This is a genomic window from Vibrio sp. R10-SG3-ISO10 (assembly GCF_059834185.1).
In genome coordinates, this window is sequence record NZ_JCBDHG010000023.1 from 57,672 (window position 1) to 115,342 (window position 57,671).

Annotated in this window: 50 protein-coding genes and 2 riboswitches (2 of these 52 cut by a window edge); of the genes, 13 read left to right on the forward strand and 37 right to left on the reverse strand. The window is 45.4% G+C overall.

The genetic code is table 11. From position 1 onward, the window contains the following. Positions 1-205, forward strand: the 3' portion of a protein-coding gene (locus tag AC6R16_RS18560; RefSeq protein ID WP_004747250.1) for a RidA family protein. The gene continues 185 nt to the left of window position 1, outside the view; only the last 205 of its 390 coding nucleotides appear in the window; its start codon lies off the left edge, out of view; the stop codon is at positions 203-205. A 62-nt stretch (positions 206-267) separates the two neighbouring features. On the opposite strand, the gene AC6R16_RS18565 is transcribed toward AC6R16_RS18560, so the two are convergent. Together AC6R16_RS18565 and mdh are read right to left on the reverse strand one after the other, a co-directional pair. Then, positions 268-459 (reverse strand): hypothetical protein, encoded by a 192-nt coding sequence (locus AC6R16_RS18565; protein ID WP_004747248.1) that lies wholly within the window; start codon positions 457-459, stop codon positions 268-270. 115 nt (positions 460-574) lie between these two features. Next, positions 575-1,507, reverse strand: a complete 933-nt coding sequence (gene mdh, locus AC6R16_RS18570; RefSeq protein WP_004747247.1) for a malate dehydrogenase — start codon at positions 1,505-1,507, stop codon at positions 575-577. A gap of 333 nt (positions 1,508-1,840) precedes the next feature. Here mdh and argR point away from each other — a divergent pair, with 333 nt between their 5' ends. The 5 genes from argR (at position 1,841) to AC6R16_RS18595 (ending at position 7,492) form a co-directional block, all read left to right on the forward strand. After that, positions 1,841-2,311, forward strand: a complete 471-nt coding sequence (argR, locus tag AC6R16_RS18575) for a transcriptional regulator ArgR (protein ID WP_004747246.1) — start codon at positions 1,841-1,843, stop codon at positions 2,309-2,311. A 331-nt stretch (positions 2,312-2,642) separates the two neighbouring features. Further along, a complete protein-coding gene (locus AC6R16_RS18580) occupies positions 2,643-3,611 on the forward strand; it encodes a TAXI family TRAP transporter solute-binding subunit (protein ID WP_171324963.1) in 969 nt (322 codons plus the stop codon). 224 nt (positions 3,612-3,835) lie between these two features. Next, positions 3,836-6,415: a TRAP transporter permease gene (locus AC6R16_RS18585; RefSeq protein ID WP_239853042.1), complete on the forward strand. Its 2,580-nt coding sequence runs from the start codon at positions 3,836-3,838 to the stop codon at positions 6,413-6,415. Between the two features lie 101 nt (positions 6,416-6,516). Further along, the gene (locus AC6R16_RS18590) at positions 6,517-6,957 is read left to right on the forward strand and encodes a universal stress protein (protein ID WP_004747240.1); all 441 of its coding nucleotides are present in this window, start codon (positions 6,517-6,519) and stop codon (positions 6,955-6,957) included. Positions 6,958-7,099: 142 nt separating this feature from the next. Then, positions 7,100-7,492, forward strand: a complete 393-nt coding sequence (locus AC6R16_RS18595) for a DUF2061 domain-containing protein (RefSeq protein ID WP_500675393.1) — start codon at positions 7,100-7,102, stop codon at positions 7,490-7,492. Here the strand turns inward: AC6R16_RS18595 and AC6R16_RS18600 are convergent. Then, the gene (locus tag AC6R16_RS18600; protein WP_500675394.1) at positions 7,489-8,292 is read right to left on the reverse strand and encodes a glycosyl hydrolase 2 galactose-binding domain-containing protein; all 804 of its coding nucleotides are present in this window, start codon (positions 8,290-8,292) and stop codon (positions 7,489-7,491) included. The genes AC6R16_RS18595 and AC6R16_RS18600 overlap by 4 nt on opposite strands. 139 nt (positions 8,293-8,431) lie before the next feature. Further along, entirely contained in the window at positions 8,432-8,842 is a 411-nt protein-coding gene (gene rraB / locus AC6R16_RS18605) for a ribonuclease E inhibitor RraB (RefSeq protein ID WP_500675395.1), read from the reverse strand. A 567-nt stretch (positions 8,843-9,409) separates the two neighbouring features. Here rraB and arcA point away from each other — a divergent pair. Continuing rightward, on the forward strand, positions 9,410-10,630 hold the full coding sequence (gene arcA, locus AC6R16_RS18610; protein WP_171324952.1) for an arginine deiminase: 1,221 nt from the start codon (positions 9,410-9,412) through the stop codon (positions 10,628-10,630). A gap of 216 nt (positions 10,631-10,846) precedes the next feature. Here the strand turns inward: arcA and tldD are convergent, their stop codons facing one another. The 26 genes from tldD to AC6R16_RS18740 form a co-directional block, all read right to left on the reverse strand. Then, complete coding sequence (gene tldD / locus AC6R16_RS18615; protein WP_500675396.1) at positions 10,847-12,292, reverse strand: metalloprotease TldD; 1,446 nt, start codon at positions 12,290-12,292, stop codon at positions 10,847-10,849. A 9-nt stretch (positions 12,293-12,301) separates the two neighbouring features. Then, entirely contained in the window at positions 12,302-13,120 is an 819-nt protein-coding gene (locus tag AC6R16_RS18620; protein WP_500675397.1) for a carbon-nitrogen hydrolase family protein, read from the reverse strand. Between the two features lie 12 nt (positions 13,121-13,132). Next, positions 13,133-17,008 (reverse strand): YhdP family protein, encoded by a 3,876-nt coding sequence (locus tag AC6R16_RS18625; RefSeq protein WP_500675398.1) that lies wholly within the window; start codon positions 17,006-17,008, stop codon positions 13,133-13,135. Positions 17,009-17,017: 9 nt separating this feature from the next. Continuing rightward, on the reverse strand, positions 17,018-18,487 hold the full coding sequence (rng, locus tag AC6R16_RS18630) for a ribonuclease G (protein WP_500675399.1): 1,470 nt from the start codon (positions 18,485-18,487) through the stop codon (positions 17,018-17,020). 20 nt (positions 18,488-18,507) lie between these two features. Continuing rightward, the gene (locus tag AC6R16_RS18635) at positions 18,508-19,068 is read right to left on the reverse strand and encodes a Maf family protein (protein WP_500675400.1); all 561 of its coding nucleotides are present in this window, start codon (positions 19,066-19,068) and stop codon (positions 18,508-18,510) included. A 1-nt stretch (position 19,069) separates the two neighbouring features. Continuing rightward, the gene (gene mreD / locus AC6R16_RS18640; protein WP_486787251.1) at positions 19,070-19,558 is read right to left on the reverse strand and encodes a rod shape-determining protein MreD; all 489 of its coding nucleotides are present in this window, start codon (positions 19,556-19,558) and stop codon (positions 19,070-19,072) included. Between the two features lie 2 nt (positions 19,559-19,560). Then, the gene (gene mreC / locus AC6R16_RS18645) at positions 19,561-20,433 is read right to left on the reverse strand and encodes a rod shape-determining protein MreC (protein ID WP_500640510.1); all 873 of its coding nucleotides are present in this window, start codon (positions 20,431-20,433) and stop codon (positions 19,561-19,563) included. Positions 20,434-20,487: 54 nt separating this feature from the next. Beyond that, positions 20,488-21,531: a rod shape-determining protein gene (locus tag AC6R16_RS18650; RefSeq protein WP_004747218.1), complete on the reverse strand. Its 1,044-nt coding sequence runs from the start codon at positions 21,529-21,531 to the stop codon at positions 20,488-20,490. Positions 21,532-21,683: 152 nt separating this feature from the next. Continuing rightward, positions 21,684-24,584 (reverse strand): hypothetical protein, encoded by a 2,901-nt coding sequence (locus AC6R16_RS18655; protein WP_500675401.1) that lies wholly within the window; start codon positions 24,582-24,584, stop codon positions 21,684-21,686. 2 nt (positions 24,585-24,586) lie between these two features. Beyond that, the gene (locus AC6R16_RS18660) at positions 24,587-25,006 is read right to left on the reverse strand and encodes an MSHA biogenesis protein MshP (RefSeq protein WP_500675402.1); all 420 of its coding nucleotides are present in this window, start codon (positions 25,004-25,006) and stop codon (positions 24,587-24,589) included. Beyond that, complete coding sequence (locus tag AC6R16_RS18665; RefSeq protein ID WP_500675403.1) at positions 24,996-25,721, reverse strand: PulJ/GspJ family protein; 726 nt, start codon at positions 25,719-25,721, stop codon at positions 24,996-24,998. Before AC6R16_RS18665 ends, AC6R16_RS18660 begins: the two co-directional genes overlap by 11 nt. After that, positions 25,721-26,251 (reverse strand): type IV pilus modification PilV family protein, encoded by a 531-nt coding sequence (locus AC6R16_RS18670; RefSeq protein WP_500675404.1) that lies wholly within the window; start codon positions 26,249-26,251, stop codon positions 25,721-25,723. The genes AC6R16_RS18665 and AC6R16_RS18670 overlap by 1 nt, the downstream gene beginning before the upstream one ends. Then, on the reverse strand, positions 26,251-26,724 hold the full coding sequence (locus AC6R16_RS18675) for a type II secretion system protein (RefSeq protein WP_500675405.1): 474 nt from the start codon (positions 26,722-26,724) through the stop codon (positions 26,251-26,253). The genes AC6R16_RS18670 and AC6R16_RS18675 overlap by 1 nt, the downstream gene beginning before the upstream one ends. 143 nt (positions 26,725-26,867) lie before the next feature. Then, positions 26,868-27,323: a prepilin-type N-terminal cleavage/methylation domain-containing protein gene (locus tag AC6R16_RS18680; protein ID WP_500675406.1), complete on the reverse strand. Its 456-nt coding sequence runs from the start codon at positions 27,321-27,323 to the stop codon at positions 26,868-26,870. A 33-nt stretch (positions 27,324-27,356) separates the two neighbouring features. Further along, the gene (locus AC6R16_RS18685; protein WP_500675407.1) at positions 27,357-27,923 is read right to left on the reverse strand and encodes a prepilin-type N-terminal cleavage/methylation domain-containing protein; all 567 of its coding nucleotides are present in this window, start codon (positions 27,921-27,923) and stop codon (positions 27,357-27,359) included. 78 nt (positions 27,924-28,001) lie between these two features. Next, complete coding sequence (locus AC6R16_RS18690; RefSeq protein WP_500675408.1) at positions 28,002-28,481, reverse strand: MSHA biogenesis protein MshF; 480 nt, start codon at positions 28,479-28,481, stop codon at positions 28,002-28,004. Beyond that, positions 28,465-29,685, reverse strand: a complete 1,221-nt coding sequence (locus AC6R16_RS18695; protein WP_500675409.1) for a type II secretion system F family protein — start codon at positions 29,683-29,685, stop codon at positions 28,465-28,467. Before AC6R16_RS18695 ends, AC6R16_RS18690 begins: the two co-directional genes overlap by 17 nt. 8 nt (positions 29,686-29,693) lie before the next feature. Continuing rightward, positions 29,694-31,418, reverse strand: coding sequence for an MSHA fimbrial ATPase MshE (gene mshE / locus AC6R16_RS18700; protein ID WP_500675410.1), 1,725 nt, complete (start codon positions 31,416-31,418; stop codon positions 29,694-29,696). Next, positions 31,408-32,454 carry a tetratricopeptide repeat protein gene (locus AC6R16_RS18705; RefSeq protein ID WP_500675411.1) on the reverse strand — a complete coding sequence of 349 codons (1,047 nt, stop codon included), beginning with the start codon at positions 32,452-32,454 and terminating at the stop codon, positions 31,408-31,410. Before AC6R16_RS18705 ends, mshE begins: the two co-directional genes overlap by 11 nt. 3 nt (positions 32,455-32,457) lie before the next feature. After that, the gene (locus tag AC6R16_RS18710) at positions 32,458-33,297 is read right to left on the reverse strand and encodes an ExeA family protein (RefSeq protein WP_500675412.1); all 840 of its coding nucleotides are present in this window, start codon (positions 33,295-33,297) and stop codon (positions 32,458-32,460) included. A 5-nt stretch (positions 33,298-33,302) separates the two neighbouring features. After that, the gene (mshL, locus tag AC6R16_RS18715; RefSeq protein ID WP_500675413.1) at positions 33,303-34,970 is read right to left on the reverse strand and encodes a pilus (MSHA type) biogenesis protein MshL; all 1,668 of its coding nucleotides are present in this window, start codon (positions 34,968-34,970) and stop codon (positions 33,303-33,305) included. 15 nt (positions 34,971-34,985) lie between these two features. Continuing rightward, positions 34,986-35,309, reverse strand: coding sequence for an MSHA biogenesis protein MshK (locus AC6R16_RS18720; RefSeq protein ID WP_500675414.1), 324 nt, complete (start codon positions 35,307-35,309; stop codon positions 34,986-34,988). Next, positions 35,302-35,952, reverse strand: a complete 651-nt coding sequence (locus AC6R16_RS18725) for an MSHA biogenesis protein MshJ (protein WP_500675415.1) — start codon at positions 35,950-35,952, stop codon at positions 35,302-35,304. Before AC6R16_RS18725 ends, AC6R16_RS18720 begins: the two co-directional genes overlap by 8 nt. Further along, positions 35,952-37,391 carry an MSHA biogenesis protein MshI gene (locus AC6R16_RS18730; protein ID WP_500675416.1) on the reverse strand — a complete coding sequence of 480 codons (1,440 nt, stop codon included), beginning with the start codon at positions 37,389-37,391 and terminating at the stop codon, positions 35,952-35,954. The genes AC6R16_RS18725 and AC6R16_RS18730 overlap by 1 nt, the downstream gene beginning before the upstream one ends. 8 nt (positions 37,392-37,399) lie before the next feature. Continuing rightward, positions 37,400-39,418, reverse strand: coding sequence for an RNase E specificity factor CsrD (gene csrD, locus AC6R16_RS18735; RefSeq protein WP_500675417.1), 2,019 nt, complete (start codon positions 39,416-39,418; stop codon positions 37,400-37,402). Between the two features lie 164 nt (positions 39,419-39,582). Further along, positions 39,583-40,119: a single-stranded DNA-binding protein gene (locus AC6R16_RS18740; protein ID WP_069667424.1), complete on the reverse strand. Its 537-nt coding sequence runs from the start codon at positions 40,117-40,119 to the stop codon at positions 39,583-39,585. A 283-nt stretch (positions 40,120-40,402) separates the two neighbouring features. Between AC6R16_RS18740 and AC6R16_RS18745 the strand changes: the two genes are divergently transcribed. The 4 genes from AC6R16_RS18745 to AC6R16_RS18760 all read left to right on the forward strand — a co-directional run bounded on the left by AC6R16_RS18745 (position 40,403) and on the right by AC6R16_RS18760 (position 46,898). Next, a complete protein-coding gene (locus tag AC6R16_RS18745) occupies positions 40,403-41,053 on the forward strand; it encodes a LuxR C-terminal-related transcriptional regulator (RefSeq protein ID WP_500675418.1) in 651 nt (216 codons plus the stop codon). 117 nt (positions 41,054-41,170) lie between these two features. Further along, positions 41,171-42,046, forward strand: coding sequence for a UTP--glucose-1-phosphate uridylyltransferase GalU (gene galU / locus AC6R16_RS18750; protein ID WP_500675419.1), 876 nt, complete (start codon positions 41,171-41,173; stop codon positions 42,044-42,046). Positions 42,047-42,183: 137 nt separating this feature from the next. Beyond that, positions 42,184-45,006 carry an excinuclease ABC subunit UvrA gene (gene uvrA, locus AC6R16_RS18755; protein ID WP_500675420.1) on the forward strand — a complete coding sequence of 941 codons (2,823 nt, stop codon included), beginning with the start codon at positions 42,184-42,186 and terminating at the stop codon, positions 45,004-45,006. Positions 45,007-45,122: 116 nt separating this feature from the next. Beyond that, entirely contained in the window at positions 45,123-46,898 is a 1,776-nt protein-coding gene (locus tag AC6R16_RS18760; protein ID WP_500675421.1) for a PglL family O-oligosaccharyltransferase, read from the forward strand. Between the two features lie 65 nt (positions 46,899-46,963). Here AC6R16_RS18760 and AC6R16_RS18765 read toward each other — a convergent pair whose 3' ends face one another. After that, positions 46,964-48,085: a pyridoxal-phosphate-dependent aminotransferase family protein gene (locus tag AC6R16_RS18765; RefSeq protein ID WP_500675422.1), complete on the reverse strand. Its 1,122-nt coding sequence runs from the start codon at positions 48,083-48,085 to the stop codon at positions 46,964-46,966. Positions 48,086-48,316: 231 nt separating this feature from the next. Further along, positions 48,317-48,494: riboswitch (Lysine riboswitch) on the forward strand. 117 nt (positions 48,495-48,611) lie between these two features. On the opposite strand from AC6R16_RS18765, the gene lysC reads away from it, so the two are divergent. Beyond that, positions 48,612-49,964 (forward strand): lysine-sensitive aspartokinase 3, encoded by a 1,353-nt coding sequence (gene lysC, locus AC6R16_RS18770; protein ID WP_500675423.1) that lies wholly within the window; start codon positions 48,612-48,614, stop codon positions 49,962-49,964. 188 nt (positions 49,965-50,152) lie between these two features. On the opposite strand, the gene pmbA is transcribed toward lysC, so the two are convergent. Then, on the reverse strand, positions 50,153-51,496 hold the full coding sequence (gene pmbA / locus AC6R16_RS18775) for a metalloprotease PmbA (RefSeq protein ID WP_500675424.1): 1,344 nt from the start codon (positions 51,494-51,496) through the stop codon (positions 50,153-50,155). Positions 51,497-51,605: 109 nt separating this feature from the next. On the opposite strand from pmbA, the gene yjgA reads away from it, so the two are divergent. Continuing rightward, entirely contained in the window at positions 51,606-52,133 is a 528-nt protein-coding gene (gene yjgA / locus AC6R16_RS18780; RefSeq protein WP_486787228.1) for a ribosome biogenesis factor YjgA, read from the forward strand. A gap of 250 nt (positions 52,134-52,383) precedes the next feature. Here yjgA and thiQ read toward each other — a convergent pair whose 3' ends face one another. The 5 genes from thiQ to mpl form a co-directional block, all read right to left on the reverse strand. Further along, the gene (gene thiQ, locus AC6R16_RS18785) at positions 52,384-53,088 is read right to left on the reverse strand and encodes a thiamine ABC transporter ATP-binding protein (protein WP_500675425.1); all 705 of its coding nucleotides are present in this window, start codon (positions 53,086-53,088) and stop codon (positions 52,384-52,386) included. Next, the gene (gene thiP / locus AC6R16_RS18790; protein ID WP_500675426.1) at positions 53,072-54,676 is read right to left on the reverse strand and encodes a thiamine/thiamine pyrophosphate ABC transporter permease ThiP; all 1,605 of its coding nucleotides are present in this window, start codon (positions 54,674-54,676) and stop codon (positions 53,072-53,074) included. The genes thiQ and thiP overlap by 17 nt, the downstream gene beginning before the upstream one ends. A gap of 9 nt (positions 54,677-54,685) precedes the next feature. Further along, positions 54,686-55,672, reverse strand: a complete 987-nt coding sequence (thiB, locus tag AC6R16_RS18795) for a thiamine ABC transporter substrate binding subunit (RefSeq protein WP_500675486.1) — start codon at positions 55,670-55,672, stop codon at positions 54,686-54,688. A gap of 67 nt (positions 55,673-55,739) precedes the next feature. Beyond that, positions 55,740-55,861, reverse strand: a riboswitch (TPP riboswitch). A 48-nt stretch (positions 55,862-55,909) separates the two neighbouring features. Beyond that, positions 55,910-56,536 carry a flavin prenyltransferase UbiX gene (locus AC6R16_RS18800; protein ID WP_500675427.1) on the reverse strand — a complete coding sequence of 209 codons (627 nt, stop codon included), beginning with the start codon at positions 56,534-56,536 and terminating at the stop codon, positions 55,910-55,912. A gap of 14 nt (positions 56,537-56,550) precedes the next feature. After that, positions 56,551-57,671 carry the 3' portion of a UDP-N-acetylmuramate:L-alanyl-gamma-D-glutamyl-meso-diaminopimelate ligase gene (mpl, locus tag AC6R16_RS18805; protein ID WP_500675428.1) on the reverse strand. The gene runs 232 nt beyond the window's last position, so only the last 1,121 of its 1,353 coding nucleotides appear in the window; its start codon lies off the right edge, out of view; its stop codon occupies positions 56,551-56,553.

Here is a 57,671-nt window from a genome sequence, read left to right on the forward strand (position 1 = left end):
AGCGTCTGGCCTGTCTGTTACAGATATCGTAAAAATGACGGTTTTCGTTAAAGACCTAAACGACTTCGGTACCGTAAACGAAGTTTACGGCAAGTTCTTTGATGAGCACAATGTAGCAAACTACCCAGCACGTTCATGTGTTGAAGTCGCTCGTCTACCTAAAGATGTGGGTATCGAAATCGAAGCGATTGCAGTACGCAAATAATCTTTCGCTAAAGATTGAAAAAGCGAGCTGATTAGCTCGCTTTTTTGTTGGTGCTTTCGGCACTAGTAGTACTTGTCGCACCCTTGATGAAGTTGAGGGTCTTCCATCAAATCCTTGATATCTACCTCGAATTTTTGGTGAGAATTACGCTCTTCAATCACCACGGCTCCATGTTCCTGATCGACTTCAAGAACAGTTCCAATCCCTTGCTGACACTCAACCAGCATACCTTTCTCGATTTGACTTATCTCCATTGCGCACTCCTTGGCTAGAATCTATTGCCTCTCATTAAGTGTACATCTCGATGGGCAAAAAGGATCAAAAAAGCCGACTTAGAAAAGTCGGCTCTCAAATTAAGCTTAGGTTTGATTACTTAACGAAATCAACACCTGTTTGGATATCACCATTCAGTGTTTCTAGCATGCCATCTAGTGCAGACTTTTCAAAGTCACTTAGCTCACCGTAGCTTAGTACTTCTTCAACACCTTCTTTACCTAGCTTCACTGGCTGAGCGAAGAATGGTGCGTGCTCACCGTCGCCTTCAACGTAAGCGTACTCAATCACGTCTTCACCTTGAAGTGCTTTAACAAGAGCAAGACCGAAACGACAAGCTGCTTGGCCCATAGATAGTGTTGCACTACCACCGCCAGCTTTCGCTTCAACAACTTCAGTGCCCGCGTTTTGAATACGCTTAGTCAGTGCTGCAACTTCTTCATCAGTGAACTCAACACCTTCAACTTGAGAAAGTAGAGGTAGGATAGTTACGCCCGAGTGGCCACCGATAACAGGAACGCGAACGTCACCTGGATCTTTGTCTTTTAGGTCTGCAACGAAAGTTTCAGAACGGATAACGTCTAGAGTGGTTACACCGAATAGACGACGCTTATCATAAACACCCGCTTGCTTAAGAACTTCAGCAGCAATTGGCACAGTCGTGTTTACAGGGTTAGTGATGATTCCTACTAGCGCTTTAGGACATACATCGGCAATTCTTTGCGCAAGAGATTTAACGATACCCGCATTCACATTGAACAGATCAGCACGATCCATACCTGGCTTACGAGCAACACCCGCAGAGATAAGCACAACGTCAGCACCTTCTAGTGCCGGTGTTGGATCCTCACCTGCGTAACCTTTGATTGATACTGGCGTTGGGATATGGCTTAGATCAGCAGCGACACCTGGAGTAACAGGTGCGATGTCATACAGTGCTAGATCTGAACCAGCTGGAAGACGGTTTTTTAGTAAAAGGGCTAGGGCTTGACCGATGCCACCAGCGGCACCAATAACGGCTACTTTCATCGTAGTTCTCCTTGAGACGATTCTCTTATATATGTTTTGTAGAGCGATTTGTAATCAACTAGGTCAAACTATAGTAATCACAACCTGATTACAATCAATTAACGTCAGCTTTGCGACCTTGCGCAATCCGACAAAAACGTGCCACACACAAGGGCGCCATTATGTTCTCCTTCACCTGTAATGACAAAGGTTTAAGCAAGATTTCTGTCAATAATTTCTGCCAGATTTACAGTGATAGACTAGACAGAAATCAGGCTTCACATTGGCACTATTTGCATAGCTATGCGAGAATATTCACTTGCTTTTTATAAAAACCAACATAGAAAGAGAACCATGCGCCATTCTGAAAAACAAGATAACCTCGTTCGTGCTTTCAAAGCCCTGCTAAAAGAAGAACGTTTTGGCTCCCAAGGCGACATTGTGGAAGCTCTTAAAAACGAAGGGTTTGAGAACATCAACCAATCGAAAGTATCACGTATGCTGACCAAGTTCGGTGCAGTACGTACTCGCAACGCAAAAATGGAGATGGTTTACTGTCTTCCTGCTGAGCTAGGCGTACCAACTGTTTCGAGCTCACTTCGTGAACTTGTTTTAGACATCGACCACAACAACGCATTAGTCGTGATTCATACCGGCCCGGGTGCCGCGCAGTTAATTGCACGCCTACTTGACTCATTGGGTAAAGCCGAAGGTATTCTAGGTGTAGTTGCCGGTGACGATACCATCTTCATCACCCCAACTCTGTCGATCACCACCGAGCAGCTATTTGCCTCAGTTTGTGACCTATTTGAGTACACAGGTTAGTTTCATATAAAACGGCAGAATACAAATCACGCCGCCAAATTCGCGGCGTGATTGAGATCACATCTTAAAAAAATCATACCTTAGTTAACCACTCAATATAACCCAATGATTTTAAAGAACTTTAACCTAGAAATATTCCAGATACATCAGGTTAATATTCAGGCATATTGTCTATATTCTTTAACATCCGTGTAATTATGTGCCAATTTTTTGCTATTATTCAGCCACTTTTTCAACATACGGATTGAAAAAGATGCCGTTTCCAGTAATAGGAAACGCCCAAAGCAACTACACTTGCTAGGGGTTAATAATGAATAAGGAAGGGAAATTCATGGCATTGAACAAACTTATTAAAGTTGGTGCGATTGCAGCTGCTGTAATGGGCGCTGGCGCAGTTAACGCTCAAGAATTCATCACTATTGGTACTGGTTCTGTAACTGGTGTTTACTACCCAACTGGTGGTGCAATTTGTAAGCTAGTTAACAAAGGCCGTAAAGAACACAATATTCGTTGTTCTGTAGAGTCGACTGGTGGTTCGATCTACAACGTGAACACTATCCGTGCAGGTGAACTAGACTTCGGTATCGTTCAGTCTGACTGGCAGTACCACGGTTACAACGGTACAAGTAAGTTTGCTGAGCAAGGCCCGTACAAAGAGCTACGTGCAATGTTCTCTCTACACACAGAACCATTCAACATCATCGCGCGCAGCGACGCTGGTATTGAAAACGTTTCTGACCTAAAAGGTAAACGTGTAAACATCGGTAACCCAGGTTCTGGTGACCGCGCAACAATGGGCGTTGTGATGGAAGCTATGGGTTGGACGAACGACGACTTCAAACTGGCTTCTGAGCTGAAAGGTTCTGAGCGTTCACAAGCACTTTGTGACAACAAGATTGATGCGTTTGTTTACGTAGTTGGCCATCCGAATGGATCTATCAAAGAAGCAACAACTTCATGTGACGCTAAACTAGTTTCAGCAACTGGTGCGAAGATCGATGAAATCGTTGCTAACAACCCTTACTACGCATACAGCACAGTACCTGCGGGCATGTACCGTGGTACAGACAAAGACGTAAACAGCTTTGGTGTTGCTGCAACTATGGTAACAACGACAGACGTTTCTGACGAAGTTGCTTACAACGTTGCTAAATCTGTATTTGAAAACTTCGATACGTTCAAGCGCCTACACCCAGCGTTTGCAAACTTGAAGAAAGAAGACATGGTGAAAGCTGGTCTTTCTATCCCTCTACACCCAGGTGCAGAGAAGTACTACAAAGAGATCGGTCTACTTAAGTAAACTCTCTTTACCAAGGAGGCGATAGCCTCCTTGGTTCGTAGTTGCAGCGACTAAATCGCTGCATTCAAATTTTGAGTTTCACACTCTTGAAACTCACCCTCGTTTTATACCTAAGAAAATCACACAACTGAGCAATATTTCATCTTTTCACTACACTGAAAGATGCTAAATAAAGGTTCTCATAATCATAAATATACGGACCATTTATAATAAGGATTAAGTACATGTCGAAGACAACAGCTCCGTCTCAAGATGTGCAAGAAATGGTAGCTCAATCCGATACAGGTGCACGTGCCCCGCAAGGGCTTTCTGGTCGCATCTTATGGTTTGTGCCGCTATGTTGGTCACTGTTCCAACTTTGGTACGCATCCCCTCTGCCGTTCATTTTTAATTTTGGCGTACTCAACGATACTGAAGCGCGTTCAATTCACCTGATGTTTGCGGTGTTCCTAGCGTTTACAGCTTATCCAGCGATGAAAAACTCTCCACGAGATCGCATTCCAGCTATAGATTGGTTGCTTGCCTTGGCAGGTAGTTTTTCTGCTGCTTATATCTATATTTTCTATACCGAGCTAGCGGGTCGTTCTGGCGCCCCAACGACGCTCGATATTGTTGTTGCCGTGATAGGCATGGTGTTACTCCTTGAAGCGACACGTCGTGCGCTCGGTCCACCGCTAATGGTAGTCGCAGCGGTCTTCTTGCTGTACACCTTTGGCGGCCCATACATGCCAGACGTTATTGCTCACAAAGGCGCGAGCCTTAACAAAGCAATGTCTCACCTATGGCTAACTACCGAAGGTGTCTTCGGTGTTGCGCTAGGTGTATCCACTTCATTTGTTTTCTTATTTGTTTTGTTCGGCGCTATGCTAGAGCGTGCTGGTGCGGGTGCTTATTTTATTAAAGTCGCTTTCTCGTTACTTGGTCATATGAAAGGCGGCCCTGCCAAAGCTGCCGTTGTCGCTTCTGGTCTATCAGGGTTAGTGTCTGGCTCTTCAATCGCTAACGTTGTGACGACGGGTACTTTCACTATTCCCCTAATGAAACGAGTTGGTTTCCCAGGAACGAAAGCAGGTGCAGTAGAAGTTGCCGCTTCAACCAACGGTCAGCTAACGCCACCTATCATGGGCGCGGCGGCTTTCCTAATGGTGGAATATGTCGGTATCTCGTATGTAGAGGTAATTAAGGCTGCGATTCTTCCAGCTCTAATCTCGTACATCGCTCTGATCTACATTGTCCACTTGGAAGCGTGTAAAGCGGGTATGACTGGTCTTCCTCGTCGTCATAACCCAACCCTGCTTGCTAGCTTACTTTCATTTACCGGTACTATTCTTGGCTTGTGCGTGATCAGTGCCGTGGTTTACTACGGTGTCGGCTGGACTAAAGACGTATTCGGTGACGCAGCTACTCCAATTGTGACTGTCGCCTTGCTGTTAGCTTATGTTGGCCTAGTCAATATCTCTGCTAGGTACGCCAAAGAGGGCGCAATTGAAATTGATGCAGAATTGACTGAAGTGCCAGATCCAGGTCCAACGATTAAGTCGGGTTTACACTACCTACTGCCAATTGTGGTTCTCGTTTGGTGTTTGACAGTAGAGCGTTTCTCTCCTGGCCTATCTGCTTTCTGGGCAACGGTATTCATGATCTTTATCTTGATCACTCAACGCCCTCTAATGGCAGTAATGTCAAAGCAAGGCTCTATTGCCGAGCAAACAAAAGAAGGCTTTGTTGACCTGCTAGAAAGCCTTGTCTCAGGCGCACGCAACATGATCGGTATCGGTGTCGCGACAGCGGCTGCAGGTACGGTTGTGGGTGTCGTGACGCTAACGGGTATTGGCTTGGTGATGACGGACTTCGTCGAGTTCATCTCCGGCGGTAACATCATTCTAATGCTTCTGTTTACAGCCGTGATCAGCCTAATTTTGGGCATGGGTCTACCTACGACAGCGAACTATATTGTTGTATCGACTCTGATGGCTCCGGTTATTGTCACCTTAGGCGCGCAAAGTGGTTTGATCATCCCACTCATTGCCGTCCACCTATTCGTGTTCTACTTCGGTATCCTAGCTGATGACACGCCGCCGGTAGGTCTTGCTGCCTTTGCCGCTGCAGCTATAGCTAAGTCAGATCCAATCCGAACAGGTATTCAAGGTTTCACCTACGATATTCGAACCGCGATCTTGCCATTCATGTTCATCTTCAATACTCAGCTATTGTTGATGGGTATCGATTCATGGTGGCATTTGTTGCTCACGATCATATCTTCCGTGATTGCAATGCTGATATTCTCTGCTGCAACGCAAGGTTGGTGGTTTACCAAGAACAAATGGTGGGAAACAGTCCTATTGCTTGCGTTGACCTTTACCTTCTTCCGTCCAGGGTTCTGGTGGGATCAAATCTACCCTGCCAAAGTACTTTACCCGGGAACCGAGATCGCACAGATCACAGAAGGACTCAAAGTTGGTGAAGAGATTGAGCTGCTTGTTGCCGGTGAAAACCTAGAAGGTGACTACATCTCTAAAACGGTTCGTCTGCCGTTTGAAGATAAAGCAACAACAGCCGAAGAGCGTATTTCTTCGATGGGTCTAATGCTCAACAATGCCAATGGCCGTATGTTGGTCGACATGGTTGAGTTTGGTAGCCCTGCCGAGTCAGCAGGTGTTGATTTTGACTGGGAAATTCGCTCAGTAGTTGTAGAAGCGGATCGACCAATGAAAGAGTGGGTATTTGTCCCGGCTCTACTCATCTTAATTGGCCTTGGTCTCAACCAGAAACGACGAGCTCGAAAGGAACAGATGAGCGCGTAACTTAGTCAGCCCCGCATGGTATGTGGGGCTACACTTAAACTAAGGATGCATTAACATCGCCTGTTGTCAGTAGTAACAGGTGACGAAATAGAGAAATTACAATGTATAAGCAAATTCTTGTTCCAGTCGACCTCAATGACAAAGGTTTCTCAGATAAAGCGGTCGAGTTAGCCGTTTGGCATGCTAAGCACTCCAATGCTGAAGTACACTTACTTAATGTGCTGCCTGGCATTCATATGTCGATGGTCGCAACCTATTTCCCAAAAGACGCGGCGCTAAAAATGAAAGCCGATGTCGAAAGTCAATTGAAAGACTTTGCGGTTAAGCATATCGATGAAGATGTAGTGTATAAAGTCCATGTAGCGGAAGGTAAACCTTACTCGACCATTTTAGACTTCGCTGAAAAGCTGGGGGCAGATCTGATTGTGATGCCTAGCCATAAGCGTTCTAAGATTGATAAAGTCGTACTTGGTTCGGTTGCCAGTAAAGTGGTACAGAATTCACCGATTAATGTCTTAGTCGTCAAGCCACAAGGCTCATAAAATAAATACTTAGTAAAAAGGCGCTCGATGAGCGCCTTTTTAATAGGTATTGACTATTAATTGTATTGAAACAAGCCATTTCAATTATTAAGAATAATTCTCAATAATAACCCTATCGCAAGACATTACACGGGTTATCAAGATGAAGAAAACAATCACATTCGCAGCCATTCATTTTACGATTGCATTTACAGTCGCCTACCTACTGACTGGTGATATTCTGATTGGTAGCCTTATCGCTATGATTGAACCATCAGTCAACACGGTCGCGTTCTACATTCATGAGCGCGTCTGGTCAAAGAGCAAGTTACTGTCCAATTTATCTCGCTCTGCAAAAATCAAAACCACTAGCTTTGCCGTTGTTCACTTCAGCGTTGCATTTGGGGTGGTTTATATGATGACTGGCGATGCATTTGTTGGTGGCATCATGGCAGCCATCGAGCCTTCAATTAATACCGTTGCCTACTATTTTCACGAAAAGGTTTGGCTACGCAGGCAGCAGGATACTCAGCACTGGGGCTGTGCTCACGCTTAAAGCGGATAGTGAGATACACACATGTCTTTACTCAACCCAATGTGAAAACGTTGGGTTTGCCCATCGAGAGTCACCTCAAGTAAGTACAAATCTTCGAGCTTAGGGTTTTCGCTATCGGCATAGATAGGTGCTTCAATCTGAAACAGTGCACTCGTATGGTTATCCCGAACATCAATGGGTAGATGATAGGTCATTCCATTAAACTTAACCGATGCGGAAACCAAGCCAGGAGAGTAAGTCTTGTAGTGCAAATCAACCAAGAACTCACAACCACCGCCGTGATGCCAAATTTGCTCAGTGGTCACGTGCTCAAGGCGAACATTGCGAATAAACTGAAGTCGTGGAGTATGCCAGATACCCAGTCTTTCATCATGTTTGCGATATTCAGGCGTGCCTAGCTGACAAAGCTCTTGGCTCTCTTCTTCACCGAGTAACCAATCTTCATCTTCCTGCAGAAAGAGAACTTCAAAACGATTTCGCCCCATCTGCAGATATGGGCGGATATCTTTCTTGTATTCAGATTGAGTCTGATCGCAATCGAATACCGCAACACCGTTAATACGAACTTCAGCATGATAATCGACACCAGACATGATCAGATCAACGGATGGAAAAGCCAGCATGGCTTCATCAACCTCAATGTCATGCATTAGATGCCATTCTTGTGCAACAATTTCAGATTCAGATAAGGAATCAGGCAGTACCTGACTTAAAGGGGCAGGAAAAGTAATATCATCTTGAGGGATAGATAAATCGGTCAAAGGTGACACTTGCCAAAGGCCTGCGAGAGAGAGTTCCATAGAGCTAAATCTTGTCCTAGATCAAAGTTGCCTGATTATAATGCTAACTCGATAGGAAAAGATATAAGTCGCGTGAGACTAAACAAAAATACCAGCCGATTGGCTGGTATTTAGAAATTCGCTTTAAGAAGAAGCTTACTTACTCTTCATCATCTTCTTCTGGGTATAGGGCGTCTTCACCTTCATAGTATGTACCCCAGCCGTCATAAATAATGTCGAACTTTTCTGCAAGGTGAACAAGCTTTTCTACTTGAGCATCGATTGCTTCAGGGTTTAATGCAGACTCCATCGTTGCATCACAGCAAAGCAGCTTCTTGCCATCTTCATCTTCTGTCTCTTCTGCTTCAAGTACTTCGAAGCCCATCTTGAATGCTTCAACAACAGCTTTCTCTAGCGTGTTGAAGTCTTCAGCGAACAGATGGTGCTCAATTTCGTATAGCGCATCTGGATCACTGCCGTCTTCTAATAAGGCTTGGATGATTTCGCGAGTCTCTTCCTTTTGAATCTCAATTAACTCTTCAACAGACAGATATTCATTTTCGTGAGACATATTTTGTGCTCCAGATAGTGACAAAGTTGATCATAATTTACCGCGACGAAATATCGCATGGATCCAGAGAAATTACTACCCAGAATATGTCTTGATCCTGATCTTTCTGCATCACTTCAACCGTGATCAAATAAGATCCATCTCACAACAAGAGAAATTAACAAATTTTTATCATAACGAGGATTCAGAGTTTTCTCTCAGTTTTTAATACCACCACAAAAGTACAATTCACTGCGTTTTTATATCAGCCCAGTGCATAGACTCGATGATAGGTGAAATGCATAAATAGGTAGCAATAATCCTTATCAACTCCCAATTGTGCATAGCTATGCTCCGGTTCACAAAAAACGAGCACTCTTTTTAGCCATTAAGAATCGCATAGCAACGCATATCATTGAACCGAACAGTTAAGTTATAAAATAGCACCAAAGCTCAAACAAACACAGAACTTAGGGATATTTCACTACAATCACACACAAAAGCAGCAAACCAATCTGCATTGGCCGCTTGCATCTTTATAACAAACTTGTCATAAATACGCTCTGGAACTAATTGTAAGGATACAAAATGAGTAAGTTGTATGTAGGCTCAGAAGTTGGTCAACTTAGACGTGTACTATTAAATCGTCCAGAGCGAGCACTCACCCACTTAACCCCATCGAACTGTCATGAACTTTTGTTTGACGATGTGTTAGCGGTTGAAGCTGCGGGTGAAGAGCACGACAAGTTTGCCGAAACCTTACGTAGCCAAGACGTCGAAGTTCTATTACTTCACGACCTACTTGTTGAAACTCTTGCTGTTGATGAAGCGAAGACTTGGCTCCTTAACACCCAGATTTCAGATTTCCGTTACGGCCCGACCTTTGCCAAAGACCTACGCCATTATCTGTCTGAAATGGACAACGAGCATCTAGCAACCGTATTGCTTGGCGGTTTGGCGTATTCAGAGCTGCCGATTCAATCATCGTCAATGCTACCACGTATGCATCGACCATTAGATTTCGTGATTGAGCCTCTTCCTAACCACCTGTTTACCCGAGACACATCTTGTTGGGTATATGGTGGTGTGTCACTCAACCCAATGATGAAACCTGCACGTCAGCGTGAAACTAATCACTTACGCGCTATCTACCGTTGGCACCCAGTATTTGCAGGCCAAGATTTCATTAAGTATTTCGGTGATGAAGACCTTCACTACGACAACGCCAATATTGAGGGCGGTGACGTACTGGTGATTGGTAAAGGCGCCGTGCTTGTCGGTATGTCAGAACGTACCACTGCACAAGGTGTTGAGAACCTAGCGGCTAGCCTGTTTAAACATGGTCAAGCTAAGCAAGTGATCGCTATCGAATTGCCTAAGCACCGGTCATGCATGCACTTAGACACCGTTATGACCCATATGGATATTGATACCTTCTCCGTTTATCCAGAGATCATGCGTAAAGACCTCAACACTTGGCGCCTGACTCCGAAAGACGATGGTGATATGAAAGTTGAGAAAGTGCCAAGCTTCATCCATGCAATTGAAGAAGCATTGGGCTTGGATTACCTTAAGATCATTACCACAGGTGGCGACAGCTACGAAGCTGAGCGTGAACAATGGAATGACGCCAACAACGTATTAACCGTGAAACCAGGCGTTGTGATTGGTTATGAACGTAATGTCTACACCAATGAAAAGTATGATCAAGCGGGCATCAAGGTCCTTACCATTCCAGGTAATGAACTAGGCCGCGGCCGCGGTGGCGCTCGTTGTATGAGTTGTCCGATTGAGAGAGATGGGATTTAAGCGAGAAGCGAGAAGCGAGAAGCGAGAACAATTAAAGGGTTGGCGCGTGGCGTCAACCCTTCTTTTTATGGCCAATTCAGCTTTTCAGCAACTTTCGACCGTTCATCCCAAAAGACCTCTCGAAGGACAGAGGCCGTTCTCGAATCTCGGAGCGAAGCGTTCTAGCATCTCGCAGGGCGAAGCCCGATCTCGAAGCGAAAGCGCTCCCTTCCTCTCCTACTCCGTACCACCTACAGTGATGGAGTCGAGCTTGAGCGTTGGCTGACCAACACCGACAGGGACACTCTGGCCTGCTTTACCACATACACCGACACCGCGGTCAATGCTAAGGTCATTACCGACCATAGAGACTTGCTGCATTGCTTCTATACCAGAGCCAATCAGTGTCGCACCTTTTACTGGGCGAGTGATCTTACCGTCTTCAATTAAATAAGCTTCAGAGGCTGAGAACACAAACTTACCTGAAGTAATATCAACCTGACCACCACCAAAGTTAGGCGCATACAGGCCTTTCTTAACCGTTGAGATAATCTCTTCTGGTGTATGCTGACCTGGCAACATGTAGGTGTTAGTCATACGAGGCATAGGTAAATGTGCGTAAGACTCACGGCGACCATTACCCGTTGGGTTGACACCCATTAAACGGGCATTGAGTTTGTCCTGCATGTAACCTTTGAGTACACCATTTTCAATCAAGGTGTTGTATTGACCATTGACGCCTTCATCATCAACGTTTAACGAACCACGCAGATCTTTCAATGTACCATCATCAACAATAGTACAAAGCTCAGACGTTACTTTCTCGCCGACCTTTCCACTAAATACCGAAGACTCTTTACGGTTAAAGTCACCTTCAAGACCGTGACCCACTGCTTCATGCAGTAATACTCCCGGCCAACCAGAGCCGAGCACCACTGGCATCATGCCAGCAGGTGCAGCATCCGCTTCCAAATTGACTAGTGCCATACGGATCGCTTCGTCTGCGTAGTGATAGGCGACCTTGGCACCCTCTTCTTCAGTGAGGAAGAAGTCGTAACCAAATCGACCACCGCCACCAGAACTACCACGTTCACGGCGGTCACCTTTTTGAGCAAGCACGCTAATCGACAAGCGCACAAGTGGGCGCACATCGCCAGCATAAGTGCCATCAGTTGCCGCGACAAGCATTTGCTCATGCACACCACTTAAGCTGATGGAGACTTCATTAATCAATGGTTCTTTGGTACGAATATACGCATCAAGCTCTTTAAGCAGTTTTGTCTTCTGCTCTTTTTCCCAACTCTCTAGTGGGTTAGCCGCAGCATAGTAGCTTTGATTGTCGCTACGCTTAAACGCCTGTACTTGACCGTTTTGACCTTGTTGAGCAATACCGCGAGCGGCAACAGCGCTTTGGGTCAAACCTTCAAGTTGGATTTGGTCTGAATAGGCAAACCCTGTTTTCTCTCCAGTGACAGCACGAACGCCCACACCGCGATCAATGTTGAAAGAGCCATCTTTGATAATGCTATCTTCTAGCACGAGAGATTCATGCCAGCTCGACTGAAAGTAGATATCTGCATAATCAATTTGGCGAGTTGCAATACTCGCTAGCGTATCAGCAATATCTTGTTCACTAAGTCCGGCTGGCTTTAGCAACGCATCTTCTACATGATTTATTGTCATACTTTGCTCTTAATTTTGTAACTGGTTGCTGAATCGAGCATGCTGACCCACTGGCATCGCAGCTCTCAATTCTTGTACTTGGCTGAGGTCGATTTCGACCAATAAATTACTTGCTTGATCGGCAAGACTCGCGATCACTTCTCCCCATGGAGAAATAACCATAGAATGCCCCCACGTTTCTCTGCCGCAGGGATGAGTCCCGACTTGGTTAACGGCTATCAGCCAAGATTGAGTTTCAATCGCACGGGCCCGGAGTAAGGTTTCCCAATGCGCCTTGCCCGTCACCGCTGTAAAAGCGGCAGGTACAAGAATCACGTTTGCCCCTAAGCGAGCTAACTCACTATACAAACTTGGAAAACGTACATCATAGCAGATACTCAGGCCAATATGGGCGAATGGTGCATGATAAGAAACCACCCTCGATCCCGGAGTAAAGGTTTCTGACTCTCGATAGCGTTTGTGACCATCAGCTACATCAACATCAAACATATGCAGCTTGTCATACTCAGCCACCAACTTGCCTTCGGGCGAATAAAGCAAGCTGGTTGTCGTAACGCCTTGTTCTCGTTGAATAGGCATACTGCCAATGACCAACCAAACCGTATTCTCTCGCGCAATCTCAGATAGTGCAGCTTGCAAATCACCGTCACCTATCGGCTCAGCATTTTGGTGATAGTCCTGACGATTGCCGAACACTAAAGCGTTTTCAGGCGTAACGACAAACTTTGCTCCCTGCTTAGCCAAACTTGCCACTTGTTGACGAATATAGGCCAAATTCTCACTCGGATTTGGCCCAGAGGTCATTTGAATTATTCCCACTCGTTCCATGAGCCTTATTCCTTACTTAGTCGATTCGCGTAAAGATTCCGGAAGTTTAAACTCCCCTTTACTGCGTGAGAGTTCTTTAACCACAGGTGAATCAAGCGGCCCTTTCACTTCATAATTAACCTGAGTAAAGACTTCAACCACTGGAGAGATCACGGTAGTAATCGCTAAGACATACAGCGCAGTTTGCGGGGTAACCGCAAAGGCGGTTAATACCGGAATACCCGAGGTAATATCTGGCGTAAACTTCACTTCCGCATCCACGGTGCGAGAGTTAAGGTTAGCTAGCCCTTTGATATTCATCTCACCAGCAACCGCATCCATCTTGATATCGTTAGTTAAGAAAATACCATTACGGATTGAGCCACTACCTGTAATTGAATTGAACGCCATCCCTTTATCAAATACGTCACTGAAATCGAGCTGCATCTTACGGATAATCGAATCTAGGCTAAATATCCCAAGCAAACGCGCAGCACCGCTGACATCAGAAATCATCCCCTTACCTAGCTTAGTCGACACTTCACCATTGAGCGTATCTACCTTGCCAGACCATGGAGATCCATCCCATTCAAGCTGAGTACTGATTTCAAACGGCGCACGCTGAATACCTGATGTAATACCGAAACGCTCCATTACATCACTGTTATTTTCACCGGACATTTCAACATCGAATTTGGTGTGGCTTTCGGTTTCACTCATCCGCCACCAGCCTTTCATATCGACTTTGTTTGTACCGCTCTCAAATGTCAGTTTCTTCCATTCCAACTTCTCGCCCTGACGTTGTAAATCAAGATGAGTTTTGCCAACTTTGTATCCTTGTAGCCAAAAGTCATTGATCGCTAAAGTGATATTTGGAATCTGCTCATGGAAAGTCCGCTCAAAATGACTGATCAGAGGCGCGTCGTTGTTTTCTGGCTCAAACATGCCCTTGTCTTTGTATTCCTTATCTAATGCAGGAATGTAGACGTGTAAACGCTCTAAAGAGACCGAGAGATCATACGGCTCAATATAGCTGGCTTCACCTTTTGCTTCTTGACTATCTAAGTTCATGTACCAGCCAAGCCCCTTCCGCTTGGCACTAAAATCGACATCGTTCCAGTCAATTGTACCTAGAGTGAGCTCTTTAGCATCAAGGTCAACTCGAGTTGGCAATGGAATCTGTGGCGTGTTCATCTGCGCAACAACGGCTTCAGAAGGCCCTTCTTCAACGGCGAAACTCTCGAGCCACTTATCCAAATCGAGCTCATCGACCACCACTTTTGCTTGATGACCGGCAACTGGGCTGATCTTAAAGCTACCTTTACCTAACAATAGGTAAGTATCGGTTAGAACAGGCACATCAGGTCGAATATCTATTTCGGTTTGATACTTAAAGTTCGGCAGCTGCACTCGGGCAGTAATACTTTCTTGGTTACCGGATGCTTCAAGGCGAGCCTTACCAGAAACTCCAGCAGCTTTATTTAGTGGTGCAGGAAAATCACTCGCAAGAAACTTAAGATCCGCTTCAGTATTGATCTGATAGGTGAATCCAACATCGTTAAGCTGAATATCCACATCCATACTCCAAGGAGCGTGGCCGTTCAAAGGTTCAAGCCACTGCTTACCTAAATATGGAATCAAAGGTTCAACTTCCCAATCGCCAACAACATCAATCGCGACACCATAACCTTGATTGATATTTTCGCCTTGGAAGTCAATCGATACCGGCTGGTTAAGTAGTCCAGCGGACAAACCCGCAGCGCTGACAACGTCATTATCAAATTCAACTCGGCCAGAGACTTTCTCTAGTGTCATTGGCGGAGCATCAATAGTGACATGATTATCTTTCAGATCCGCGTATCCCCAAGCTCTTGCTTCCTTATCTTCGCTAAATGGAATATTAAGCTGGAAGCTAGACTCTACTCGCCCATCGACTTGCACTGCCGTCAGAGCAGCACCAACAGAATCAACCAAAGGAGAGGCTGTCATGTAGTCACGTACCGCATTACCTTGTGCGACTGCCTGCGCTTCAATTTCAATATGCCCGCCTTCAGCTAACTCTGGAATTCGACCAGTAATGCGCTTAGCTTTAACATCCATTAAGGTAGCACTGCGTGAGTCGAGGTGCATGGCATCATTCTGGAACAGCAGGTCTAGCTGCAGATCGGTAATAGGTGGCCAAGCGGTATCAAAGCTAAACTTGGCTTGCTTTAAGCCCACCCACGCTTGGAACATACCGTCGTTATTGTGGTAAGGAAAATCGCCTAACTCGCCATACCAAAGCAGTTTGGCCGTATTCACCTTACCACCTTGAATAGCAGTACTTAGGTAGTCGGTTAGATCACGGCCGAGCGCCAAAGTTGGTAAGTAACGCCAAGTTTCAGCGGCATTATATAAATCGGCTTCTGCGTAAAAGGATAAAAATGGGCTTTGGTCTTTAGGGAAGTCTAACTTAAAAGCACCCAAGACTTGCAAGTCGGGAGTCGCTGCGGTGACTTTATCTGCCCACAAGCTCCAACCTGATTCACTATTTTGCCAAACAATATCTACTTGGCCTTGCTTGATATTGAGTGGCGCTTGGAAGACATCACCATAAGGAAGCACGTCGTCAATTAAAGTGACTTTAGCTTTCGCTTGTTGCAGATCACCAGACACAGACGCCGATAAATGATTTAGACCCGGTAGAAGTTCCCATTGAGTCATAGAGGCATGGGAAAGTTCTGCCGAGTATTGCAAGCTATCTAACTCAGAGCCCATAGACACTCTGACATCTTCAATCAAACCACCAATAGCAAGCGTTTTAAGGAAATCTGTCGTTGGTTTGGAATTTGGCGCTAACTTAACTAAAGGCGTAATCGCTGCAATGTCGAGTTGTGAGACATTCAAACGCCACTCATCAGGTTGCCAGTCAAAGGCGATATCGAGTGCTGGCCATTTAGTCTCATCCGTCGTGAAGCTTAGTGAGTGAGCATTTACTTGCCAGCCATCGTTATAAGGCTCTAACTCAACAACCCCTGAATCTAACCACAACTCGTGCTGTTGTCCTTCCTGCCAACTTAGCTCTGAAGAATCAAACTCCAAGTAGGCGCTGGTAGGTTGGCTATGCTTTAACGTTAACCAGCTACTGAAGCTGATTTGGCCTTTATCGATACCCGATTCAGTTTTTATAAATTTGGTCAGCCACGGCGTAATCAGCACGTTTTGCACCGAGAGATAAAACTCACCGCTCACTTCTTTCAACGAGCCGTGATCAATGAAATTCGCTTTTACTTGCGCCGAATTCAAGTTGCCATGAGCAAGACTGACTTCACCATCTGCAAGGTGATGACGACCGTTATTTTGCCAACGTAACTTTTTAATATCGAGTTCGCGGTTAGTGCCATCAATACCTAAGAAATGTATTCTCGACTCTGCTAAAGAGAAACCATCAAGCTGACGCAGTAACAGCTGGTCAAGCTGCTGCATTACATCCTTCTGTTCGCCCTGAGGCTGCAACTTAGGAGTTTCATCACTGCCAGTGTTTATCCACTCAACCGACGAGATATCTAGATTGAGTTGATAGATATTGAGATCTGCTACGACGGGCTGTTGTTGCAGTAAAGATTGAATAAGGTCGAGTTCAACTTCAACTTTATCGGCCGAAAAATGAATACCACTGCTTGCAGGCGTCTTGGCTTTTACCTGTTGCAGTGAAAGGGAGGGGTGTGTATTGCGCCAGAAACCCTTAATTTCAGCAACCTCAAATTCAAGCCCTGTACCTTGGTTAATCCAGCTTTGGATTTGAGGCTGAAAGTGGTTGAGTTGAGGTAGCGCAATACGCATCGCCGTTACCGCTATGGCCAGAATGACCAAAGCTGTAACGGTAAGCCAAAGTAGTAATCGAATAAGCCGAGTCGCTGTTGAAATCACAAACAACCTTTACATCATCACAACGTCAAATTGCTCTTGAATATAGAGTGGCTCAGCTTGGATTTTCACCTGCTTGCCAATAAACACTTCAAGTTCAGCGAGGGCATGAGATTCGTCCCCTTGTAGCGTCTCTGCGACTGCAGGAGATGCATAGACAACGAACTTATCAGCGTCATAGGCGCGATTAACACGCGTAATCTCACGCAAGATCTCGTAGCAGACTGATTCCACCGTTTTGACACTGCCTCGCCCTTCACAAGTTGGACAAGTCGAACAAAGAATATGTTCAATGCTTTCACGGGTACGCTTACGTGTCATCTCGACCAAGCCAAGTTGAGTAAAGCCATTAATATTGGTTTTAACTCTATCTTTGTCCAAGGCAGTCGCTAATGAAGTAAGTACACGCTCACGGTGCTCATCAGAAGCCATATCGATAAAGTCGATAATGATAATACCGCCAAGGTTACGTAGCCTTAATTGGCGAGCAATCGCTTGAGTCGCTTCAATGTTGGTATTGAAGATGGTCTCTTCTAGGTTACGTCTGCCAACAAACGCTCCGGTGTTAATATCGACAGTCGTCATTGCTTCGGTTTGGTCGATGATCAAATACCCACCAGATTTAAGCTCTACTTTACGCTCTAGAGAACGTTGTATTTCGTTCTCAGTGTCGTACATATCGAAGATAGGTTTATCACCTTCATAAAGCTCAAGCTTTTCTGTTAGTTCAGGAACATATTCAGAGGTGAACTCTTTGAGGTTTTCAAATTCGGTACGTGAGTCAACAAGGATCTTGTTTAGCTCGGTGCCGACAAAGTCACGTAGGATACGTTGCGACAAACCTAGCTCACCATACAGAGTAGCGCGGGTTTTGTATTTACTGCGGCGTTCAATCACCTTTGACCACAAACGTTTTAAGAAAGCGGCATCTTGTGACAATTCCTTCTCGTCTGCACCTTCAGCAGCGGTACGAATAATGAAACCACCATTTTCGTCACAATACTCACCCACTACCTTTTTAAGGCGGTTACGCTCTTGCTCACTTTCAATTCGTTGCGAAACGCCAACATGGCTCGCACCAGGCATAAACACAAGGTAACGAGAAGGTAGAGTGATATCGGTTGTCAGGCGTGCGCCTTTTGTGCCAAGTGGATCTTTAACCACCTGAACGACAATATCTTGTCCCTGACGAACGAGCTCAGAAATATCGCGCACCTGAAACTGCTGCTTTTCATTTTCAGCCACACACTCTGTATGAGGAACGATATCTGACGCGTGAAGAAACGCTGCTTTTTCTAGTCCGATATCGACAAAAGCAGCCTGCATACCCGGTAAGACTCGACTGACCTTACCCTTATAAATATTCCCGACAATTCCGCGTTTTGCTTCACGTTCAACATGGATCTCTTGTAGGGTTCCCCCTTCAATCATGGCCACGCGAGTTTCACTCGGGGTCACGTTGATAATCAACTCTGCACTCATAAGAGTACCTCAAATTTTAATTATAAGAATTTGTGCAAGAGCTGGTCAGTTTCATACAGAGGTAAGCCAACGACTGCGTAGTAACTGCCTTCAATGCGAGTTACAAATCGTCCGCCCAATCCTTGAATTCCATAACTACCAGCCTTATCGCAAGGTTCGCCCGTGTGCCAGTATTGTTCTATTTCTTGCTCTGACAGGGTCTTGAACCATACGTCTGTAGATACCACTACAGTTTCTTGAATTTCTTTTGTGGCGACAGTCACTGCTGTCATCACTTGATGCGCCCTGCCCGAGAGCGCCATTAGCATTTGTTTAGCATGCGCTAAATCATCTGGCTTTTCCAATACCTGTTGATCGCAAACCACAATCGTATCAGACCCGATAACCACTGAGTTTGGCTCAAGCTCTACTCCCGCCATCGCTTTGTCTTTAGCTAGGCGAGAAACATAGTCAAATGCGCTCTCACCAGATTGTCGGCACTCTTCAACATCGGTTTTCACCACCGAAAAGGTATAGCCAAGTTGAGAAAGCAGCTCTTTACGTCTTGGTGAGCCAGAAGCCAAAATCAATGGTTTAGTCATTTTATCGTATATGCCAGTGACGTCTTACACGACGCATTAATAGGAACATCCAAGGCCATAGAATGCAGTTAATTAATCCACTCCACAGCGAGACCGGATTAAAAGTCACATCTTGGATTAAGTACTCACCACAGAAGATCAATACGTCGAGCAACATCGACATTGCACCAATCAAAATCGCTTGTTGCCACAGTGCCATATTTCGAATCACGAGGAAGTTGAGCGCAACGAGGTAAATCACAATCGACATCATCATGCCGCGGATACCCAGTGTCGAACCAAGCAGTAGATCCCATAGCAAGCCCAAGATCAATGCCGAACCAACGTTCACTCGGTGTGGCAGTGCAAGTACCCAGTAGCAGGTCACTAACAGCAGCCATGACGGACGCAACAAATCAAGCATTCCCGGCCAAGGTATTGTTTGTAATGTCAAAGCGATTAAGAACGAACAAGCAATGACAAACTTTCCTTTTAGTACACTATTTGCCATTTCTATTGTTCCTCTAGACTCTCTGGTGTCACTTGCTGGATTTTCTCCTGACGAGAATCATTCGGCCAGATTAGTAGTAGATATCGTAAGCGTTCAAAATCGACCACAGGCTCTGCCTCTATAACAGCGAATTCTCGTGCGGTATCACGCTCTACTTCTGAAACGTGTGCAACTGGGAAGCCTTCAGGATAGATACCACCGAGACCGGAAGTCACCAGCAGATCACCTTCTTCGATATCTAAGCTGATCGGGATATGATCAAGGTTGATTCGATCTGATTTACCTGTGCCGGAGGCAATGATTCGAATATCGTTACGGATCACTTGTACCGGAATGGCACTTAAGCTGTCGGTAAGCAGCAGCACTCGACTGTTGTGCGCCGAAACAAAGGTCACTTGACCAACAATACCCTTCTCGTTTGCAACAGGTTGACCAACATAAACGCCATCAATCTGACCTTTATCGATCACCACTTGATGACGATAAGGTGACGTATCTACCGCCATCACTTCGGTTACGACTTTGCGCTCATCGCGAATAAATGAAGAGCCGAGCAACTTACGCAATCTTTGGTTTTCTTCGCGATATTGATCAAGCAGTAGCAGGTCGTTTTTAAGACGCAGCACTTCACGTTTAAGTTTGCGAGTGCTTTCCATATAGTCTTGACGAATATTGAAACGCTCATAAGCGCCATCAAACATCACGCGAGGGACATCCGCCAAATACTGAATAGGTGCCACCATACTGTTAAGTAGGTAACGAACTTGAGCAAACGCACCTAAACGACTATCAGCCAGCATAAGGCTGGCTGATAGAATAACGGCAAAAAACAGGCGTAACTGTAGTGAAGGTCCTCGGCCAAAAATAGGCTTCATGGAATATGAGATCCTTATCTTGCCAATCTTGGCACTAGGCCAAGATCATTCAAATTACTCTTCGCTAAATAGATCGCCGCCATGCATGTCGATCATCTCTAACGCTTTACCACCACCACGAGCAACACACGTGAGTGGATCTTCAGCAATAACGACAGGAATACCTGTTTCTTCTGTTAGTAGACGATCAAGATCTTTAAGTAGAGCACCACCACCTGTCAGTACCATACCATTTTCTGAAATATCAGACGCTAGCTCTGGTGGACATTGCTCTAATGCAACCATTACCGCAGAGACGATACCTGTTAGTGGCTCTTGCAACGCTTCTAGGATTTCGTTTGAGTTTAGGCTAAAGCTACGCGGCACACCTTCTGCTAGGTTACGACCACGCACTTCGATCTCTTCTACTTCATCACCTGGATAAGCAGAACCAATCTCGTGTTTGATCTTTTCAGCTGTCGCTTCACCAATCAAGCTGCCGTAGTTACGACGAACGTAGTTGATGATCGCTTCATCAAAGCGGTCACCGCCGATACGAACTGAAGAGGAGTAAACCACGCCGTTTAGTGAGATGACCGCAACTTCAGTAGTACCACCACCGATATCGACCACCATAGAACCTGTAGGCTCTGATACGCGTAAGCCTGCACCAATTGCTGCCGCCATAGGCTCATCAATTAGGTAAACTTCACGCGCGCCTGCGCCTAGTGCAGATTCACGAATTGCGCGGCGCTCAACTTGAGTAGAACCACAAGGAACACAAACCAATACGCGAGGGCTTGGTTTTAGCACGCTGTTGTCGTGTACTTGCTTGATGAAATGCTGCAGCATTTTTTCAGTCACGTAGAAGTCAGCTATAACGCCATCTTTCATTGGACGGATAGCAGAGATGTTCCCCGGTGTACGACCCAACATTTGTTTAGCAGCATGACCAACAGCGGCTACGCTTTTACCTGCGCGGTTACGGTCTTGGCGGATGGCTACTACTGAAGGCTCGTCAAGAACGATACCCTGTCCTTTAACGTAGATAAGTGTGTTGGCAGTACCTAAATCGATTGATAGGTCATTAGAAAATATGCCACGAAGTTTTTTGAACATATTCTTCGCTCGTCCTGAAAGAATTAGAAGATAGAAAATTGCACTAAATGTACCAATGCCTTGCCGTCACAGCAAGGCATTGAAGTGTAAACATGGGCTGAAACACGCAATTTCTAACAGATTCCTAACGATAGGCAAAAAAATGACAAAAATTACTGGCCGGTTAATCCAGATTCACCGCGGAAAATCACTCGATCATTACCGCGGAAAATACCAAAAGTAACTACGGTAGAGGGATTCTCCTCATCGGTGCCATTTTGGTTCCAATCATACATCATCCAAGTCTGACCATTATTAGTTCCACTGCAATTTGCGGAAGGGCTACTGTTGTCTAATCGAAGCCATAATTGCACTTGCTCTCTTGCCGATATTGTTTGACGAGCCACAAGGGTTCGTGAATCCCCAGAACTTAATGTACCGTTTTCATTTAAGGTAACATTGCCATTGGTCGCTCCCACACTAGGCCAGATGACATTGCTGCAATGGTGTGTACCATCAAAAGTCGAAAAACTATCATTAACATTGGTCTGGAAACTACTACCATTCCAATACTGAGCTTGCAAAGGTACAGTGATTGACTCACCTTGCACACCACCGACATCGGCAAGATTATATCGTCCAAACAATAAGCGAGGTTGCTCATCAGGTAGGACTTGAGTTGACGAAGGATTAGTATCAGAAGCAGATAACTTGAACCTTACAGGGTCATTTACCGTAGAAGATGAAACTTCTAGATTTACATTAAGCGTACTGCCTGAAAGATAGTTATATGGTCCATCTGGAGTGAAGTCAGCATTTTTGCTCCAAGCAATTTGATCGCTACTTAAAACCCACTGGCTCGATTGATATGAAGATTTCGTCGCTAAGGAAGCGGTATCAGCATTGGTCAGCCTATCTCGATTATCAAACTGGAAGACTGCCTGAAGAGAGCTCGAGAACGCTCCATAATTTGTAGTCGCTGTACCTTGAACATTGTACGCTCCGACCTTAGCTGTCACGCTGCTAAAGGCTTGGTTCATATATGTAAAGGCTTGTTTTTGCGGCCCCCCACCTACTAGCGGATCATTCCACGCGTTCTCGTCTATTTTAAAGAAATCAGGATAGAAACGCCCAACTTTGCGAAGACCTGCGATGATGCTGCCGCTATAGCCTGAGCTACTAGTATTGGCTATCAAGCTGATGCTACCGACCTCACTCCATTTTAATTTCGTTAATTCATGCTTCAGTTCAGGGTTTACCACAGTGTTAGTTCTTTGCAGGCTATCATCACTTGTAATAACTCCGAGGCTTCCTCCAAGAGGGCTATCAAGCTCATGACTTAAAGAAACCGTATAACTAGGTGAATTAGAAATAGAAGGGTTGGAAAGTGGGGGGACTGAACAAACTACATCATCACTAACTAAACGACCACTACTATCAATAGTAACTCCAGATTGATAACCTATAGGGTAAACCTGAACATCAAACTCCCCACCAGCCGCAACAAAAGCAGGGCCAGATGAGGATGTCCCGGAAGTATCCGCTGAAGTACATACAGCAAAAGCCCAAGGACGACTCTGTATAGTAAAAGTACCAACGATATCTTGACTGCCTCCTGAAGGACACCCCTGTAATCCTCCCCCTAGGTCATCACAGCTGATATTGTCGCTAAATTCTCCAGTGAGGGTACCAGTTTCATCAAACCGCATTGTCGCTGCTGCTTCTCCATTAGTGATTGGAGCACTAAAGCTAAGCTTTCCAATATAAGTACCTGATGCGGGAGAAAATGAAGAAACGTTGATGTCTGACTCAGTAAAAGTTTTATTGTAGTTAATCGAAATTGGCCTCCCAGCACTGTCACAAGCTAATGTTTTCACGGATATATTAGTATCTTGCAACCCAGCAACTAGAGAAATAGCGTTTCCGTTATTCACTTCAAACTTAAAAGGGACATACATTAAATCACTTGTAGCAGACACACTATTATCGGAATCGAGTGAGGCTTTAATTCTGATAGCTTCATATTGATTGTCTGACTTATCCCCCAAAGTAAACTCATATCTCCCTTCACTAGCATTAAAACCATTGCTCGTTACAGTGAGCTTGTTTGTAGATACTTCTGAAAGGGTTACGTTTTCTCCATCTACGTCAAAAAGGCGATTGCCATTGCTGTCATATGGTACAACGTATAATTGAGTATTGTCTTGACAGGTTAAATGGAAATTATTCGGTTCAACTACCAGAGAAGCAACGGGGCTATTAGAGGAATCACAAGAAAAGCCGCTAAAATGGGAAAAGGTATTATTGTTGCCTGATACCTCAATATTGTATGCCGTTATACCACCTGTAAAACTATTGTTGTTACTTAGTACACCAAAGCCACCCTCACTGGTTGCTTCATGACTGATGTAGAAATATGCTTTAATCGTGGCACTGTTTTTTTCTACTTTGACAAAAGAGTCTTCGCCATGACCAATAAATAAAACCTGATTCGCAGGATTATTGCTGTTAACTACTATTCCATTCTGCTTAAAAAAGATTTTATTGTAGTGAATTTCAACCGGACCAGTAACTTCTAACTTGGCCCCATTAGCGTCAAAGTTCAGCTCATTAAAATAGTACACTCCAGAGTTAAGCGTTAAAGTTGCATTGTTTTTTGTTATCTTGACGTCTTTATATGTCCCTGAAGATAAAGAACAGTTTGTACTCTTACACTCGAAATCACTCCCTGATGCAGGAAAAGCGGGAACATTGAAAGGGAAACCAGAGTAAGTAATAGTATTGTCAATCAAACAAGTTTGCTTAGGGTTTGTTGGATAGTCGCACTGAAAGTTACCACTATTACTATCAAATGAAAGCTTTTGTCCATCTTTGGGCACTTGAATAACATTCTGAGCATTTCCAGAAAGTACAAGTCTACCGTTGTAAACTCCCCCATTATTATAGCTGTTAGTCTGTGCAACGGAGGGAACATACTGACAGATTTTTGTATTCAGCTCTTGCTGTGTTAGCGCATAAGAAGGCACAGAGAAAAGAGCCAATAGAATAAAACAAAATTTTGTTGGTAGTCCCATACCTACTCCCGAATCCATACTTCTTGGTTGCGCTGCATTTGGTTAATGCCAGTACCACATATCGCCGTTGAACTGATTACGTACATCTGACTTCCATCAGACAATTGCCCACCGCGCGACTCACAGCTTACCTGCACATCTTGGCAATTTACCGTGGTATCAAACGTACTAATATTCGTCCCATTGATAGCAGGACACTGCGTACTGACTGGGTTAGTACTCGTAATGCCATAAATTTGTTCGAGTGCCCATTCATTACCAGAGTGCGCTAATAACGCCGCTTGAGTACCGACAACATCTTTGGCATGACTGTCACTGTTCGACCAACTAATCTGGCTCAATGTGGTGGCAAGGAAACCCATCACTACCAATACAAAGATAATGACTATGTATAAACTACCCTGCTGTTTATTACGGGACATTTAACACCTGTATCTCTTGTATAAAGTTAGTTGATTCATCACCAGCCGCATTGTTGAAGGTCATATTTACCTGAACGATGCCATTGTTTTGCACAGTTGCAGGCGTGTAAGTTAGCGTTCCAGTAACACCAGAATCCGATAGTGGCAGCGCATTCGCCCCACTCACACTGCGTCGAAGCTGACCCGCTACCAAACAATAGTTGACCATTCCATTGGGGTTGTAGATATAGTGGCGATTTGATATTGAGCCTCCAGCGATAGAAGCTGCTGCATCTGGCAATATAAAAGTATTACTCGCGCTGCTGACATTGGTTAACGGAAATACATTAGTAGTTGGGTTTGCTTCGGTTGGATTAATTACCATGTTGAGTGTATTAATGTTAGCGACAGTCACCCCATTGCGTCCTACTACAAAGTTGATATCTGCCCCTGATATGGCGTAAAAACCTGACTCGACAATAGGAAAGAAGGAAATACAACTGTTTGCCTGAGGAATCGCCAAGTCACTATTGAGCATATTGGGCACGGCATGGCGTACTTCACGAGACATCTTCTCAAGAATAAACTTGGCTTGGGTCTGCAGCCGTTGTCTATCAACCGTATCACTATAACCGCGAGCACCGAGTTCAACAAAACCGGCAATACCGAGCACTAAGATCGCCCCGACAATCAAGGTCACCACCATTTCGATTAAAGTAAAGCCATTCACTTTCATCAGTAGTTCCCTCGATAAGCATTAAGCACAACAGGAGTTTGATTAGAAGCACTCACCGTAAGCTGGATTTGTTTAAGTCGGTTCGTCACCTCATATACAACATCAACATCTACTCGAAAGTTAAGGTAACTATTTCCACCAACTAGCAAGTTTAGATCACGACAACCATTGGTTGCTAAAGGCTCCCAGCAGCCATGAAAATCATCAACATCGTTATAAGCATCAGGGTTGTTGACAGTCTCGCCAGTATCGATTCCAAAGTTACCTAGCGCGCTACAAGCTGTAGGCCCAGCATCTGTTGATGAACAGCGCGGTATACCACCTTGATCGCCACTATTTTGATCAAACTTACGCGCCAATATCTGAGTCATCACACTCTGCCCTAAAGCAGCAGCTCGCGTTTGGTAATGTGGGTCAGCACTGCGCGATATCTGGGGGACTAAAAAGCTAGTAATAGTAAGCATAGCAATACCCATGACAACAATGACTATCACGCTTTCAACCAATGTAAAACCGCGCATACGCTCCATTAACAACTCCCCGGTGAAACATAGCCCACTGCATTGATTTGTACTGCTGTACATGTCCCATCGGTCGAGGTCATCTGGATATTTATAGGGGTTGCCACTCCATCAGGGTTGCCAAGCAAATCAAAATTAACCAATGCACCGACATTAGAAGTAAAAGATACATCATTAAGATATACCCAATCACTGCGCCCTTCATCACGCGCAGCACAAGCCGCTTGTGAACCAATACAGTTGCCTAACAAGCTAAGGGTAAAGTTGGTATTGCCAGAGACGGAGCCCATATCAACATTTGACTGCATACGATTCACTTGAACTTGGCGAATAACCGAAATCACTTGCTCTTGCGCGGCGTATGCTGAGAAACCAGAACGACCAGAGTAACGACTGGCGGCATAAACCGACACTATCGACACTAATAATATAACGACAATTAATTCGACTAATGTAAAACCAGAGACTTTTGGCCTAGTCATAACCAGTTACCGTGGGACGTATACTTAAAGTCAGTATATACCAGATAGGTTTAGAGCTGTTGTTTTTTAAGGATTTTTGAAAATTTATAAAGTTGTATAATCAGACATAAAAAAGGTCAGTATGTACTGACCTTTTTAAGTAATTAGTTACTACATCCTGTAACGACTACACTCGCCGAAGCAGCACTCGTGGTACTTGTACCTGAGGCTTGTGTATATACAACAGCACAATTGGCATCTGTAGTACCTTCAAAACTATAAGTAATGCTTGTTCCAGAGCTAGCGACTACATCCCAGTCCGTACCTAATCCAACAACCGCTTCACCTATCCCTGCAACAGTAGCAGTTGGATAACCGTATATAGTGCTAATACCTGATACGTTTACTGCAGAGCTAGATGTCTCCTTACCATCTATTGCGGCCTTACCATAGACAATACCCGCAGCTCCATCAATTGCCCCCTTTAGTCCTTGGAGTGAGGCTTGACGGGCATCATTTTGCAAATTTAGAAATCTTGGTGCTGCAGTCACTGCAAGAATACCAAGAATTACAATTACCACCACTAGTTCAATTAGGGTGAAACCGCCTTGTCTTTTCATAGTAAACATCTCTCTATGTTGTTGGCTGCAGAGTTACTGCAAAGTTACGGTCACACGACCAGTTTCAATTTCATAAACAAACTGATGTTCACTATTACCTTCTTGCTGAATATAAGTGCAAGTAGATTGAGCGTTATCAGCTTGTGCTGAATACTTAATATTAGAATCCGCTTGAGCCTGAATTACCGTGCCCACTTTAGGTGGGTTTTGAAGTAAATTCGCCATCAGCTCAACACAAATTGTGTTAGTTAACTCTGTAGGAAAGTTAGCATCATTGGTGTTGATAGCAAATGGGTAACCATCTCTAAAGTCACCACCAGATTGACTGGTACTGGTCAGCCAAAACTTAACGCCGTCATAATTTACTGTATTTCGCACAACCGAGTTGACTGTCACTGAAGGTCTCGCTTCCGCTTCCCATTGCGCTCTAGCTGATAACACCCCAGTCGCATAGCCACCAGCAACACCTTCAACGCTGGCTTTTTTCGCTTCATCGGTCACATCCAAGAAGCGCGGTAAGGCCGCAACAGCGAGTAGGCCAACCACCACGATAACCACAACGAGCTCAACTAGTGAGAAACCAGACTGTTTGTTTGACATATACTTATCACCTACCGTTATGTACCGTGCATTATACGGAAATTGCATTAATTCGCCATATTGAGAGTCTCAATAACTCTACTCCGCCAAGAAACCGGTCTTAGCTATAAACCTATTATCTATCAAAGTAATGGAGATTAATCTGTTGTTGCTATATAGATAATTACAATGATAGCCGTTATCTATAATTTGATTTTCAATCTGGCTAGGTCGATTACCTAAAACCTCATGCTGTGGGTATAAGATATCTAGCCAATACGAGCAATCCACCTGCTGCCTATCACCCAAAGGTTTAATCCACCCCATACTAGTATAGTTCAACGTAAGACCATCAATAGTTATCTCATTTTGCTGCCCAGATAACAACCACTGCTGTTTGTAGTAGTTTGCTCGCTCAACGATTCTTTGACTCGCGAGCAAAAAAGCCGATTGATTGGCTTCTTTAACCACGTTTTGCCACACTAACATAAAGCTCATGATCAAACAGACAATTACCAGTAACCAAATTGCTAGCCGTGATCGCTCTATGTGGCTGATTAAATTAGCCTTTAATGGCATCTAACATTCCCCACATTGGTAGGAAGATACCTAGAGCCAGAATCAAAACCATACCTGCCACAATGACAAGCAAGATAGGTTCGATCCGTGCGGTTAGCGTCTTTAAATCATAATCGACTTCACGGTCGTAAAAATCGGCTACTTCTAATAGCAACTCATCAATGCGACCCGTTTCTTCACCGACACTGATCATTTGAATAACCAATGGGGTAAACACACCACTATTTATCGCTGTTGCAGAGATAGTTCCCCCCGCTTCAATAGAGGACTTCATCTCAATAAGTCTGTTCTCTAAAAACTTATTGCCGAGGGCTTCAGCTGAGAGCGCCAAAGACTGGTTCAACGGCACTCCCGCTTTAAGCATCAGAGCAAACGTACGCGAAAAACGCGACAGCTGGGCGCGATTAATCAACTCACCTACTACAGGCATTCGTAAACGAAACTTATCCCACTTTTCTCTTCCACTGGCGGTATTTAGCCAAGCTCTAAAACCAAACAAAACCGCTACTATTCCTGCTACCATCATGATCCAGTAGTTGACAAAAAACTCTGACGTCGCAATTAAAATGCGAGTCGGTAGAGGAAGATCGACGCCAAAGCGAGAGAACATACTGGAAAACTGAGGGATCACTTTGACGTTAAGAATAAACAGAGCAATAACAATAAAGCTGATAACAAACGTTGGATAGCGCATCGCAGTTTTGATTCGTTTGCGTGTCTCCACTTCTTGTTCGTAATAATTAGCAAGCTGCAACAGAGCTTGATCGAGTCGACCAGTATTCTCTCCGACGTGGATCATAGAAACAAACAGCGGGCTAAATACCTTAGGGAATAACTGCATAGAGGCAGACAAACTGCGACCATTAGTGAGTTCTTGCGTCACATCTTCAAGCGCGGTTTGCAGTTGTTTATTGGCGCTATTTTGGCTTAAGCCTTTCATAGAGCGCAGCAGAGGGACCCCTGCTTTGGTTAAGCTATAAAGCTGACGGCAAAAAATAACCAACACCTCTAAAGGAATCGCAGGGGTGAACAACGCCTTAAGGTCAAGATTCAACGGGCTCTTACCACTATGAACTGAGATATTAATTGGAATAATACCTTTGCCCATAAGCTGCTCTGCTGCGGCTTCTTGAGTTGGTGCTTCTAGCTGCCCTGAAACCGCACTACCATCAAGATTTCGTCCTTGGTATCGAAAGCTCTTCATCGTTTACCTTAGATATAAATCGCTTGCTGGAAACCAGATGAATCACCTTCACCTAGGCTCATCACTTCACTTAAACTTACCGTCCCCTGCAAGGCTAACTCCATCGCTGATGCCAACAAAGGTTTATAATTCGCTGACTGACGCGCTACTTTAGAAAACCCAACCGCATCATTGGCGCGCAGCATGTCCATCATCTCTTGCTCGAGCTCAAGCATCTCAAACACACCTATCCGGCCTCGATAGCCTGTGAGGTTACAGTTCTGGCAACCTCGCCCCTTAACAAAACTCGCCCCGACTTGATTAGGGAATCGCTGAGCAAGCCACTGCACTCTTGCATCGTCAAGCTGCTCCTCGGTTTTACAATCAGGGCAAACTTTACGTACCAGTCGCTGCGCAACCACAGCACGAACCGCACTCGCGACCAAATAACCTGGCGCCCCCATATCCATCATTCGCAGCGCGCTATCTATCGCGTCATTAGTGTGCAAAGTACTCAATACCAAGTGACCAGTAAGCGCCGCTCGTAAACCAATCTCGACCGTCTCTTGGTCACGCATCTCACCGACGAGGATAATATCTGGATCCTGACGGAGGAAAGTTCTCAGTACCGTCGAGAAATCAAGGTCGATCTTGGGGTTAACTTGTACCTGATTGACACGTGGCAGTCGATACTCGACAGGGTCCTCCGCGGTGATAATCTTTTTGCCCGGCTCATTAAGCTCACTCAACGCACCATACAAGGTAGTGGTTTTACCTGAACCCGTTGGTCCGGTTACCAAAATCATGCCGTGTGGGCGACGGAGTTGACGCCTTAACTTATCGAGCAGATGAGAAGGAATACCCGACTCTTCTAACTTACGCACACCCGAGGACTGATTAAGCAGACGCATAACCACCGACTCACCGTACTGAACGGGCATAGTCGACATACGAATATCAACCGACTGGCCTTTCGAGCGGATATTAAAGCGGCCATCTTGCGGCAAGCGCTTTTCGGAAATATCCAGATTAGCCATCAACTTCAAGCGTAAGACTAGAGCAGAGGCGATATTAACCTCGTTAAGTAGTGTCTCGTGTAAGACACCATCAATACGTTGACGCAAGCGCAATACATTCGAGTCCGGTTCGATGTGGATATCTGACGCCCCAACTTGAATCGCATCTTCAAACAGTGAGTTGATCAACTTAACAACCGTCACTTCTTCGCTATCATCACCTTCAATACTGAAATCAAAAGCTTCAGTCACTTGGTGCTCAGCCTGTAACTGCTCAGCAAAAGAGGCAATTTCCTTAGTGCGGCGATAATAACGATCGAACCCCTCCACCAATTGATTTTCTGGTGCGATCACAAACTCGATACCATATTGAGCGAGTTGACCTAGCAAGGCTTCTTGAGCAAAGAGGTCGGCAGGATCACTCATCGCCACACGTAAAGTATCCATATGGCGACCGATCACTAACGCTCTCAGTCGTCTAGCATGTACTTCTGGAAGAAGTTGCACAGCCTCGACATCGACATCCGCGCGACTGAGATCAATTAGAGGAATATCAAGTTGTTGCGATAGAAATGACAACATCTGATGCTCGGTCAAAGCCCCAAGCTCTATCAGTGTTGCACCTAATTTTCGGCCTGTTGATTCTTGCGCACTCAGTGCTTGTTCTACTTGCTGCTCGGTAATAATACCTTCTTCAACCAGTAAGTCGCCGAGACGTTTTCTTAGCTTAATTTTCACTCGGCTGCTCCTCTAAACTTTCAATCAAGGAAATTCGGTCACGTATAAACTGTTGCGATTGGCTAGAGAGACCCAGCTTCGTCAAGGCTTGTGAGTAAGATGACTTGGCATCTGCTAACTGAAATGCGCGCTCTTGTTGAATACCTAACCCCATCCACCAGCGACCACTTTCCGGCTCTCGTTGTATGAGCTGTTGGTAGCTTTGCAACGCCAACTGATCTTGTTTCTCTTTTTGGGCTAATGCTGCGCGGAGAGAAAGGTATTCAACAGGAACTGATGCTGGGAGCGTACTTAACACAGTGAGTGCTACCGCATTTTGCTGCTCTTTCATCAACATTTTTGCCAAGGAGAGGCGTAAGGCAGAGTCATTGCTGTCTAATGCAATTCCCTTTTGCAGGATATCTGCTGCCTTACGTACTTCACCCTTGCCATAGTAAAGGGCAGCGAGGCGTTTTCTTACCTGTTTATTCGTTGGCGTATAACGCAGTGATTCGGCGTAGTGATTTAGCGCATCGGTGAGGTTATTGCTGTCGAGCGCCTTTTTCGCCCGCTCTTGAGCTTTGGACGAAAGCTGCTCTGGTGTCAGCTCCACTTGCTCTATCACCACTTCACCTTGAGTGGGAGCAGGATTTGAAGCCGAAGCCGGCGTACTTGTGGCCGCTTTAGCAATCACAACAGGTTTGGTTGGTTGCTTAGCTTGAGGTTGAACCGATGAGGCGGGTTTCGAACGAGGGGAAACATCCTCTTCTACTAATGTTTGATAAACAGGTTGGTCGACAACAGCTACCTTTGTCGTAGGAGACTCCACAGTTTGTTGCTGGCTGTCAGCAGTCGTGATAGAGCTAACAAGGCTCTCTGATGGTGTTTGTTGCGAGAGCGCCCAGCCACCAACTGCCAAGCTTAGCGTGAAGCTCCCAACCACCCATGGCAATACGGCTCTTTGCTTTACTGGCTGCACATTCGCTTTGCAGATACCCTTGGCCAAAGTGGACTTGTCATTGGCTAGTTGGGACAGCGCATTATTAATCGCACTCATTGTTTAACTCCACCCCCATAACAGCGGGCTCTTGAACTTTGGTTTACTACTGTCGTAAGTGTCATGAATCGCATCGAACAAATGACCATTCGCCACCTGTTCTTGTTTGTCGCTACTCGCCAGTAGCAGAGCTTTATGGCAAATCTGGTTAATCAGACGTGGATAGCCCTTGCTTGCCCGCCAGATTGCCTTTTTGTGCGCGAGCAAAAAAAGATTCTCGCTGCCGCCCGCTTTTTTCAAGCGACTCTCGATATAAGCGACACACTCATCTAAAGTTAGCCCCCGCAGTTTGGCACTGAAGGTAATACGTTGACGAAACTGCCTTAGGTGATGACTGGCTAAACGCTCATCGAGTTCAGGTTGACCAAGCAAGATGATCTGCAAGAGCTTTTCTTGCTCTGTTTCTAGGTTGCCAAACAATCTAAGTACTTCTAACGCGTCATCACTCAATGCCTGCGCTTCATCGACTAAAACCACCACCTGCTTTTGCTCTTTTTTAAGTTCAATCAGGCGCTTTTGAATCTCATCAACAATTGTCGCTTCATTGTCAGTACTCAGACCCAACTCACTTGCTACAGCTAAACGTAACTGGCTTCCATTTAAGGCAGGATTTGGCACAAAAACCAATTGAATACTCGGTGTAAAGTACTTAACCAATACACGGCAAATCATAGTTTTGCCAGTACCGACCTCTCCTGTCACTTTGATCACCCCTTCACCCATTTCTAGTGCCGAATTGACCATTTGAATCGCCTCATAATGTGGCGCTAACCCCAGAAACATCTCCGTATCTGGGGTGAGGTGAAAGGGCAAACTCTCAAAGCCAAAGTGCTCAAGATACATTGTGACTATTGCTCGTCAGGGAACCATTCTTGTAAAAGATCCCGCGAGCGCTCCAATTCTTTTTGCCACGTATTAACACCGACTACCGAAGGCTTAAGCAAAATAACCAGCTCCGTTTTCTGAGTTAACTTGGTCGTATTGCGGAATAAATGCCCTAACGCTGGTACATCACCTAAAAATGGTACTTTCGATACTTGATCAAAGGTGTTGGACTTCATCAAGCCCCCAATCACGACCACATCACCATCTTGGGCACGAATTACAGAATCAGATTCACGAATCGAACTGGTTGCCAGTGGCAACGTTAAACTGTTGTTGTTTCCGTAATCTATCGTTTTGCGCTCTTCTTTGACTTCGAGAACCGCCGGATGAACATGCAATAACACATTGCCCTGATCATCTATCTGTGGCGTTACATCTAACGAGATACCCGAGAAAAAGGGAGTCAATTCGACATCGGTCGTCGTGTTGTCATTGTTGGTGTTGCTACTGGTGCTTGTATTCGAGGAAAAGTCGGTCACGTAGTAGCTATCTGTACCAACTTTAATCACTGCCTTTTGGTTATTTGAGGCCGTAACACGTGGACTAGAAAGTACGTTTAGATCACCTTGAGTTGCCATAAAGCTCAGTACCGCTTCAAAGCTGCCACTCGAAATAACCAAGTTTGATTGCCCGCCGAGCAGAGTGCCGATTGAGTCTAATCCCGGTAACGCAGCAGGAACGATAGCCCCCGCAGCATCCTTGACAATTGAGCCCTGACCTAAGGAATAGTTGGTTCCATTAGAAGAGAATGCTTTTGACCAGTTGATCCCTTGCTGATAACCATCACTCAAAGTGACTTCCAGTATTTTCGCTTCCAAAATCACTTGGCGATGCATGCGCTGCTGAGACACACCTAAGAAGTTACGCACTTCTCTGATTTCATCAGGGAAAGCTCGTACTGTAATCACACTGGCTTGTGGCGTAACCACAACACTTTGGCCATCACCAGAGCCTATCAACTGTGCGACAGCCGTTTCTAATTGAGGCCAAAAATCACTTTCGCTGGTTGTTTCTATCTCGGTACCGCCTTTAACGCTGTTACTACTGTTGTTCGAGCTAGAGTTAGAAGAAGTCGTAGAGCTGGTTGAACTCGAAGATGAGTTATTGTCAGTGTTAGTGATCGTCCCTGTCGAGATGGAAGTTAAGGAGCGCCCCGCGCGTTTAAACTGAAGATAGTCAACAGGAATAGTCACTGTCCTAAGACCTGCAGGATAAATCTGAATGACATTGCCCACTTTATCGATATCGTAGCCATACATATCTTGCACAACGGACAACACTTCATCTAAAGAAACATCATTTAAATTAACAGTAATATTACCAGTAACATTGGGGTGGATAGCCGCACTGTACTGCGTGCCTTTAACCAAGCTAGCAAAAAAGGCTTTCGCATCAACACCATTGGCTTTAATCCTGAAACGCTTAATTGTCTTAGACACCGCTGCCTCATCACCGCTAAGTTCAGGCATTAGATCAGCTTCAACCGAAGGTGGTAGTGTCTCTAAGGTACGACTATTATTTTCGTTAATCGCTTGATTAATTGTACTTTTAGCTTCGACTGGATCTCTATGTCCCATCGCACAACCGGCTAATAAGCTTGTAATCGTGATTGCTATCGCGAGTTTACGCATACGTTTCCACTGACCTTACTGTTTCACTTCCAGAGAGAAGAGATTTAATTTCCACTGCTTGCCACCTCTAATTAAGGTCACAACTTCTGGTTTTATTTGACTCACTTTGTAGCCGTTCACTTGCTCCCCAGCAAGTACAACCTGACCATTGATAATGGCGCTACACCCCCCCACTTCCTCGCAGACGATACTTTGTAGCTTAGGCACTGGCTTACGCTTTACAATTGCTGCCTTACTCTGCTGAGGACTTTGCCACCCAAGTGGTGCAGTTGGGTCTTGAGATGCCATGACGTTAAGAGAAACCCCAACCGAAAGCAGTGTAAGTATCGTTCTAACCACCTATAAACTCCTGCCTTGTTCCTAAGGTATACACCTCTAGCACTAAACGCGCTGTTGGGTACTCCTCAACCGAGTAGTGAAAGCTGCGCCAATAATATTTTACCGGTAGTGCTTCCAATGCCTCTAAGTAATCAACAATGGCAAAATACTTGCCAGTCAGCTCCAATCTCACTGGGTGCACATAGTAACTGGCCAAATCGGAATTGCTTTCATTGCTGACAATTGGCTCTGCCGTCTGTGACTCTAAAGAAACTAAATGCAAACCTTTAGAATCTGCGAGTACTTGTTCCAACAATTGAGCCATTTGACTCGGTGCGATAAGGTTTTCGACAATCGCAGCCAATTGCGTTGACAGCTCTTGGCTTTCTACCATCAGCTGTTTGTACTCTTGATTCAGCTCTTGATCCGGATCTTTTTGCAACTTTGCGGTCATCAACAAAATATCGGCTTCTAAGCGCTGTACATTAAGCTTAGTCGACGCAATGCGCTGCGAGGTTGCCCTATTTTGCTCATAGGCTGGCTCAATCAATAGTGTCAGCAGGCCAAGGATAATGACCACAAAACCACAGACAGCGATCAACACCTTTTCTCTCGCGCTTAGTTGGATAAATCGATCACACCACGACTGCCAGTACTGCTGCATTATTTACTCTCCTGCTCAGTCTTAAGCTCAAAGGTAATGATGTTCTGCTCATTGCGGCTTATTTTAAGTTTTTCAAACGTTCGCCCAACGAGGTTCAACTCGGTTTTAAACTGATTGACCCAATTTGGTATGGCTTTCGCCTCACGCGCTAATCCATGCAAGTCCAACTGGGTGGCATTGATGGTGATTGAGTTTAATGAAATATCGTTACGACCAAGTTGAGCTAAAGAGCGCATCACTCCGGAGTAACCCAGTTGCAGTGAATTATCGAACTCACCAACGGCTTGTAGTGAATTACGCTTAGCCTCTATCTCTAACTTAAGTCTAGCGACTGCCGCGACTTTTGCAGGTGTTGGTTTATGCTGAGCGACACGTTGGGTTAAGCTCTCGGCTTGCTGCTTAAACTCGACTTCTTGCGACAAGTAGGTTTTCAGCTCAGAGTCCATTTGGCTGTGTTGGTATTTTAATCCGACATAACCTAGGCCTAACAAAAGCGCCGTGACAAACCAGCCCAACGCAACGTAGGGCAAAGTGAAGTACTCTTTGCTCGGTTTTAAATCATCAGGAAATAAGTTGATTTCCACCTGCTCTAGCTTAAGGGCGCTCTCGGCTAGCACCGTGCCAGACTCTTGCTCCATATCAGCAAGAGCGGCGACTTTTACACTCAGGCTATCAGCTAAATTTTGTATGAGTTCTTGCTGCTGCTCTTCATCACAACAAACTTGTAACTGATGCAATGAAGCCCCACGCATCTGGGAAGAGAGGTAATCAATCGAGCGTTGTAACTCTAGAGCGAGACTATCAAGTTGTAGCGCGCTCGCCGCCATACCTGTTAATGGTGCGACAACACCACGAATCGTCCTTTGAAAAGCACATTGGGATTCGACAAAGGCACTAATCCGGAATGCCCCTTGCTTACTTCTTTGCAACAGCAAGAAGGTCGTCATATCGCCAGCGGAATGCCCCCATACTTCGTCTTCAACCAACACTCCTGACAACTCAATTTTGAGCTCTTTTAAAGACTCATACAGCCCAACAACCACAGCGCGTTGCAGCACGTAAACCTGAAGCTTGTTGTTGACAGCAATAGGGGCTGAATCAGCAACAATCTCAGTAATTTTCTCACTAATCAAATCCTTAACTAAGAACGGCAATGCACTTTTCAGTTCTTCAGGCGGAATGTTGGGTTTATCAACCTGGAAGGTTTGATAAATATTGGCGTGCAAAACGACTTTTAGTGAGATATTAGTAACATGAGCGTCACGTAAGGTGTTAAGTAGCGCCTCTTGCCATGAGATACCTTCAATTGCCACTTGGGTCGGCAAGGAGAAGTCTGCCGGAGCAGAGAAAAAAAGTGCACTGGGTTGCACCACGACGCAAACACCTGCCGTAGCCTGATTGCTGCTTTTAAACTTTCCTATTAAAGATTGAATCTTCATCTTTATATCTACGCTTTGCGCCAACGGTTGCGGCGGCCAATTTGTACTTTACTCTGCTTAGCCTGCATAGGTTCACTGCGCTGAACGACTTTAGGTTTAGGCAACATCTGCAGTTCCGCTGCCAAAAATCGCCCTTGAATACCGTGAACGCCTAGGTCAAGCATAGTCCTGTGCTCTTGTTTATTATCGACACCTACAGCGATAACCTGAGTTTTTAGTCCTGCACATGCCCCGAGCAAACTACGTACAAACAATTGGTTTTCATGACGTTGGTCGATTTTCTTGATTAAACTGCGATGTAACTTCAGGTAGCTAACCGGAAACTCTTTCAGGTAGTGAGTACTAACAATGGAGCGCCCAGCTTGACCAACAACAACACGACAACCTAGGCCTGTAATCATTTTGGCAACTGGTCGAATGTAATCTAAATGCTTAACCAAGCGAGCTTCAGCAAACTCAAAAGATAGTCTAGCTCTCTGCTCGCTAGTCAGTTGCAGCAACTCATCACGAAACCATTTAAAGAAACTCCGTTCGGCAAAAGGTACCACATGCAGGTTAATAGAGTAACTGTTTGAATCATTTGAATGTCTTATATGGCGAATTATTGTTTTCACCACAGCTTTATCTAGTGTTGCTTCATAGCCGATAGACTCTACCGCTGAGTTAAATCGAGAGGCCTTTATGACCCCTTTTTCAGGATCATTAATGCGAGCAAACAACTCAAAATGTTCGACTGACGGCTCATTTTGCTTATCTAACAAGTAACACGGTTGGGAAAATATATAGAGTTGATCAGGTTGTAGCGCGACATCCAATAGCGTACGCCAACGAACACTACCACGTTCTTCGTCTTGATTGACGTGTTTTTGAAATCGGCTCCAAGTATTGATTCTTTGCAACTGGGCACTCTTTAATGCATTCTCAGCTTCATCAAGAATACGACCTTGGCTTTCACCTTCTCGGTACATACTGACTCCAATGTGTACCCAATTATCATTTTCTAAAGGTGAAGGAGGCGCTAGTTTAGTAAGTTGTTTGAGACATTGAGCAGCCACATTGGAGACTTCTTTGCTCGAAAGGTTTGGCGCGAAAATCGCAAAGTCAGAGCTGTAGTAGCGCGACAAGATCACATCCGGGTAACGCTGTATTACGTTGCTCAATCCTTCTCCGACGCTAATGAGGAAATCATTCGCGACTTGCTTATCATGGTCTTCTTCGATTTGCTCCCAATCATCTACCCGTAGGATCAGTATCCCGCCACGCGAACCGTGTTCAGATAGCGCTGCTTCCAACTTGCTATCAAACAGCACTCGGTTTGCCGCCCCAGTTAACTGATCTAGAAACGTCTGACTACGAATAAAGGTATCGAAACGACTGCGCTCCTGGCGTGCATCTTGCAATTCTTCAATAAGTCGGTCTAATGCTTGGCTCGCGGTAAACGGCCACTCTCTTTCATCCCCGACCGAGTGCTCTTCAACCCTTCCTGCAAGAATCATTCTGCCGCGTTCTTCGAGTAGCTCAGAACCATATAGCTGCTCTTTTAACCATTTCAGTCCCCTCACCAAACAAAATACAATAAACGCTACCGCTAAAGTGATCGACCACAAGGCTTGGATTGAATAGCCATAGCCGATATAAGGTGGCACTGCTTTGAAATGTATCCGATAACCTTGATTGCGCTCCAATGTATACTCGGTTTCATAAAGCAATGCAGTCTCGACTTTCGATGAGGTATCTTTAAAGCGGTAAATCACGCCAAACTCAGACAACAACTCCATTTCAACAATGTTGGAGGCTTGGAGCATTTTAGGCATCCACCTTTGCAGCGAGTAGGCGGCATCAGGGTCTTCCATTTCTTTATCAAGCACTTCCACAATCCCTTTGAGAGATTGATCGAGATATTCTTGCCCAAGACGTTTAAACGATAGGGTGCCACCTAAGAAAAGGATAAACATCGCACTGATAACGATCATGGTGACAAAAGCAACCAGCCGAGTACTGAGCTTTAAGGTAGGGGTATACCTCATGAATCGAGAATTCCTTTTCTAAATAGACAATCGGTTTATTTATGCTGGAGAGGCTAAAAATCAACGTGGTAAGGAACGGATGTTGATGACGACAATAATTTTAGCCCTCTATTTACTATATAAAAAAGCCGCGACTTGCGCGGCTTTTTTTCAATAACAGACACTTAGAATGGGATGTCGTCATCAAAATCCATTGGCGGCTCATTGTACTGTGGCTGAGCTTGCTGTGGTTGCGACTGTGGTTGTTGAGCAGGTTGATGCTGCATTGCAGGCTGTTGAGGCTGTCCCCATCCACCTTGTTGAGGCTGCTGCTGTTGGCCCATACCTTGACCTGGAGCACCACCTTGAGCACGACCACCAAGCATTTGCATCACGCCGTTAAAGCCTTGAACTACAACTTCTGTTGTGTAGCGATCTTGACCACTTTGATCTTGCCACTTACGAGTTTGAAGTTGGCCTTCAACGTAAACTTGAGAGCCCTTACGTAGATACTCACCAGCAACTTCAGCTAACTTGCCGAATAATGCAACACGGTGCCATTCCGTTTTTTCACGCTGTTCACCAGTGGCTTTATCACGCCACGATTCAGACGTTGCGATAGTAATATTGGCTACAGCACCGCCACTTGGCATGTAACGTACTTCTGGGTCAGAACCCAGATTACCGACTAAAATAACTTTGTTAACTCCACGGCTAGCCATGTTTCGCTCCGTCTAACTTTGGTATTGATTAAGAAATAGCGCAATAGGATAACACGCTTTGCGCTCGGTACAAATCTCTGTCACCACAATGTCTAGAATCTAGAGATAGCTATATCTTGCGCGGTATAATTTTAGAGAAAACTCAAAACTTATCGAGATTGAGAAATCAGTTAATTACCGAATGACATGAAATAAAACGCAAAGCCTGCACCTCAATTCGCACATATTTCCCCTTTAAGTCACTCTGAATAAAAACGTAATCAATGTCAGTCACGAGGGGCTTATGGCTAAAAACATCTACGCACGAACCATCTACTTTCTCACAGAAAACAAGTCTGTAAATCCAATCATTCAACACTTAGAGCGACGAATGGAGATCTCTATTCCGACAATGACACCCAACGATTTGTTACTAGCCTTACAACAGTATAAACATCGCATCCTCATTATTGATTACCAAGAATACACCCAACTCAAAAACGTGATTAGTGAACTACCACTGGCAGACAAATCATTTGAAACCATCATTTTTAATGTTTCTCATCGCTTGACCACCGACGAACTGTTGGCATTTGGACATTTGAAAGCAGTCTTCTACCAAGATATCGACATAGAACAGCTAGTCAAAGGTTACGAAGGCGTCATCAATGGCGAAACCTGGTTACCAAGAAAAGTAACGGCTCAGCTGCTGTTCCACTACCGTAATGTTGTTGATACCCATACCACTCCCGCTACCGTAGACTTAACCACCAGAGAAATGCAGATCTTACGCTGTTTAATGTCAGGGGCTTCCAACACTCAAATTGCCGACGATATGTTTATTAGTGAGTTCACCGTCAAATCCCACTTGCAGAAAGTGTTCAAGAAATTAAGCGTCAAAAATCGCGTACAGGCTGCCGCTTGGGCGAAACAACATATGAGACCACTGTCTTAAATCTAAAACCAAATTATATCTGATTGTTTTTCTCGCTGCTCATTCATCAACAATTCACTTTCCTTGTGGTATTGTTGCGCCAGTTTGAAAATAAGTATCTATAGCAAGGGATGAATCATGATTAAAAAATGCCTGTTTCCGGCAGCGGGTTACGGTACACGTTTCCTACCAGCTACGAAATCAATGCCAAAAGAGATGATGCCAGTGGTAAACAAACCGCTTATTGAATACGGTGTCGAGGAGGCGATTCAAGCAGGCATGAATGGGATGTGCATCGTGACAGGCCGCGGTAAACACTCGATCATGGATCACTTTGACAAAAACTATGAATTGGAGCACCAGATCAGTGGTACCAACAAAGAAGAACTGCTGGTCGATATTCGCGACATTATCGAGAGTGCGAACTTCACATACATTCGTCAACGCGAAATGAAAGGCTTAGGTCATGCAATCCTTACGGGTAAAGAGCTGATCGGTGATGAGCCTTTTGCTGTCGTACTCGCAGACGATTTGTGTGTGAACGAGCAAGAAGGTGTTTTGGCGCAAATGGTAGCACTGTTCAAGCAGTTCCGTTGCTCCATTGTCGCGGTGCAAGAAGTACCTGAAGATGAAACCCATAAATACGGCGTTATCTCTGGGGAAATGATCAAAGATGATATCTTCCGCGTCGATGACATGGTCGAAAAGCCAGAACCTGGCACAGCACCAAGTAACTTAGCGATCATCGGCCGCTATATCCTGACTCCAGATATTTTTGAACTGATTGAAAACACTGAGCCGGGTAAAGGTGGTGAAATTCAAATTACTGATGCGTTGCTTAAGCAAGCCAAAGCAGGCTGCGTATTGGCATACAAATTCAAAGGCAAACGCTTTGACTGCGGTAGTGTAGAAGGCTATATCGAAGCAACGAATTACTGTTTTGAAAATCTCTACTTAAAAGACGCACATAAATCTGAGTTAGGTAAGCAAAAGACGACCAAAGAAAACGCTTAATTCACTCAGATAAAGTTATCACTTCTTAAGGCAGCCTCACCGCTGCCTTTTTACTGTTTTTTTATCCAGTATTTTCTTTGCACAATTCTCACACTATGTAATACTTAGCCAACTTATTGTTACCTAGAGTGTTGAGAATGGATCAGATAGAAGTCCGTGGTGCCCGCACCCATAACCTGAAAAATATTAACGTAACCATACCTCGTGATAAGTTGATCGTGATTACAGGTTTATCTGGTTCAGGTAAGTCATCACTCGCTTTTGATACCTTGTATGCTGAAGGACAACGTCGCTACGTCGAATCGTTATCCGCTTATGCTCGTCAGTTCCTCTCATTGATGGAAAAGCCTGATGTTGACCATATTGAAGGCCTGTCCCCAGCGATCTCAATTGAGCAGAAATCAACCTCGCATAACCCACGTTCAACCGTCGGTACCATTACCGAAGTCTACGACTATCTAAGACTGCTCTATGCTCGTGTTGGTGAGCCACGCTGTCCTGACCACAAGGTTCCACTAGCTGCACAAACTGTGTCTCAGATGGTGGATAAAGTACTTGAGTTGCCAGAAGGCGCTAAGATGATGCTGCTAGCTCCCATCGTTAAGGAGCGTAAAGGTGAGCACGTCAAAACACTGGAAAACCTCGCAGCTCAAGGTTTCATTCGCGCGCGAATTGACGGTGAAACTTGTGATCTTTCCGATCCACCGACGCTAGAGCTGCATAAAAAACACACCATCGAAGTGGTTGTCGACCGCTTTAAGGTGCGTGGCGATCTTCAACAGCGTCTTGCCGAATCGTTTGAAACCACACTGGAGCTTTCTGGCGGTATTGCTGTTGTTGCTGCTATGGACGGTGACGGAGAAGAAATAGTCTTCTCTGCAAACTTCGCTTGCCCACACTGTGGTTATAGCATGCAAGAACTAGAACCTCGCCTATTTTCCTTCAACAACCCTGCCGGAGCTTGTCACACTTGTGATGGTCTTGGTGTTCAGCAGTACTTTGATCCTGCGCGAGTGATCGTCGACGATTCACTGAGCCTAGCCGAAGGGGCAATCCGAGGTTGGGATCAGAAAAACTATTACTACTTTCAGATGCTCTCTTCTCTTGCAGAGCATTATGATTTCGACCTTAAGGCACCATTTAACTCACTACCAAAGAAAATTCGTGATGTCATTCTGATCGGTTCTGGACGCACTGAAGTTGAGTTTAAATACATTAATGACCGTGGTGATATTCGCGTTAAGCGTCATCCATTTGAAGGGATATTAAATACCCTCGAACGCCGCTATCGTGATACTGAATCCAATGCTGTGCGTGAAGATTTGGCTAAATATATCTCAACCAAAACCTGTTCTAGCTGTGATGGAAGTCGCCTACGTCTAGAAGCTCGTAATGTATTTATTGGTAACACAACACTGCCAGAAATTGTTGAGCTCAGCATTGCTGACGCATTAGGTTTCTTTGCCTCTTTGCAACTCGAAGGACAACGCGCTCAGATCGCAGAGAAAGTAATGAAGGAGATCAATGATCGCCTGCAGTTTCTGGTTAATGTCGGCTTGAACTACCTTAATCTCTCTCGCAGTGCAGAGACCTTATCCGGTGGTGAAGCTCAGCGTATCCGTCTTGCGAGCCAAATTGGTGCAGGGCTGGTTGGTGTGATGTATGTTCTCGATGAGCCTTCAATCGGCCTACATCAGCGTGATAACGAACGCCTACTTAAAACTCTGACTCACCTACGTGACCTCGGCAATACGGTGTTAGTGGTTGAGCACGATGAAGATGCGATTCGTATCGCTGATCACGTGATTGATATTGGCCCAGGCGCTGGCGTCCACGGTGGTAACGTGGTTGCAGAAGGGACAATGGATGAGATTATTGCCAACCCGAATTCAGTAACCGGACAGTACCTCAGTGGTAAGAGAGAAATTTCTATCCCAAGCAATCGCACGCCTATAGATAGCAAGAAGGTTGTTGAGCTTATCGGCGCTTCAGGCAATAACTTAAAAGATGTCACTTTAGAGATTCCAGTCGGTCTATTTAGCTGTATCACTGGCGTGTCTGGCTCGGGTAAATCAACCCTTATTAACGACACTTTCTTTAAGATTGCCCACACCCAACTTAATGGTGCGACTACAGCTATGCCTGCGCCATATAAGAAGATTAAAGGGTTGGAGCATTTTGATAAAGTAATCGATATCGACCAGAGCCCGATTGGTCGTACACCTCGTTCAAACCCAGCTACCTACACAGGTATTTTTACCCCAATTCGAGAGTTATTTGCCGGAACTCAAGAGTCGCGTTCTCGTGGCTATAAACCAGGTCGTTTTAGTTTCAATGTACGCGGTGGTCGTTGTGAAGCTTGCCAAGGCGACGGTGTGATTAAGGTCGAGATGCACTTCCTGCCAGACGTTTATGTGCCATGTGATGTGTGTAAGGGCAAGCGTTATAATCGCGAAACCTTAGAAGTTCGCTACAAAGGCAAGACAATCGATGAAGTGCTGGAAATGACAGTCGAAGATGCTCGTAAATTCTTCGATCCAGTGCCCGTGATTGCTCGCAAATTACAAACCTTGATGGATGTGGGCCTATCCTACATTCGCTTAGGTCAAGCCGCGACGACCCTATCCGGTGGTGAAGCGCAGCGCGTCAAGTTAGCTCGTGAACTGTCTAAACGAGACACAGGCAAAACCCTATACATTTTGGATGAGCCAACTACTGGCTTACACTTCCATGATATTCAGCAATTACTGACGGTACTGCATCGCCTGCGTGACCACGGCAATACCGTTGTCGTGATCGAACACAACCTAGATGTGATCAAAACCGCGGATTGGATTGTTGATTTAGGACCAGAAGGTGGCCAAGGGGGTGGTGAAATTATCGCTCAAGGCACGCCGGAAGATGTGTCACTCATCGAAGGCTCTCATACTGCCCGATTCCTCAAGCCTATGTTAAAATAGCAATTAATAGTAAAATTCACAGACCAGTGTAATACCAATCGGGATAAGTAGATGTCCAGATAACTATTCTGATTGGTATCCGATCGCTGGTCTGTTTGTTTGAGGTATCAAGATTTATGGCGACCACACACGTAGCAGGGACAGAGCTTGAAATAAAGGCGCCAAAGATCCCTTTAACCAGACCTTTCTTAGTCACCATCGGGATACTCTTCCTGTTGGCGATGCACTTTTTTATGCCCAACCCTGGTGGCGCAGGCCTCGCTCTTGCCTTTAACCCCACAACTTGGCTTGTGGTGAGTTTCTCTATTGCGATAGGTTTATACCAACTCGGTAGCTACGGCAGCCTAAGATACAACAAGCTCACTATAGGTTTGTTTGTGTGCTGCATTATGCTCACGCTGCCCGCGCTCTATTCAGGTTCGAATCTTGAGCTATCACTAGGGAAACTCACTGGCCTTTGGGCAGGTTATATTCTGTTTGTTGTCTTGCAGCAATTTCGCTTCAGCAACAAACAAAAGCAGCGTCTACTCTGGTTTATCACCATTGCGGTCTTTATCGAAGCTATTTTCGGCTGGGTACAGTATTTGGTATTAGAGCCTGGAAATTTATTTGGCTACAACACTGAATCAAACCGCCCTTACGGCATCTTTCAGCAACCCAATGTGATGGCGAGTTTCCTCGCTACTGGATTAGCGCTATCTGGCTACTTGCTCACCCGTCATCCAACTAAATACCAACGTAAAGTCAGTGAAGTCGCCTTACTGTATTTAATGCCTGTTGCAACTGTCCCATTACTGGTTGTATTGGCTTCACGCACTGGCTGGTTAGCTGCAATTCTTTCTATTGCACTCTTGATTCCGTACGTATATAGGTTTGCAACCAAAAAACGCTTTGTCGGTTGGGTAGTGGCCATTATTGTGGGAACTGGGTTAGGCTTTTCAACCCCATTGATAACTGGGCAAGATGGCTCTTTAGTGGAACAGAAGAGCAATCTGGAAAGTCCAAGACAGTATACCTTTCCTCAAGCTTTCGACATGCTGATCGAAAAGCCGTTTACAGGCTATGGCTATGGTCGATTTGAGCCAGAGTACATGGTGTACACGGCGAGACAACACCAGCTAAATCAGAGCTATAAGCCGGGTTTAGCGGCGATGGACCATCCGCATAATGAATTGCTTTATTGGGGAGTAGAAGGAGGCTTACTGCCCCTACTCGCGATCATACTCGCGGCGCTGTTTGTTCTCGCTCGACTCTATCAAGCCAAGAAAGGTACACGCTTGGCAATGTTTGCCCTGTTTGTGCCCATCGTACTGCACAGTCAGCTTGAGTATCCGTTTTATCACTCAGCGATTCACTGGATAACCTTTGTCATTCTGCTCTACTGGGTTGATCAAAGGGCGAGCAGTTATCGCCAAGCAGCATTTAGTATTATCTCCAAGACAGCGCTACGGGTGTCTAGTTTAGTTATACCGATTGTGACAAGCTTCTATATGCTGACCACTTTGCATACCAATTATGTGCTTACCCAGTTTGAGCGCTCACAGCCTAAAGATCCTGAAATACTCAACCAAGTCACCAATCCAGTGGTTTGGAAAGACAGATACGATTGGGATATCTATAGCACCTATCTCAATATTGGCTTATACAAGCAAGATCCTCAGTTTATCAAACCATACATAGATTGGTCACTGAAGATTATTAAAGATAAACCTCGTCCTGCTTTCTATAACAATTTGATCTTGGCCTATCAAGGGCTGGGAGACAGTGTGAAAGCGGAGCAAATTCGTAGCGAAGCGCAGTTCCTATTCCCTGAACGGGATTTCTCTGAGGTGCAGTACATCCCACCGAATATCGATGCCTTAAAGGCGGACAGTGAAAAAGAGACTAACTAGAGTCTGTTGAAAATAATTAAGGCGACCATCTGGTCGCCTTATTAATTGATATGTTATTGAGACTGCTATTGCGTCAATGCCTCTTCGAGCGCTCGTAAGCACAACGCGACATTCTCGGCTCGGGCACCGTAACCCATCAAGCCAATACGCCACGCTTTACCTGCTAACGCGCCTAAGCCAGCACCAATTTCTAGGTTGTAAGTCTCTAGTAGGTGAGTTCTCACTTTAGCTTCATCAATACCTTGCGGAACATAAATAGCGTTGAGCTGAGGTAAGCGCGAGTCTTGCTCGACAACGAACTCAAAGCCTAGCTTCTCTAAGCCCTGTTTAAGTTTTTCATGCATGTCTCGATGTCGCTGCCATGCATTTTCTAACCCTTCATTCTTAAGAATCAACAATGACTCATGCAGAGCATATAAGCTGTTCACAGGCGCAGTATGGTGATAACTACGCTTTCCTTCACCGCTCCAATAGCCAAGCACTAAACTCTGATCTAGAAACCAACTTTGAACTGGCGTGGTACGCGCTTGAATTTTCTCAATCGCAGCTGGAGAAAAGGTCACCGGAGAAAGACCCGGAACACAAGAAAGACACTTCTGACTGCCTGAATAAACCGCATCTAGTTGCCATTCATCGACCTTAAGCGGTACGCCACCAAGCGAGGTCACAGCATCTACAATGGTCAGCAAGCCACATTGCTTAGCCAACTTACCCAAGGCCTCTGCGTCACTGCACGCACCAGTCGACGTTTCAGCGTGAACAAAAGCTAGGATTTTCGCGTCAGGGTTATCTTTTAACGCTTGCTCGACTTTATCGACAGAGATGGGTGCACCCCACTCATCATCGACAACTTCAGCTACGCCCCCTGCACGTACAACATTTTCACGCATACGCTCGCCAAACACGCCATTGCGACAAACGATCACCTTTTCACCCGGCTCAATCAGGTTGACGAAACAAGTCTCCATCCCTGCACTCCCTGGCGCAGAAACGGCAATGGTAAACTCATTGTCAGTTTGGAAAGCGTACTTGAGCAGCGATTTAAGCTCATCCATCATGCCAACAAATAATGGATCTAAGTGACCAACCGTCGGGCGACTCAAAGCTTGCAACACTTGAGGAGATATATCTGAAGGCCCAGGTCCCATAAGAATACGATGAGGGGGGATAAAACTTTGAATCGTCATTGGCAGCTCCTTTTTAATATCAATATAATTTTTGTTCTATCTTTACTTCCTTAAACCCACCTTAATTCAATTCTTTGTTGGCAGCAATTAGCCCAAAGTATTGAGGTCAAACCAGTGTCACAAGTTTGTTAATTATAAAAAGGCATAAAGTTACAAATTCTCATTGACATAGTTCACAGAAAAACGTTCAATGCGGACATGTGGCGAATATTTATGCCACATAGCAAATTATTTTGCAGAAGAGGAGCACTGCCCAGGTAGACGTGTTGTGGAGCCACAAATCCGATACAACACATTGAGGGGGAGTAGTGCCGAGGTAGATCCGAAGTGTCGGTTTGGATCTGTCGGTTGCTAGGGTTGAATCCCTACAACTGTCATCAGCCCAGTCTGATGATGAGCTTCTGAGGAAAGTCATACATATAAAAGGCCCCCTCTCTTTCGCTCAACTCTCTTCATCAAAGCAAAACACTGGATGTTGGTATAGCTACCAAAAGTTTTTATTTTAGGAAGTCGTGGGAGAAATGCTGTGAGCAGTTTTAATGTAGCTAAATTTGGTGGAACAAGCGTTGCTAACTTTGAGGCAATGAGCCGTTGTGCTGCAATTATTGAAAGTAATCCAAATACAAAACTCGTTGTGAGTAGCGCTTGCTCAGGTGTCACTAACCTTCTGGTCGAGCTCGCAAATGGCGTACAAGACCAAGTTCATCGCAGTGAGATTTTGACTAAACTGGCGCAAATTCATGATGCGGTACTCGAACAGCTTGAAGATGGAACCCAAGCAGCGAGCGATGTTTACGAGATTCTCGACACAGTGACTAGCCTTGCGGAAGCGGCATCGATCCAAGCAAGCCACAAACTGACAGACCACTTAGTCGCGTGTGGTGAGTTGATGTCGACTCACCTACTTACCCAACTGATGAAAGAGCGCGGTATCAGCGCAGTACGTTTTGATATTCGTGACATTCTGCGCACCGATAGCAATTTCGGTAAAGCAGAGCCACAACTAGACCAGATCAGCGAGCTTGCTCAGCAATCACTGGTGCCACTGTGCCAAGATGCAGTAGTGATTACTCAAGGCTTTATCGGTTCTGACGCCGAAGGCAACACCACTACTTTAGGTCGTGGTGGTAGTGATTACAGTGCAGCCCTAATCGCCGAAGCCGTTGAAGCTTCTGGACTTGAGATTTGGACAGACGTTCCTGGTATTTACACCACTGATCCACGCATTGCGCCTAAAGCTTCTCCAATTCCTGAAATTAGTTTTAGTGAAGCGTCTGAAATGGCGAACTTTGGCGCTAAAATTCTCCACCCATCGACGCTTCTTCCTGCACTACGCCACGATATTCCTGTGTTTGTCGGCTCATCGAAAGAGCCACAGAAAGGCGGTACTTGGATTCGTCATCAAGTAGAAAGCTCACCGCTATTTCGCGCTCTGGCTCTGCGTTGTAACCAAACCATGGTGACACTGCGCAGCGCCAACATGTTCCATGCCTATGGTTTCCTAGCTAAAGTATTTGAGATCCTTGCTAAACACAAAATCTCGGTCGACTTGATTACCACTTCAGAGATCAGTGTATCTCTCACTTTAGACCAAACAGATACTGCTGGCGGTGCACCACAACTTCCAGAAGCCGCACGTATTGAGCTAGAAGAGTTATGTACGGTCGAGGTAGAACACAACCTATGCTTGGTTGCTCTGATTGGCAACAATATGAGTGAGAGTAAAGGCTATGCAAAGCAAGTATTCAGCACTTTAGAAGATTTCAACCTGCGTATGATCTGCTACGGCGCGAGCCCACACAACCTGTGTTTCTTAGTTGATGAGTCAGTCTCAAAACAAGCGATTCAGAAACTGCATACGGAGTTGTTTGAGGAGTAAAAGGGATTCGGGATTCGGGATTCGGGATTCGGGATTCGGGATTCGACGGATATTTTAAAGGGTTGGCATTTTTGCCAACCCTTTCGTTTTGGAGAGCTAGAGAGCTAAAGACATCCATAAATTAATCAAGTCTAGTTCTCCAGCAGCGAAGCGGTCTAGCTATCCTAAGGACGTAGTCCGCTCCTTGTTTACTCTCCCGCAACCTTCATTGACTCAAGCAAGATTGAGCCAGTTTGAATCTGCGAGCGAGTCTCTACATCGTTGCCTACTGCAACAACCTGATTAAACATATCTTTAAGGTTGCTTGCGATGGTAATTTCAGACACTGGGAACTGAATTTCACCCTTCTCTACCCAAAAACCTGCTGCGCCACGAGAGTAATCGCCAGTCACGATATTAACGCCTTGACCCATCACTTCTGTCACAAGCAAGCCAGTACCTAGTTCTTTCAGCATTTGCTCAAAGTTCTGACCTGTCGACGTTACAAACCAGTTATGGATACCACCCGCGTGACCTGTAGGCGTCATATCCATTTTACGCGCCGCGTAGCTAGTAAGCAGGTAAGTAGCAAGAACACCATCAGTAATGATCTCGCGATCTTGGGTAAAGACCCCTTCACTATCAAATGGGCTTGATGCAAGACCACGCAACACATGCGGGCGTTCAGAGACGTTAAACCACTCAGGCAGCACTTGCTTACCTAAGTGATCAAGCAAGAAAGAAGATTTACGGTAAAGGTTACCACCACTGATCGCCATCACTAGGTGACCAAGTAGGCCAGTTGCTACATCAGCAGCAAACATCACTGGATATTGACCCGTTTTTAGCTTTTGCGCATCAAGACGGCTAACGGTCTTCTCAGCAGCTTTCTGACCGACAGTTTCTGGCGTCCAAAGCTCATCTTTATGGCGCGCCACTGTGTAGCTGTAATCACGCTCCATTTCACCATTGTTGCCCTGGCCAATCACACAGCAGCTCGTGCTATGGCGGCTAGAAGCATAGCTAGCGAGCAGTCCATGACTATTACCATAAACCTTCAAACCATAGTGGCTATCGTAACTCGCACCATCACTTTGTTTGATCTTATCACTGTAAGAAAGGGCCTGTTGCTCGGCCGCAATCGCTACTTTCGCTGCATAATCTGGATCTGGCGTATCAGGGTGGAATAGATCAAGATCAGGTACCTCTTGCACCATTAGCTCTTTTGGAGCAGGACCAGCATAAGGATCTTCAGAGGTGTATTGCGCAATATCGAGTGCCGCAAGAACAGTTTGTTGGATAGCTTTGTCGCTAAGATCGGAAGTAGATGCGCTACCTTTACGCTGATTACGGTAAACGGTAATCCCAAGCGCGCCATCACTGTTAAATTCAACGTTCTCCACTTCGCACATACGAGTCGAAACACTCAGGCCCGTGGTCTTGCTGATTGCGACTTCGGCGGCATCTGACTTCTCTGCTGCCATCTCTAGAGCTTTAGCTACTGCCGCTTCTAACTCAACTCGCTGTTGAGCAACTTGCTGTCTTACGTCCATATTTTCTTTATTTCTTAAGAACAATTGCCTTTAGAATAACAAGAATTTCGCTTTCTCCCCACGATTCTTGTTAAAATAGAGAAATAGATGTTCAAATTAAGGCAGAAAAATGGCACGTAAGAATCAAAAAGCGCCATGGGAAGAGGAAGAAGAGATCATTTGGGTCAGTAAGACCGAATTGAAACGCGACATGGAAGAACTACAAAAGCTAGGTGAAGAACTCGCGAGCTTGAAGCCGTCCGTGCTAGAAAAATTTCCCTTAAGCGAAGACCTTGCAGAGGCAATTAAAGACGCGCAACGCTTCAAGAACGAAGCTCGTCGCCGTCAACTTCAGTACATCGGCAAGCTAATGCGTTTTGAAGATCCTGAGCCACTACAAGCAGCTCTGGATAAAGTGCGTAACAAACACTCACAAGCTACTGCCGAACTTCATAAGCTTGAGCAGCTTCGTGACCGAGTGGTAGAAGAAGGCGATAGCGCAATCGGTGATGTTATGGAACTTTACCCAGCTGCCGATCGTCAACGCTTACGCCAGCTCGCTCGTCAGGCAGCAAAAGAGAAAAAAGCAGGCAAGCCTGCAAAAGCCTTCCGCGAAATCTTCCAAGTGCTGAAAGAGCTAAACGAAGAAGAGATTTAAGCGAGAAGCGAGAAGCGAGAAGCGAGAAGCGAGAAGCGAGAAGCGAGAAGCGAGAAGCGAGAAGCGAGAAAAGTTTGAAGGGTTGGTACAATGTATCAACCCTTTCCTTTTATATTCAGGTAATTAACTCCTAAAGGAAATATCACTATCTGCGACTTTCTAGTTACTGACCACGAATACCTCTCGAAGGGCGAAGCCCGATCTCGACTCTCTAGCGCAGCGTTCCCGAGGACGAAGTCCGTTCCTCCCCTCACTCCCCCGCGCGAACAAAATCGCTTAGCGCTTGATTAGCATGACTCGATGATAGCTGATCGATGTTATCCGCGACTTCGACTCGACCGTTAGCGACAAAGATAAAATCAGAGGCAATTGCCTTGGCATCACTGATATGGTGCGTCACCATAACCACCGTAATATTTCTCTCTTTAGCTAACTTGCTTACCAAGTTAAGCATCTCTTCGCGCAGAATAGGATCAAGGGCAGAGAAAGGTTCATCGAGTAGCCATATCTTGTGCGGTTGAACAAAACAGCGTGCTAACGCAACACGTTGACGCTGACCACCCGAAAGCTGCTCTGGTAAACGGTCGAGATAAGCTTCGACACCAACTTGCTGCGCAGCTTGCTCAACCAGCGCTTGCTGCTCAGAAGTGAGCTTTAAGCCCGGGTGCAATCCAAGCCCAATATTCTGACGCACGGTTAAATGAGCAAACAAGTTATGCTCTTGAAACAGCATGGCGAATGGGCGTTGATGTGGCTCTTTACCAACAATATTACTGCCTTCAACCTCAATGGTTCCCTCGGTCGGCTCAATAAAACCCGCGACTAAAGCCAATAGGGTCGATTTACCCGCGCCACTTGGCCCCATCAGGGCAACGATCGACTGCGGTGAAATCAAGGTATCAAAGTGAAACAATTCATTGTGATAGTAATAATCGACGTTACTTAAGGTCAGCATGATTCACCTTCGAGTTGGCTTTTAACAAGGTTTCAATGAGCGTAAAACAGCCGACGCTCAAGAGTAATAGAGTCACAGATACTACAGCAGCAGATTCCATTTGATAGCTACCAAGCAGCTGGAATAGGTAAAGTGGCAAGGTGCGAAATTCTTGGCTACCAAACAAAGCAATCGCACTTAAATCGCCAATCGCAAACATAAAGCTGATCGCAAAGGCATGAGCCATCGGTTTTTTCAGCGCTTTCCACTCAACCACTTTAAAACGATTCCAACCTTTCATTCCTAAACTGGCACAAACATATTGATATTGCTGCTCGACATGCAACATTGGCTGAGACAGCGTTTTAATCACATATGGCAGACCCATTAAGGCATTCACGGCTACGACAACCACTAGTGCTAAGCTAAATACATCAGTAAATGAGCGCAGCAATAGAAACAGTCCGGTCGAAATCACAAGACCGGGTGTCACAAGAATAATGGTGCCAATCAACTCAATATGATCCGCACTCTTCTCGCGATAATTAAGGCGTAATCTTCGGCTGGTTAACAAGATGGCAATGCCAGCAATCACCGCAATCACACTTGCCATGGTTGCCACTTTCATAGACGCCCATAGTGCCTGCCAAAAACGTGCGTCGGTGAAAACATCCAGCGCATGATTGTTAAGACCACTGAGCAGCACCATCAGCAACGGAGGTAGCACCAGCAGCATTGAAAAGGCTATCCACCCCCAATCCCAACACTTAGAAACAAACGAGTCTTTAGACAAGTAAATAGTCTGACTCTGCGAGCCTGAGGTGACTGAAATCGGTTTCGCTAATCGCTGAATAGTCAACGCCATAACACCGCAAAGCATCATTTGCCAAATAGCCAATAGCGCGCCAGCTTGGAGATCGAAATCAAACTTAATAGCTTGATAGATTGCCAGCTCGATCGTGGTTGACTTAGGCCCACCACCGAGTGCCATTACGGTAGCAAAACTGGTGAAACAGAGCATAAACACCAAGCCGCTGACATGAGGTAATTGCTGACGTAGCCGCGGCCATTCTATCCAACGAAACTTATCCCAGTGTCCCATGCCGAGATGGGCGCATAGTTTATGCTGCTCTTGTGGGATAGAGTCGAGCGCCTGCAACAATAACCGGGTCGCATAAGGAAGATTAAAAAACACGTGCGCCAATAAAATGCCATTGAGCCCATATATTGAGAACGGCAACTTGCTGTCTAAACTTTTGAACAGATCGGAAATCAAGCCGCTATTGCCATAAATGGCGAGCAGACCAAACACCCCGACTAAGACAGGCAACACCAGTGTGGTAGCAAACAGTTTGAGTAACAGGGACTTACCAGCAAACTGACGGCGAGATAACGCGTGCGCGACTGGGATGGCAAGGCCAACACTGAGCAAAGTAGATAGAAAAGACTGATAGAAACTGAATTTGGTGACATGTCGATAGTATGGATCGCTCCATACCTGACTGATATCTAACGATGGCGCGTTAACCAGTAAGGCACCGAGAGCAGAAACGACAAAGGTCGCGATAAATATCGCGACCCATAAGCCAATTTTTGGGGTATTACGCAAAAGAGCCTCTTAGAATGTCAGCGCACTTTGCCATTCGCGAATCCAAGATTTACGATTTTCGGCCACTTCGTCGGCGCTAAAGGTCAGTGCTTTGCTTGGTAGAGTCAGGCTTTCAAAACCTTCAGGCAGTGCAACCTCAGTGACTGGGTACATCCAGTTGCCTGTTGGCATTGCTGATTGGAACTCATCACTTAGAATAAAGTTCATGAACTCATCTGCTAGCTTTTGATTTTTAGACGCTTTTACTTTCGCAGCCACTTCCACTTGAGTGTAGTGACCTTCGGCAAAATCAGCGGCGGCATACTTGTTGTCACTTTCGGCAATCAAGTGATAAGCAGGAGATGTGGTGTAAGAGAGAACCAGATCAGACTCACCTTCGAGGAACATTGAATACGCTTCAGACCAACCTTTAGTGACGGTTACGGTTTTCTTGGCAAGATTTTGCCAAGCCTGAGTCACATCATCGCCGTAAACAGACTTCATCCACAGCATCAGACCTTGCCCTGGTGTTGAAGTGCGTGGATCTTGATAGATCACTTTCAGATCATCGCGTGATTCCACCAGTTCTTTTAAGCTTTTTGGTGGGTTAGCTAGCTTCTCTTTGTTGTAAACAAAAGCAAAGTAACCGAAATCATAAGGGACGAAGGTTTTGTCCGCCCAGCCATTTGGCAAAGCAACCTTGCTGGTGTCTACGCTATGTTCAGCCAACAAACCTGTTTTTTTCGCTTCCGCCATCAGGTTGTTGTCTAAGCCTAAAATAATATCCGCTTTGCTGTTATCGCCTTCTAAACGCAGACGGTTAAGGATAGAGACACCATCATCCAATGCGACGAAATTAACATCACAACCACAATGCGCTTCAAATGCTTTTTCTACGATTGGACCTGGGCCCCAATCGGCGGCAAAAGAGTCGTAGGTATAGACAGTTAAACTGTTTTCTGCGGCTGTCGCTGGAACTGTCGCTAGCACTGCTAACGCAAGGGAACTTATTGAAATGGTGCTTAGAGTGTTTTTCACTGCTCGCTCTCTCCTTGTTTGAGCGGCACAGGTTTGAGAAGCGGAGTTCAAATCCAAACTCAATTCCTACGCCAGCATTATCTGGTTCAGGTACACGGGTCCCAAGCGATGGCTCGATCTCAGCTGACGCTAACATAAGTTAGGTCAATAGCTCCCCGATGAGTAACGGTCGAATTGTAATAGTTATGTGACTCAATAGCTAGCGCCGTTCACATATCAGCTCTGACGGGAGTCATAGCCCCAGCGAGGAACCAATCCTTGATCTACTCCTAGGTGGTCGAGAATACGCGCGACCATAAAATCAACCAGATCATCAATCGATTTCGGTTGATGATAAAAACCTGGTGCAGCAGGCATGATGGTCACGCCCATTTGTGACAGCTTGTGCATGTTCTCGAGATGCAGGGTAGAGAATGGCGTCTCGCGAACCACCAACAGTAGTTGACCACGCTCTTTCATCACCACGTCTGCGGCACGTTCAATCAGGTTATCAGACATACCGTGCGCAATCGCCGCAACGCTGCCTGCTGAGCAAGGACAGACGACCATCTGTTTCGGCGCAGCAGAGCCAGATGCCACCGGAGAGAACCAGTCATCTTTACCGCATACAATCAGCTTGTCTGGGTCGCAATTGAGATGCTCAACCAAAGTTTGCTTAGCCGAATCAGGATTAGCTGGCAGTTTAAGGTCATGTTCAGTTGCAAGCACCACTCTCGCAGCGGATGAAACAAGCAGATAAACTTGATAATCAGCAGCCAGAAGGCGCTCTAATAGGCGTAAACCATAAGGAGCACCAGAGGCACCGGTAAAGGCTAAGGTGATGGCTTTTTGTTGTTTAATCATATAAAAAAACTACACTATTGCTCTAGCTTTGCCAGAAGCTTATTGTGAATACCTTCGAACCCGCCATTGCTCATAACCAAAATCTGGTCACCCGAACTAGCACTAGCAACAATTTGCTCCACTAGCTCATCGACATTATCTGAGGTTTGCGCAGGTTGATCACATTGAGCTGCAATATCTTCCACCGACCAATCAATCGAGTCGGGTTGATATAAAAACACCTGATCGGCTTTTTGTAACGAAGCGGCCAACGTATCCTTGTGAACACCTCGCTTCATTGTAGCGCTGCGTGGTTCGAGTACCGCGATAATTTTGCTATCGCCGACCTTATTACGTAATCCACCGAGCGTCAGTTCAATCGCGGTCGGATGATGGGCAAAATCGTCGTAAACCGTGATGCCATTGACCTCACCTTTGATCTCCAAGCGGCGTTTGGTATTGATAAATTTGGCTAAAGATTCACAGGCTAAGTCTGGGGTAACGCCAACATGGCGCGCTGCGGCTATCGCCATCAAAGCATTATCTACATTGTGATCACCAACTAGATTCCAGTTCACGCTACCTACTTGCTCGCCTTGGAACAATACGTTGAACTGCGAGCCATCAATATTTATTTTCTCCGCCTGCCAGTCACCTTGCTCACCACTAAACTCAGTTTCGCTCCAACAGCCGCGCTCAAGCACATCTTGTAGAGCACTATCTTGTTTCGGTGCAAAAACACGCCCATTGCCCGGCACTGTGCGAACAAGATGATGAAACTGACGTTTTATCGCTTCAAGATCGTCAAAGATATCGGCATGATCAAACTCTAGGTTGTTCATAACTAAGGTGCGTGGATGATAGTGCACAAACTTAGAACGCTTATCGAAAAAAGCACTATCATATTCGTCTGCTTCAACAACAAAAAACATGCTTTCACCAAGACGAGCTGAAATTCCGAAGTTACCCAAAACACCACCAACCAAGAAACCCGGCTTATAGCCACAGTCTTCTAAGATCCACGCCAACATACTAGACGTTGTGGTTTTTCCATGAGTACCAGATACCGCTAATACCCAACGGTCATGAAGTAAGAACTCTTGCAGCCACTGAGGACCAGAGGTGTAACGCAAGTTATGATTCAGCACATACTCGA

What these genes read in the sequence shown, in the direction of transcription:
- AC6R16_RS18565 (WP_004747248.1), bottom strand. Translation starts at nt 459, where the DNA reads ATGGAGATAAGTCAAATCGAGAAAGGTATGCTGGTTGAGTGTCAGCAA.
- mdh (WP_004747247.1), bottom strand. Translation starts at nt 1,507, where the DNA reads ATGAAAGTAGCCGTTATTGGTGCCGCTGGTGGCATCGGTCAAGCCCTA.
- argR (WP_004747246.1), top strand. Translation starts at nt 1,841, where the DNA reads ATGCGCCATTCTGAAAAACAAGATAACCTCGTTCGTGCTTTCAAAGCC.
- AC6R16_RS18580 (WP_171324963.1), top strand. Translation starts at nt 2,643, where the DNA reads ATGGCATTGAACAAACTTATTAAAGTTGGTGCGATTGCAGCTGCTGTA.
- AC6R16_RS18585 (WP_239853042.1), top strand. Translation starts at nt 3,836, where the DNA reads ATGTCGAAGACAACAGCTCCGTCTCAAGATGTGCAAGAAATGGTAGCT.
- AC6R16_RS18590 (WP_004747240.1), top strand. Translation starts at nt 6,517, where the DNA reads ATGTATAAGCAAATTCTTGTTCCAGTCGACCTCAATGACAAAGGTTTC.
- AC6R16_RS18595 (WP_500675393.1), top strand. Translation starts at nt 7,100, where the DNA reads ATGAAGAAAACAATCACATTCGCAGCCATTCATTTTACGATTGCATTT.
- AC6R16_RS18600 (WP_500675394.1), bottom strand. Translation starts at nt 8,292, where the DNA reads ATGGAACTCTCTCTCGCAGGCCTTTGGCAAGTGTCACCTTTGACCGAT.
- rraB (WP_500675395.1), bottom strand. Translation starts at nt 8,842, where the DNA reads ATGTCTCACGAAAATGAATATCTGTCTGTTGAAGAGTTAATTGAGATT.
- arcA (WP_171324952.1), top strand. Translation starts at nt 9,410, where the DNA reads ATGAGTAAGTTGTATGTAGGCTCAGAAGTTGGTCAACTTAGACGTGTA.
- tldD (WP_500675396.1), bottom strand. Translation starts at nt 12,292, where the DNA reads ATGACAATAAATCATGTAGAAGATGCGTTGCTAAAGCCAGCCGGACTT.
- AC6R16_RS18620 (WP_500675397.1), bottom strand. Translation starts at nt 13,120, where the DNA reads ATGGAACGAGTGGGAATAATTCAAATGACCTCTGGGCCAAATCCGAGT.
- rng (WP_500675399.1), bottom strand. Translation starts at nt 18,487, where the DNA reads ATGAGTGCAGAGTTGATTATCAACGTGACCCCGAGTGAAACTCGCGTG.
- AC6R16_RS18635 (WP_500675400.1), bottom strand. Translation starts at nt 19,068, where the DNA reads ATGACTAAACCATTGATTTTGGCTTCTGGCTCACCAAGACGTAAAGAG.
- mreD (WP_486787251.1), bottom strand. Translation starts at nt 19,558, where the DNA reads ATGGCAAATAGTGTACTAAAAGGAAAGTTTGTCATTGCTTGTTCGTTC.
- mreC (WP_500640510.1), bottom strand. Translation starts at nt 20,433, where the DNA reads ATGAAGCCTATTTTTGGCCGAGGACCTTCACTACAGTTACGCCTGTTT.
- AC6R16_RS18650 (WP_004747218.1), bottom strand. Translation starts at nt 21,531, where the DNA reads ATGTTCAAAAAACTTCGTGGCATATTTTCTAATGACCTATCAATCGAT.
- AC6R16_RS18655 (WP_500675401.1), bottom strand. Translation starts at nt 24,584, where the DNA reads ATGGGACTACCAACAAAATTTTGTTTTATTCTATTGGCTCTTTTCTCT.
- AC6R16_RS18660 (WP_500675402.1), bottom strand. Translation starts at nt 25,006, where the DNA reads ATGTCCCGTAATAAACAGCAGGGTAGTTTATACATAGTCATTATCTTT.
- AC6R16_RS18665 (WP_500675403.1), bottom strand. Translation starts at nt 25,721, where the DNA reads ATGAAAGTGAATGGCTTTACTTTAATCGAAATGGTGGTGACCTTGATT.
- AC6R16_RS18670 (WP_500675404.1), bottom strand. Translation starts at nt 26,251, where the DNA reads ATGGAGCGTATGCGCGGTTTTACATTGGTTGAAAGCGTGATAGTCATT.
- AC6R16_RS18675 (WP_500675405.1), bottom strand. Translation starts at nt 26,724, where the DNA reads ATGACTAGGCCAAAAGTCTCTGGTTTTACATTAGTCGAATTAATTGTC.
- AC6R16_RS18680 (WP_500675406.1), bottom strand. Translation starts at nt 27,323, where the DNA reads ATGAAAAGACAAGGCGGTTTCACCCTAATTGAACTAGTGGTGGTAATT.
- AC6R16_RS18685 (WP_500675407.1), bottom strand. Translation starts at nt 27,923, where the DNA reads ATGTCAAACAAACAGTCTGGTTTCTCACTAGTTGAGCTCGTTGTGGTT.
- AC6R16_RS18690 (WP_500675408.1), bottom strand. Translation starts at nt 28,481, where the DNA reads ATGCCATTAAAGGCTAATTTAATCAGCCACATAGAGCGATCACGGCTA.
- AC6R16_RS18695 (WP_500675409.1), bottom strand. Translation starts at nt 29,685, where the DNA reads ATGAAGAGCTTTCGATACCAAGGACGAAATCTTGATGGTAGTGCGGTT.
- AC6R16_RS18705 (WP_500675411.1), bottom strand. Translation starts at nt 32,454, where the DNA reads ATGAGTGCGATTAATAATGCGCTGTCCCAACTAGCCAATGACAAGTCC.
- AC6R16_RS18710 (WP_500675412.1), bottom strand. Translation starts at nt 33,297, where the DNA reads ATGTATCTTGAGCACTTTGGCTTTGAGAGTTTGCCCTTTCACCTCACC.
- mshL (WP_500675413.1), bottom strand. Translation starts at nt 34,970, where the DNA reads ATGCGTAAACTCGCGATAGCAATCACGATTACAAGCTTATTAGCCGGT.
- AC6R16_RS18725 (WP_500675415.1), bottom strand. Translation starts at nt 35,952, where the DNA reads ATGCAGCAGTACTGGCAGTCGTGGTGTGATCGATTTATCCAACTAAGC.
- AC6R16_RS18730 (WP_500675416.1), bottom strand. Translation starts at nt 37,391, where the DNA reads ATGAAGATTCAATCTTTAATAGGAAAGTTTAAAAGCAGCAATCAGGCT.
- csrD (WP_500675417.1), bottom strand. Translation starts at nt 39,418, where the DNA reads ATGAGGTATACCCCTACCTTAAAGCTCAGTACTCGGCTGGTTGCTTTT.
- AC6R16_RS18740 (WP_069667424.1), bottom strand. Translation starts at nt 40,119, where the DNA reads ATGGCTAGCCGTGGAGTTAACAAAGTTATTTTAGTCGGTAATCTGGGT.
- AC6R16_RS18745 (WP_500675418.1), top strand. Translation starts at nt 40,403, where the DNA reads ATGGCTAAAAACATCTACGCACGAACCATCTACTTTCTCACAGAAAAC.
- galU (WP_500675419.1), top strand. Translation starts at nt 41,171, where the DNA reads ATGATTAAAAAATGCCTGTTTCCGGCAGCGGGTTACGGTACACGTTTC.
- uvrA (WP_500675420.1), top strand. Translation starts at nt 42,184, where the DNA reads ATGGATCAGATAGAAGTCCGTGGTGCCCGCACCCATAACCTGAAAAAT.
- AC6R16_RS18760 (WP_500675421.1), top strand. Translation starts at nt 45,123, where the DNA reads ATGGCGACCACACACGTAGCAGGGACAGAGCTTGAAATAAAGGCGCCA.
- AC6R16_RS18765 (WP_500675422.1), bottom strand. Translation starts at nt 48,085, where the DNA reads ATGACGATTCAAAGTTTTATCCCCCCTCATCGTATTCTTATGGGACCT.
- pmbA (WP_500675424.1), bottom strand. Translation starts at nt 51,496, where the DNA reads ATGGACGTAAGACAGCAAGTTGCTCAACAGCGAGTTGAGTTAGAAGCG.
- yjgA (WP_486787228.1), top strand. Translation starts at nt 51,606, where the DNA reads ATGGCACGTAAGAATCAAAAAGCGCCATGGGAAGAGGAAGAAGAGATC.
- thiQ (WP_500675425.1), bottom strand. Translation starts at nt 53,088, where the DNA reads ATGCTGACCTTAAGTAACGTCGATTATTACTATCACAATGAATTGTTT.
- AC6R16_RS18800 (WP_500675427.1), bottom strand. Translation starts at nt 56,536, where the DNA reads ATGATTAAACAACAAAAAGCCATCACCTTAGCCTTTACCGGTGCCTCT.